Here is a 57,671-nt window from a genome sequence, read left to right on the forward strand (position 1 = left end):
CCGTTCTCGGTGAAGTGCTCCACCGGCACCTCGATGAAGAGGGCGTCCGCGCGGACGGCGACGGGGCCCTCCGGGCCGTCCACACGGCCGGTGGCGGTCGAGTAGATCTTCCGGCCGGCCACGGCGACCACCTCGGCCGCCAGGTGGAGCGTGGTGCCCACGGGCACCGGCCGCACGAAGTCCGTCTCCAGCCGTCCGGTGACGGCGATCTTCCGCAGCAGCCAGTTCAGCGAGCCGAGCGTCTCGTCCAGGGCGGTGGCGAGCACCCCGCCGTGCGCGAGGCCCGGAGCGCCCTGGTGGGCGGGGCGCACGGTGAACTCCGCAGTGAGGGAGAGCCCCTCGCCGGCCCGTGCCTCCAGGTGCAGCCCGTGCGTCTGCCCGTGACCGCAGCCGAAACAGTGTTCGTAGTGTGCGCCGATGACCTCGCCGGGCGCGGGCGCATCGGGGTGCCGCTCCGGTTTCCGGGCACTGGCAGGAGGCTGAAGAGCTGCGGAACTACCACTCACAGCCGCAGACCTTACCCGCGCGTCCGGTGAATCCGGACACCGTGCCAAGCTAGGTTCCATGCAGCTCTCCGCCACCCCGTACGAAGAACGCCTCACCGCGCCCCGGTCGTGGTGGTTCATCAGCTTCCTGGTCGGCGTCTCGTTCGCCCTGATCCTGCTGCCCTTCGGCACCCTGCCGGCGCTCGGCGGCCTGGCCGGCGGCACGGCGGCGGCAGCGGTGGTGGCCAGCTCGTACGGCTCCCAGCGGATCCGCCTGGTGGGCGACTCGCTGATCGCGGGCGAGGCGAAGATCCCGGTGTCGGCGCTGGGCGAGTCGCACGTCATGGACCCCGAGGAGGCGCGCGCCTGGCGCACGTACAAGGCCGACGTACGCGCGTTCCTGCTGCTGCGCGCCTACATCCCCACGGCCCTGCGCGTGGAGGTCACCGACCCGCAGGACCCGACGCCGTACCTGTACCTGTCGACGCGGCAGCCGGAGGCCCTGGCGGCGGCGATCGAGGAGGCCCGGACCGCGGGGACGACCGGGACCGCGCGGACGGCACAGGCGTAGCGCGCCGGGGGGCGGCCGGTCAGGCGCTCAGGCGCCGGGGGGCCGTCAGGCGCTCAGGCGCCGAAGTCCTCCGGCAGTTGGGCGATCGGCAGCGGCTCGGCCGGCTTCTCCAGCGGCGGCAGCTCCGGCAGGTCCTCCCACGACACCTGGATCTTTCTCAGGTCCTTGCGGATGCGCTCCGCGAGCTTCCTGGTGTCCCGGCGGTTCATGACCGCGCCCACCGCGGCGCCGACCATGAACGGCATCAGGTTGGGCAGGTCCCGGACCATCCGCTTCATGATCTGCTGGCGCAGCTCGCGCTTCATCTGCCCGCCGAGGGCGTTGTTGATCGACGCCGGCTTCATCACGTCGATCCCGCGCTCCCCCGACCAGGAGGACAGATACGCGGTACTGCGGGCCTTCACGTTCCCCGGCGGCCGCACGCCGTACACCTCGTGGAGCTCGGCGATCAGCTTGAGCTCGATCGCCGCCACCCCGGTGATCTCCGCGGCCAGCTCGGTCGGCATGGCCGGCGGCACGGGCAGCATCGCCGCCGCGCCGACCCCGGCTCCGACCGCCGAGGTCGCGCCCGCGGCGCCCGCCACCAGTTTGTCGGCGAGCTGCTCGGGCCCGAGGCCCGGGAACTGCCGACGCAGGGTCGCGAGGTCACGTACGGGGACACGCGGGGCGATCTCGATGATCCGGTCCGCCAGGTACGCCAGCCCGGCTTTCGCCCGGCTGCCGCCCTTACGGGCCCCTTCCCGGGCCATCTGCACGGCCTTGCCGCCGATGGCCGCCGCCCGTCGTCTGGCGACGGGCGCGGGTTCGTCCGCCGGCGCCGGGAGGTCACCCCGGTCGGCCGCCGGTTCGAGCGAGGCTCCCGGATCGGGCGAGCCTCGCTCGATGTCACGCGCGCGCGGGCCGTCGGACGGCCCTGAGTCCGCTCCCCGCAGGGGGAAACGGCGCTTCCGAGGTGGGGTCGAGCCAGTCATGCCCGACCCGCCCTCAGTCGCAGTCGCGGCAGATCGGCTGACCGTTCTTCTCCCGGGCCAGCTGGCTGCGGTGGTGCACCAGGAAGCAGCTCATGCAGGTGAACTCGTCCTGCTGCTTGGGCAGCACCCGGACGGCCAGTTCCTCGTTCGAGAGGTCTGCACCGGGCAGCTCAAGGCCTTCCGCGGCTTCGAACTCGTCGACGTCCACTGCGGACGTGGACTTGTCGTTCCGCCGGGCCTTCAGCTCTTCAAGGCTGTCCGAGTCGACGTCGTCGTCGGTCTTGCGTGGAGTGTCGTAATCGGTTGCCATGTCGCTCTCCCCCTCTGGGTGTCTGCGGTGTCTCCAGCGCACGTAACGCGTGAGAGGCCGGACTTGTGCCCGACCCGAGGCGGAGATTTTGCCTCACATCAAGGTCTGTTACTCAATCGACACCCAACCGGACCCCTCAAGAGTGATCAGGTTGAATGGCGATGGGGACCGTACACGGTCCTGACGAGACACCTCAAAGGCGCCTCACCCTGTACTTCCCGTGATCAAGACCCCTGAAAACAGGGATTTTCCCGCCTTTATTCCCCTGACCATGATCACGGAGAGTAGATGGCCGGAAATCCGCCGTTGTGATCGATCACACACGAGGGAGCGCGCCACGCCGGAAAAAAATTCCGCGCAAAGCGAACATCCCTCGCGAGTGTCGCGATCTTGCAACGACGTCAGACCGGCAGCGTGACCCTCATCACCAGCCCACCGCCCTCGCGCGGCTGGGCGGTGATGTGACCGCCGTGCGCGCGCGCCACGGAGCGGACGATGGACAACCCCAGGCCCACACCCTTGTCGCTGCCCGTGCGCTCGGTACGGAGCCGTCTGAAGGGTTCGAAGAGGTTGTCGATCTCGTACGCCGGCACCACCGGACCGGTGTTCGACACGGACAGTACCGCCTGCCCGTGCTGCACCTCGGTGGTGACCTCCACCCAGCCGTCCTCGGCCACGTTGTAGCGCACCGCGTTCTGCAACAGGTTCAGCGCGATCCGCTCCAGCAGCACACCGTTGCCCTGGACCACCGCGGGCTTGCGCTGCCCCCTGATCTCGACGCCCTTCGCCTCCGCCTCGGCGTGCACCTGGTCGACGGCCTGGGAGGCCACCTCGGCCAGGTCGACCGGCTTGCGCTCGACGATCTGGTTGTCGCTGCGGGCGAGCAGCAGCAGGCCCTCCACGAGCTGCTCGCTGCGCTCGTTGGTGGCCAGCAGGGTCTTGCCGAGCTGTTGCAGTTCCACGGGCGCGTCCGGGTCGGAGAGGTGCACCTCCAGGAGTGTGCGGTTGATCGCCAGGGGTGTGCGCAGCTCGTGGGAGGCGTTGCCGACGAAGCGCTGCTGGGCCGTGAAGGCGCGTTGCAGCCGCTCCAGCATGTCGTCGAAGGTGTCCGCGAGCTCCTTGAGCTCGTCGTCCGGGCCGTCCAGCTCGATACGGCGGGACAGGTCCGAGCCGGCCACCGCGCGGGCTGTGCGGGTGATGCGGCCGAGCGGGGACAGCACCCGGCCGGCCATCGCGTAGCCGAACGCGAAGGCGATCACGGCCAGGCCCAGCAGGGCCAGCAGCGAGCGGCTGAGCAGGTTGTCCAGGGCCGCCTGGCGCTGGTGGTCCATGCACTGGGCGATCGCGGAGTTGAAGTCCGACAGCTGGAGGCTGGAACTGGCGACCGTCGGGCAGTTGTCGCTGGAGACCTGGAGCTTCTCGAAGCCGACGATCTTGAACAGCGGCTGGTTGCCGGTGCTGATCGCCTGCGCGGCCAGCAGGTAGATGATCGACAGCAGCAGGATGCCTGCGATCAGGAACATGCCGCCGTACAGCAGGGTGAGCCGTATCCGGATGGTGGGACGCAGCCACGGGAAGACCGGCTGCGGCCGCCGGGGGTCCCAGGTGGGCTTCGGGGGGGCCTGCGGGGGTGCGGGAGTGGTCGCCACGTTCATCAGATCCGGTAACCCGAGCCGGGCACGGTGACGATGACGGGGGGCTCGCCCAGCTTGCGGCGCAGGGTCATCACCGTCACCCGGACCACGTTGGTGAAGGGGTCGGTGTTCTCGTCCCAGGCCTTCTCGAGGAGCTGCTCGGCGCTGACCACCGCGCCCTCGCTGCGCATCAGCACCTCCAGGACGGCGAACTCCTTCGGCGCGAGCTGGACTTCCTTGCCGTCCCGGAAGACCTCACGGCGGTTCGGGTCGAGCTTGATGCCGGCCCGCTCCAGGACGGGCGGCAGCGGCACGCTGGTACGGCGGCCGAGGGCACGCACGCGCGCGATGAGCTCGCTGAACGCGAAAGGCTTGGGGAGATAGTCGTCGGCGCCGATCTCCAGACCCTCGACGCGGTCGCTGACGTCACCCGACGCGGTGAGCATCAGCACGCGCGTGGGCATGCCCAGCTCCACGATCTTGCGGCAGACGTCGTCGCCGTGCACGAGGGGGAGGTCGCGGTCGAGGACGACCACGTCGTAGTCGTTGACGCCGATGCGCTCCAGGGCGGCCGCACCGTCGTACACGACGTCGACGGCCATGGCCTCCCGGCGCAGTCCGGTGGCCACCGCATCGGCGAGCAGTTGCTCGTCCTCGACGACGAGTACGCGCACGTCGCTTGTCCTTCCTCTGTCCACCCGCGTAGCGCGCACCGGCGCACCCGGGCAGGGATCTCCATGGGATGTGGTGGCTCCATCCTGCCCTTTTCGGCCATAAGTCGGCAGTAAGACGGGGGCCCGGCAGCCGGATCCGGGGCCGTGGGGCGGGAATGCGAGATTTTCTCCTGCGGTTGAGGTTTCCACGGAAGGGAGCGGGGGGAGGACGGCATGTACACCCCGCGATCACGCTCTGCATGTGCCGCAGCACCATGCGGTACGTACGTCGCCGCTACGGCAGAGCGGACGATGGGGGTGTCCGGCACCGTCGCCGCCCAGCAGGGCAGCGCTGGGCACCCGCGAAGACGTGATCGCCCCTTCCCGACGGCACACCCCCGTGCCACCCGACCCACGACCCAGGACGAGGGGGCGCAGCATGGACGCATTCACGACAGGACTTCTCCAGCGCATAAAGGCGACCGAGTCCGACATCACCCGAGCTCGCGACGAGGGCGACGACTTCCTCGTCGAAGTGGAGCAGGCCGAGCTCGACGACCTGCGCCGCCTCGCCGCCGAACACGGCGTGGAAGTCGGCGCGACCAGCGTCTGACAGCTCCGCAGCGGCACACCGGCACGAGAGCAGGGCCCCGGCGAATCCAGCGCCGGGGCCCTGCTCGTATCCGGTCCTCTACCCGTCGCCACGCGTTCGATTCCTGCCGGCGCCACGGTGTTCGGTCTCCGGTTGCCCGCCGTCAGTCGTGCCAGGCTCCGAAGTCCTCCAGCAGGCTCTGGAGGGGCTCGAAGACGCCGGGGGTACCCGCGACCGTCAGATCGCGGTTCGGGCGTTCTCCGGGGCGGCCACCCGTCAGGGCGCCCGCCTCCCGCGCGATCAGGTCGCCCGCGCCCCAGTCCCACGCGTTCAGGCCGCGCTCGAAGTACCCGTCCAGCCGGCCGCCGGCCACGTCGCACAGGTCGATCGCGGCCGAGCCGCTGCGGCGGATGTCACGGAGCAGCGGGATCAGCCGGGCGGCCACCTCGGCCTGGTGGGTGCGGACGTTCGTCACGTAGTTGAAGCCCGTGGAGACCAGGGCCTCGGACAGGGGCGCGGCCGGCCGGCAGACCAGTGCCCGCTCGCCCTCCCACGCCCCGGTCGCCCAGGCCCCGGCCCCGCGCACCGCGTGGTAGGTCTCGCCGCGCATCGGCGCCGCCACCACCCCGGCCACGGTCTCGCCGCCGATCTCGGCGGCGATGGACACCGCCCAGGTCGGCAGCCCGTACAGGTAGTTGACCGTGCCGTCGAGCGGGTCGATCACCCAGCGGACCCCGCTGGTCCCCTCGGACGAGGCGCCCTCCTCACCGAGGAAGCCGTCGTCGGGTCGGTGGCCGGAGATCAGGTCGGTGATGAGTTTCTCCGCCGCGATGTCCATCTCGGTCACGACGTCGATCGGGCTGGACTTGGTCCGGGCCACGGAGAGATCGGCCGGGCGGCCGTCCCGCAGCAGCTCGCCCGCGCGGGCGGCCGCCTCCCGGGCGAGGTCCAGCAGCTCCGTGTGCAGGGGGTCGGTCACGGGGTTCCTCACGCGTAGGGGCTGTCGGCGCCCGCGGCGGCCGGGCGGGCGGACCGCGCCGGGCAGCAGCCGACCGGGCAGAGGTCGTGGCTCGCGCCGAGCGTTCCCAGGGCGCACGGCGTGACCTCGCGCCCGCTCTCCACCGCCGCGCGCTCCAGGACCAGGTCCCGGACGGCGGCGGCGAACCTCGGGTCGTCCCCGACGGTCGCGGACCGCCGTACGGGCAGCCCCAGCTCCTCGGCCTTGGCCCTGGCCTCCGTGTCGAGGTCGTAGAGGACCTCCATGTGGTCGGAGACGAAGCCGATGGGGGCCATGACGACGGCCGGGACGCCGGCGCCGTGCAGGTCCGCCAGGTGGTCGCAGATGTCGGGCTCCAGCCAGGGGATGTGGGGGGCACCGGAGCGGGACTGGTAGACGAGCCGCCAGGGGTGGTCACGGCCGGTGCGCTCGCGGACCGCCGCGGCGATCAGCTCGGCCACCTCCAGGTGCTCCTCGACGTAGGCGCCGCCCTCTCCGTGGGCCTCGACGGGGCCCGAGGTGTCGGCGCTCGCGGTCGGGACGGAGTGGGTCGTGAACGCGATGTGGGCGCCCGCGCGGACGTCCTCGGGGAGGTCCGCGAGCGAGTCCAGCACGCCGTCGATCATCGGGGCGAGGAAGCCGGGGTGGTTGAAGTAGTGCCGCAGCTTGTCGACCTTCGGCGGTTCGAGACCCTCGGCCTCCAGCGCGGCCAGGGAGTCGGCGAGGTTCTCGCGGTACTGGCGGCAGCCCGAGTAGGAGGCGTAGGCGCTGGTGGCGAGCACCAGGACGCGGCGGCGGCCGTCGGCGACCATCTCCCGCAGGGTGTCCGTCAGGTACGGGGCCCAGTTGCGGTTGCCCCAGTAGACCGGCAGGTGCAGGCCGTGCTCGGCGAAGTCCTTGCGCAGGGCGTCCAGCAGGGCGCGGTTCTGGTCGTTGATCGGGCTGATCCCGCCGAACAGGAAGTAGTGCTGCCCGACCTCCTTGAGGCGTTCCTTCGGGATACCGCGCCCGCGGGTCACGTTCTCCAGGAACGGCACCACGTCGTCCGGGCCTTCCGGGCCGCCGAAGGAGAGCAGGAGCAGGGCGTCGTAGGGGGTGGCATCGAGCGCGTCTGGCATGAGCCGATCCTGCCACCCGGCACTGACGGCCCGGAAACAGGAGGGTGAAGAGTCGGATTCGGGAGGTTTATCCCCGGTACCCGACAGGTGCGTCCGGGCCTCCTCGCTCGTAAGCTGTATCAGCCGCAGTCACGCCTTACCCAGTCGTCGGAGACCCCCCGTGCCCAGCCCCTACCGCGCCCTGTTCGCCGCCCCCGGCACCAAGGCCTTCTCCGCCGCCGGCTTCGTCGGCCGGATGCCGCTGTCGATGATGGGCATCGGCGTGGTCACGATGATCTCCCAGCTGACCGGGCGGTACGGCCTCGCGGGCGCGCTCTCCGCGACCATCGCGCTGTCCGCCGCCGCGATCGGCCCGCAGGTGTCCCGGCTGGTCGACCAGTACGGCCAGCGCCGGGTACTGCGTCCCGCGACGCTGCTCGCGCTCGCGGCGGCGGCCGGACTGCTGTCCGCCGCGCACTACGGGTGGCCGGACTGGGCGCTGTTCGTGTGCGCCGCCGGGATCGGCGCGGTGCCGAGCCTCGGCGCGATGATCCGGGCCCGCTGGGCCACCCTGTACCGGGGCACCCCGCAGTTGCACACCGCCTACTCGTTCGAGTCGGTGGTGGACGAGATCTGCTTCATCTTCGGGCCGATCATCTCCATCGGGCTGTCCACGGTCTGGTTCCCGGAGGCGGGCCCGCTGCTGGCCGCCGGTTTCCTCGCGGCCGGCGTCCTCTGGCTCACCGCCCAGCGCGCCACCGAACCGCGGCCGCACCCGCGCGAGCACCACGGCGGCGGTTCGGCGCTGCGCGCCCCCGGCCTCCAGGTGCTGGTGGCGACCTTCGTGGCCACCGGAGCGATCTTCGGGGCGGTGGACGTGGTGACCGTCGCCTTCGCCGACGAGCGCGGCCACAAGGGGGCCTCCAGCGTGGTCCTGGCCCTGTACGCGGCCGGGTCCTGCGCGGCCGGCGTGGTCTTCGGCCTGATGCGGTTCGCGGGGAAGCCGGAACGCAGGTGGCTGCTGGGCATATGTGCGATGGCCGTGAGTATGATCCCCCTCCTACTGGTCGGAAACTTGCCGCTTCTGGCCGTGGCGCTGTTCGTTTCGGGCCTGTCCATCGCACCGACGATGATCACGACGATGTCCCTCATCGAAGAGCACGTACCTCGCGCGAAGCTCACCGAGGGCATGACCTGGGTGAGCACCGGCCTCGCGGTCGGGGTGGCGCTCGGCTCCTCGGTCGCCGGCTGGGTGATCGACGCGGCCGGCGCCCGTGCCGGGTACGGGGTTCCGGCCGTGTCCGGGGCCGTCGCGGTCGCGGTCGGTTTCCTCGGGTACCGCCGGCTCAACAGGCCGGTCACGCGTCGGGGAGGCACCGTTGGGCAGTACAGCGAGCGGCAAGAGCGGCACGTGGCGTAACTGGGGAGGGAACGTCACCGTCCGCCCCGCCCGGGAGGCCACACCCGCCTCCGTGGACGAGCTGGCCGCCGCCGTACGGCAGGCGGCGGAGGACGGCCTGAAGGTGAAGGCGGTCGGCAGCGGTCACTCCTTCACCGCGATCGCCGCCACCGACGGTCTCTCGATCCGCCCTCAACTGTTGACGGGCATCCGCGACATCGACCGGAAAGCCATGACCGTCACGGTCGAGGCAGGCACCCCGCTCAAGAGACTCAACATGGCCCTGGCCCGTGAGGGCCTGTCGCTGACCAACATGGGCGACATCATGGAGCAGACGGTCTCCGGGGCCACCAGCACCGGCACCCACGGCACCGGCCGCGAGTCCGCCTCGCTCGCCGCCCAGATCAGGGAGCTCGAACTGGTCACCGCCGACGGGTCGGTGCTGACGTGTTCGGAGAAGGAGAATCCGGAGGTCTTCGCGGCCGCCCGGATCGGACTGGGCGCCCTCGGCATCGTCACCGCGATCACCTTCGCCGTGGAGCCGCTCTTCCTGCTCACCGCGCGCGAGGAGCCGATGTCGCTGGACCGGGTCCTCGCCGAGTTCGACCAGCTGTGGTCCGAGAACGAGCACTTCGAGTTCTACTGGTTCCCGCACACGGGCAACACCAACACCAAGCGCAACAACCGCAGCGCGGGGCCGCCTCAGCCGGTGGGTCGGCTGGCCGGCTGGTTCGAGGACGAGTTCCTCTCCAACGGTGTCTTCCACGCCGCCCAGTTGCTCGGCCGCGCCGTGCCCACCGTCGTGCCGACCGTCGCCCGGATCTCCAGCACGGCGCTGTCCGCACGGTCCTACACCGACATCCCGTACAAGGTCTTCACATCACCGCGCCGCGTGCCGTTCGTGGAGATGGAGTACGCCGTTCCGCGCGAGGCGCTGGCGGACACGCTGCGGGAACTCAAGGCGACGGTCGACCGTTCCGATCTCAGGATCAACTTCCCGGTCGAGGTCCGCACCGCCCCCGCCGACGACATCGCCCTGTCCACCGCGTCCGCCCGCGACAGCGCCTACATCGCCGTGCACATGTTCCGAGGCACCCCGTACCAGGCGTACTTCACGGCCGCCGAGCGGATCTTCACCGCGCACGAGGGGCGCCCGCACTGGGGCAAGGTGCACACCCGGGACGCGGGCTACTTCGCCGAGGTCTACCCGCGCTTCGGCGAGTTCACGGCGCTGCGGGACCGGCTCGACCCGGACCGGCTGTTCCAGAACGACTACCTGCGGCGGGTTCTGGGTCAGTAGGCGGCGCAGCGACCGGGGCGGCGACGGGCAGGCGAAGTGGCCCCGCCCTTCCGGTACTTGTTCGACCGGCCACGCAAGAAGGGGACGTACGAACGAAACAATTGGTTCCGTTTCCGGGGATTACGTGAAGTACGCCACGTTCAAGATCCCTGGAAACGGGCAACCGGCGGTTGGAGAGCGGTTGTTGCCAGAAGTTCGGCGGCGCGCCAATCCACGCACGTGGCCCAAATGGAGTACTGTTGCGAGCCCTGGGTCCGGTCTCCCGCCAGGGTGTCCGGGGCCTTGCAGGACCGCCGGGAGGGGGGCTCGTTGCACAGGGTGACGGAGTTGGTCACTTAGCGTTGCGAATAGGTAACCGTGCCATAACGGCGTTCCCGGGCCCGTGCCCGACACGCCGGGCAACTCGGCAAGGTTGTGGCAGGCTGCACCCGGGCAGGCCACACTCGACTAGCGGAAGCAGCGACGCACGTGACGTCGGCAGGCACCACCCGGGAGGTCCCCATGCCCGAACTGCGTGTCGTGGCCGTCTCCAATGACGGCACACGGCTGGTGCTCAAGGCTGCCGACTCTACGGAGTACACCCTTCCGATCGACGAACGGCTACGGGCCGCCGTACGCGGCGACCGGCCCCGGCTCGGTCAGATCGAGATCGAGGTCGAGAGCCATCTCCGGCCGCGAGACATCCAGGCGCGGATACGTGCGGGCGCGACGGCGGAAGAGGTCGCGCAGCTCGCCGGGATCCCCGTCGACCGGGTGCGGCGCTTCGAGGGTCCGGTACTGGCCGAGCGCGCCTTCATGGCCGAGCGGGCCCGCAAGACGCCCGTCCGCCGGCCCGGCGAGAACTCCGGTCCGCTGCTCGGCGAGGCCGTGCAGGAGCGGCTGGTGCTGCGCGGCGCCGAGAAGGACACCGTCCAGTGGGACTCCTGGCGCCGCGACGACGGCACCTGGGAGGTCCTGCTCGTCTACCGGGTCGCGGGCGAACCGCACTCGGCGAGCTGGACCTACGACCCGCCCCGGCGGCTCGTCCAGGCGGTCGACGACGAGGCGCGCTCGCTGATCGGCGAGTCCGACGATCTCGCCGTACCGGAGCCCAGCTTTCCGTTCGTGCCCCGGATCGCACGGCTCCCGCGTGACCGGCCGCTGGACCGCCCCGGCGACCGGGACCGCGAGCGGCCGAGCCTGCCCGCGCAGTCGTCCGAGCCGGTCGAGGAGACGGTCGGGGAACGCGACTCGCTGACCAGCCTGTTGGAGGCGGTGCCGAGCTTCCGTGGCGACATGGTGGTGCCGGAACGCCCGGCGGAGCCCCAGGAGGAGCCCGTCGAGGAACCGGTGCCCGAGGAGCCGCCGGCCCCCGCGGCCTCCGCCGGGTCCGCCTACGCGGACGTCCTCATGCCCCGCTCCGTCGGCGCCCACCGCGACCGGCTGATCGGCGCCACCGACCGCCAGGCCGAGGCCGACGGCGTCCGCCCGGGGCGCCGGGCCGCCGTACCGAGCTGGGACGAGATCGTCTTCGGCACGCGCCGCAAGAAGCAGGAGTGACAGCGGTCCTGCGACGGCATGAGGAAGGGGGCACGCGCGCGTGCCCCCTTCCTCATGCCGTCCCGCGGGTCAGCCGTTCCGACCTACCGCGGGTCGGGTCCGACCGCGACCGGGCGGGACGGGTCGGCCGACCACTCCGACCAGGAACCGACGTAGAGCGCGGCGGGGATCCCGGCGACGGCCAGCGCCAGCACCTCGTGGGCGCCCGAGACGCCCGAACCGCAGTACACCCCGACCTCGGCCCCCTGGGCGGCGCCCAAGCCCTTGAAACGGTCCTGGAGTTCGGCGGCGGGCAGGAAACGGCCGTCCGGGCCGACGTTCTCGGTGGTCGGCGCCGACACCGCACCCGGGATGTGTCCACCGACCCGGTCGATCGGCTCCACCTCACCTCGGTACCGCTCCCCCGCGCGGGCGTCGAGCAGCACACCCGAGCGGGCCAGCGCGGCCGCCCCGTCGGCATCGAGCAACTCCGTGGCGCCCGGGGCCGGTTCGAAGTCACCCTGGACCGGGGCGGGCACGTCAGTCGAAAGAGCGCCCTGCCAGGACGGCAACCCGCCGTCGAGGACCCGCACGTCCGGGTGACCCGTCCAGCGCAGCAGCCACCAGGCGCGCGCGGCGGACCAGCCCAGCCCCCCGTCGTAGACGACGACCGGCCGGTCCGCCGAGACGCCCGCGCGGCGCATCGCGGCGCCGAAGACGGCCAGGTCGGGCAGCGGATGCCGGCCGTTCTCGCCGGGCGCGGAGGCGAGTTCCCCGTCCAGCTCCACGAAGACGGCGCCCGGCAGATGGCCCTCCGTGTACGCGGCCCGGCCGTCGAAGGCCGGGGCTCCGGGTGTGGTCAACCGCCAGCGGACGTCCAGCAGGACGGGCGGGTTCGGCCCCGTCAGGGCGTCGGCGAGGTCGGTTGCGGTGATGATGGCTTCCATGGCCCCATCCTTACGCCAGGGGTGGCCGCGACGTCCAGGTACGACTACTCTGCTCGGCCGGACACGCTCGATCACCCGGCGTACGGGATCGGGCACGTGCTGTACAGCTGATGGACACCCGGCGGCAGTCGACCGGAAACGGGCGAGAAACGGCAGACCAGGCATCCTCGCGGCGAAGCCGCCCCACAGCCGTGGACACGAGTCGCCACGGACGGTGCGAGCCTCGGCACGGGGCGTGCCCGCGGCTGCGGTACGACCGGTCCGCAGCGCGGAAGCGACACGGCCACCGCGAGGGGCCGAGGAGAGAGTGACGATGACCGAGGTACGGGGATCGGCCGGCCCGAACGGCACGCACGCTCGGCGCGCGCCCGGCACCCCCTGCTGGGTGAGTCTGATGGTGCACGGATTGACCACGACCGAGGAGTTCTACGGAGCGCTGTTCGGCTGGGAGTTCGAGACCGGCCCCCAGCAACTCGGCCCCTGTGTCCGGGCCCTGCTCGACGGACGGGAGGTCGCGGGCATCGGCCAGCTGCCGGTGGACCGCGAGCTGCCGATCGCCTGGACTCCGTACTTCGCCTCGGACGACGTGGACCATACGGCCGAGACGGTACGGCTGTGCGGCGGCACGGTGGGCGTCGGCCCGCTGGACGCGGCCGAGGCCGGGCGGATGGCCATCGGCTCGGACCCGTCCGGCGCGGTGTTCGGCATCTGGCAGGCGTCGGCCCATCTCGGCACGGCGGTCAGCGGGGTCCACGGCACCCCCGTCTGGGACGAGTTGCTCACCTACGAGACCGGCGGCGTCGCCAAGTTCTACAAGACCGTGTTCGGCTACGAGGAGGAGCCGGTGGTGTCCGCCGACTTCGACTACGTCACCCTGCACGTCGGAGGCCGCCCGGTGGCCGGCATCCACGGCGTCGGCCTCTCCCTGCCCCGCGACCGCGGGCCGCACTGGCTCACCTACTTCGAGGTCGCCGACGCGGACTCGACGGTGCGCGAGGTCACCGCGCTGGGCGGCCTGGTCCTGAAGCCGGCCCGGGACAGCGCACACGGCCGGGTGGCCACGTTGTCCGACCCGGAGGGCGCGGTCTTCTCGGTGATCGAGAGCCCGCGCTGACCCGCCGGTCGGTGCCGCGCGGGGGCCGTGCCGCCCTAGGTGGTGACCGGGAGCACGTCCGGGGACAGGGCCGCCGCGCGGGCCGACGCGGCGGTCATCCGGCGCCGGTGATGGCGCCGGCAGAGCACCTCGTAACCGATCTCCCCGGCCGACCCGTTGACGTCTCCCACGACCACCTGCGCACCCTCGACGACCATCTCCCCGCCGACCGTACGGGCGTTGTGGGTGGCGCGGGCACCGCACCAGCACAGGGCCTCGACCTGGAGGACCTCGACGCGGTCGGCCAGCTCCACCAGCCGCTGGGAACCGGGGAACAGCTTGGAGCGGAAGTCCGTGGTGATGCCGAAGGCGTAGACGTCCAGGCCCAGATCGTCCACCACGCGCGCGAGCTGGTCGATCTGCTCCGGTGCCAGGAACTGCGCCTCGTCGGCGATGACGTAGTCCGCCCGGCCGCCCTGGGAGAGATGGTCGACCAGGTAGGCGTACAGGTCCTGCTCGTCCTCGACCTCCACGGCGTCCGTGACCAGCCCCAGGCGGGAGGACAGCTTGCCGTGGCCCGCGCGGTCGTCGCGGCTGAAGATCATGCCGACGAGGCCGCGCGCCGAGCGGTTGTGCTCGATCTGGAGAGCCAGCGTCGACTTCCCGCAGTCCATCGTTCCGGAGAAGAACACCAGCTCGGGCATGGTGGATCGGGCACCTTTCGGCGAGATGTGGGTCAGTGGGTGTCAGGAGCGTACTTCGAGCAGCGGCACCAGCTGCTCGGCGGGAGTCATCGAACCGTGGTTGCCGACCATCGCCGACTCCTTGGGTTCCCGCTCGGAGGCGATGATCAGGACGTCGTCGTGCGCGGCCGCGACCACGTCACCGATCCGCTCGTACACCCGGTCGTCGAACCGGTCCGGCGGGCCGAACCAGCCCGCTGTGATCGCCTCGTCCCGCGAGGCCACCCAGAACTGCTCGCCGAGGACCTCGCGCCAGCAGGTCAGCACGTCGTTCTCCGCGCCCGGCACCGCGTACACGTGCCGGGCCCGGCCCTCCCCGCCGAGCAGGGCCACCCCGGCCCGCAGCTCCCAGTCCGCGTCGAAGTCGATGCGGTGCTGCTCGTCGAACGGGATGTCGACCATGCCGTGGTCGGCGGTGACGTACAGCGCGCTGCGCGACGGCAGCTGCTCGGCGAGCCGCTGCACCAGCCGGTCGACGTGCATCAGCTGGCCGCGCCAGGTGTCGGAGTCGACGCCGTAGCGGTGCCCGGCGCCGTCCAGTTCCGCGTAGTACGTGTACACGAGGGCACGGTCGGCGGCGGCGAGCTGCTCCGCGGCGAGGTCCATCCGCTCCTCGCCGGTCAGCCGCCCGTGAAACGTTCCGCCGCTGAGCGCGACCTTGGTGAGCGGGGTGCGCTCGAAGGTCGGCGAGGAGACCTGGGCGGAGTGCACTCCGGCGTCCTGGGCGAGCTGGAAGACGGTGGGGTACGGCTGCCAGGCGGCCGGGTCGGTCCAGGGCTGCCAGCGGAGCTGGTTCATCAGCTCCCTGGTCCCCGGGTTGCGGACCGTGTAGCCGGGCAGGCCGTGCGCGCCGGGCGGCAGGCCGGTGCCCACGGAGGCGAGGGAGGTCGCGGTGGTCGCCGGGTAGCCGGCGGTGATCGGCCGTCCCGTCCCGCCGCGCGAGCTGCCGAGCAGCGAGGTCAGGTAGGGCGCCTCGTCGGGGTGGGCCCTGATCTGCTCCCAGCCCAGCCCGTCGATCAGGAAGACGCAGTTGCGGTCGGCGGGCGTCAGCTCGGTGATCGACGCGGTCATTCCGGGGACGGACATGCCCGCGGCCAGGGTGGGCAGGAGGTCGGCGAGGGAACCGCTGCCGTACTCGGGCAGCGGCGCGGAGCCGAGGGCGAGGGGTTCCGGATGGTCCCAGGCGGCGTACGCCATCAGCGGGTGACGTCCGCGGTTGCCTCGGAGATGGCCTGCGCGAAGGCGAGTGCCTGACGCACCGTCTCCGGGCCGTCCCCGGCCTCGCTCACGCGCAGGCTGAGGTCGTCCGCCGTGGAGCTGCCCGTGTAGCCGTGGTCGGCCTCGCAGTTGGGGTCGCCGCAGGCGGCGGGCTCCAGGTCGATCCGGGCGACGGCCCCCCAGCCGATGGTCAGCACGATCTCGCGCGGCAGGGTGCCCGGCGTGTACTGCTCCGGGTTGGCCACCACCCTGCTGACCACGACCGACGAGATCCGGCCGAGCTTGACCGACTCCGTCGAGGTGGTGGCGTACGGCGTCGGGGAGGTGCTGTCGGCGGCCTGCTCGTCGGTGTGGCTGACGATGAAGCGGTTGCCGGTGAGGACGAGCACGGTGACGTGCCGCCGCACCTCGTTCTGGTCGAACGTCGTCTCCTGGTGGACCAGGTACGACCGGATCGGCTCACCGCCCACGGCAGCCTCCACCGCCTCGGCCACGAGGGCCGGGTAGTAGCCGCTGCGCTCGATCGCGACGCGCAGCCCCTGGGTCGTCGTACTGGTCTTGGCCATGGCGTCCATCCTAATCCGTGGGCAAGGGGGCCCGGGCCAGTCGCGCGGACCTCCTCGAACGCCGCCGCCGGATGCGGGCGTTCGCCGCCCTCAGTACGCGGGGAGGGTGCGCGGGCCGAGGTCGTCGCGGGCGGGCGGGGGTGCGAGGCGGACCGTGGCACCCAGGACGCTCACCCCGTGCCGGGCGACCACGACGGGCTCCAGGGTGACCGCCACCACCTCCGGGTGGTCGTCGACCAGCCGGGACACCCGGAGCAGCAGCTCCTCCAGGGCGGGCGTGTCGACGGGGGCCGAGCCGCGCCAGCCGAACAGCAGGGGCGCGGTCCGGATCGACCGCACCAGTGAGGCCGCGTCCCGGTCGGTGACCGGAACCAGCCGGTGCGCCATGTCGTCGAGCAGCTGCGAGGCGGCCCCGGCGAGCCCGAACGACAGCACGGCTCCGGCCGCCGGGTCGATCACGGTCCGTACGACGGTGTCCACGCCCCGGGGTGCCATCCGCTGCACCACCGGCCGCAGCTCCTCCGGCGGCCCGAACAGCTGTGTCAACTCCGCGTAGGCCCTGCGCAGTTGTTCCTCGTCTGCGAGGTCGAGGCGGACGCCGCCCAGGTCGGCGCGGTGGCGCAGCTGAGGAGCGGTGGCCTTGAGGGCGACGGGGTAGCCGAGGTCCCGGGCGGCCCGGACACCGGCGTCGGGGTCGGCCGCGGGCAGCGCGCGGTGCACGTCGATGCCGTACCTGCCGAGCAGCGCGCAGGTCTCCTCGACACCCAGGGTGAGCCCCTGCCCACGCTCCAGCAGCGCGCCGATCAGCTCGGCGGCCCCCTTCTCGTCGATGTCGTCGTACTCGGGCACCCGTCCGGGCTCGGCGGCCTCCCGCCGCCACTGCGCGTACTTCACGGCCTCGGCGAGGGCCCGCACGGCCCGCTCGGCGGCGGGATAGGCGGGGATGAGCCGGGAGTACGAATGGCTCACGGCAGCGGACACACGTTCCGCGGGACGAAGGCCACCACCACCGCCGAGAGCCACCGTCGCGCCACCGGGGCTGGGTGTTGTGGTGGGGGTGGTGCTGGGTGCCGCGGTGCCGGTGGTGCTGGGTGTCGCGGTAGCAGCGGTGGCGGGTGCCGGCGAGGCGGCGGGGCTGGGTGTTGTGGTGGGGGTAGTGGTGGGTATCGCGGTGCCGCCGGGGCTGGGTGTCGCGGTAGCAGCGGTGGCGGGTGCCTGTGAGGCGGCGGGGCCGGGTGTCGCTGTGCCGGTGGTGCTGGGTGTCGCGGTAGCAGCGGTGGCGGGTGCCGGCGAGGCGGCGGGGCCGGGTGTCGCTGTGCCGGTGGTGCCAGGTGGCGTCGAAGCGGCGGTGGCGGGTGCCGGCGTGGCGGCGGTGGGGGGTGGGCCTGTCTGGGGTGCGGTGCGGCCCGCCGCCGAGAGTGCCTCCGCGAGGCCGCCGAGCTCCACGTGCACCACCAGCACGGGCTTCCCGGGCACCGCCTCTGCCGCCGACCTGAGCGCCTCCGCCAGCTCCGCGTCCTCGACCGCGCCCTCCCCGATCGCCGGTATCGCCGTCACCACCACCGCGTCGCAGGACTCGTCCGCCAGCGCCCGGGCCAGCGCCCGGTGGAAGTCGGCCGCGGTCGCCCCGGTCGTGAGGTCCAGCGGCCGGTCCGGAAGCAGTCCCTCCGCCAGGCAGCGGTCGTACGTGAGCAACCCCAGCGACTCGGAGTTCCCGAGGATCGCCACCCGCGGCCCGGCGGGCAACGGCTGCCGCGCGAGCAGCAGCCCCGCGTCGACCAGCTCGGTGATCGTGTCGACGCGGATCACCCCGGCCTGCCGCAGCAGCGCGGACACCGTGGCGTGCGGCAGCCGCGTCGCCCGTACCGCGTGCCCCTGCGGCGCCGAGCCCGCGCCCTGCACCACGACCAGCGGTTTGGCCGCGGCCGTGCGCCGCGAGAGCCGGTTGAACTTGCGGGGGTTGCCGATGGACTCCAGGTACATGAGGACGACGTCGGTCTCGGGGTCGTCGTACCAGTACTGGAGGACGTCGTTGCCGGAGACGTCCGCTCGGTTGCCCGACGACACGAACGTGGAGATGCCGGTGACCCCGGTGACTCCCCCGCCCCGCCGGTGGAGCCTGGACAGCAGGGCGATGCCGATGGCGCCGGACTGGGCGAACAGGCCGATGCGGCCGGGGCGGGGCATCTCGGGGGCGAGGGAGGCGTTCAGCCGGACGTCGTCCGCGGTGTTGACGACCCCGAAGGCGTTGGGCCCGATGATCCGCATCCCGTACGTGCGCGCGTGCCGGACCAGTTCGCGCTGGCGTTCGCGGCCGTCGGGCCCGCTCTCCGCGTAGCCGGCGGTCAGGACGACGAGGCCCTGGACCCCGTGTTCCCCGCACTCGGTGACGACGTCCAGGACCTGGTCGGCGGGTACGGCGACGACCGCGAGGTCCACCGGTGCGTCGATCTCCCGCACGCAGCGGTGCGCCTGTACCCCGTCGACCTCCTTCAGGTCCTCCGGGAAGGCGCGGTTCACGGCGTGCAGGCTGCCGGTGAACCCGGCACTCCGGAGGTTGCCGAGGACACTGCGGCCGACCCCGCCGGGCGTGCGGCCCACCCCGATCACGGCCACGGAGCCGGGCGCCAGCAGCCGTCGTACCGAGCGGGCCTCGGCGCGCTGCTCCCGGGCCCGCTGGACGGCGACCGAGCGGTCCGTGGGCTCCAGGCCGAACTCCAGGCGGACCACGCCGTCCTCGAAGCTGCGCTTCTGGGTGTAGCCGGCGTCCGTGAACACCTTGATCATCTTGCTGTTGGCGGGCAGCACCTCGGCCGCGAACCGGCGGATCCCGCGTTCCCGCGCGACGGCCGCGATGTGCTCCAGGAGGGCGGAGGCCACCCCGCGGCCCTGGTGGGCGTCCTGGACGAGGAAGGCGACCTCCGCCTCGTCGGCGGGGGCCGAGGCGGGCGTCCCGTCGGCGCCAATGCGGTCATAGCGTACGGTGGCGATGAACTCGCCGCCGATGGTGGCCGCGAGTCCCACCCTGTCCACAAAGTCGTGGTGCGTGAAGCGGTGGACGTCCTTGGCGGAGAGCCTGGGGTAGGGCGCGAAGAAGCGGTAGTACTTCGACTCGTCCGACACCTGCTCGTAGAAGCTGACCAGCCGGTCGGCGTCATCGACGGTGATGGGCCGGATGCGCGCGGTGCCCCCGTCGCGCAGCACCACGTCCGCCTCCCAGTGGGCGGGGTACTCGTGCCGGTCCTGCCGGTCCGCCGGGGTCTGCATGGGCCCCAGAGTACGGCTCGCGTCCGACAACGGCGCGAGGCAGTCTGTGGAGGACGGAAGTCGGGCCGAGGCCGCGGTCCGACGACACACCCGGACGGGATCCGTGTCCCCTCCGGGCATGCTTCACGATATGGGAAACTGGTCTAGACAACCCTGAAAACCGAAGGGCAGCATCACATGGCTGAGCGCCGCGTCAACGTCGGCTGGGCCGAGGGCCTTCACGCCCGCCCCGCTTCCATCTTCGTCCGAGCCGCCACGGCCACAGGCGTCCCGGTGACGATCGCCAAGGCCGACGGCAACCCCGTCAACGCGGCCTCCATGCTGGCTGTCCTGGGCCTGGGCGCCCGGGGCGGCGAGGAGATCGTCCTCGCCTCCGACGCCGAGGGCGCGGACGCCGCCCTCGACCGCCTGGCCAAGCTGGTCGCCGAGGGCCTCGAGGAACTCCCCGAGACCGTCTGAGCGCCCGCGCACCACGACCGAGGCCGCGTCGCCCCTCCGGGGCCGGCGCGGCCTCGCCCGTTCCACGGGACCTCCGCCCGCGACCACGACGGCACACGGCTTCACGCCGGCCACGCGCGCGCCTTTGCGGCAGGCATCCGCACTTCTGCGGCAACCGCGCGCACGGCTCTACGATGGGCGTGCGCACAGCTTTATGACGAGCGTCGGCGCGGATTTACGGCGAACACGAGCGCGCCTTTATGGAGGGCACGCGAAAGCCGTACCTCCGTGAATTCACGGCAGGCCTATATTGGGGCAGCGGAATAACGCCCCACCGAATAGCACCTCTTTGTATACGGCTCGCGTGTTAATGCCGCAGGCCCGACATGTTTACGGGGTGTTGCGAAGTCCTCACACCGTTCGCGCGTTCGGCGGCGCCGGGAAAGCGGAGCCGGTGGGCGGCCGTCGAGCGCTCGGTGTGCAGGGCCGTGACGGCCCGCGCGCGCTCACCGTCACCGCGCGCCACCGCGTCCACGATCACGCCGTGCTCCGCCCAGGAGTCCACCGGGCTGACCGGGGCCTCCACGGTGTACATCCAGGCGATCTTGTGCCGCAGCTGGGTGAGTGTCGAGGTCAGGGCCTGGCTGCCGGAGGCCTGGGCGAGCGTCTCGTGGAACCAGCCGCCCAGGGAACGCAGATCGTCGCTGTTGCCCCTCCTGGCCCGCTCCTGGCCCAGCCTGACCAGCCCGCGCAACACCTTGAGGTGGGCCTCGGTACGTCGCTGGGCGGCCCGGGAGGCGCCGAGCGGCTCCAGCAGGAGGCGCATCTCCAGCAGGTCGGCGGCCTCCTGCTCGGTCGGTTCGGCGACGCACGCGCCCGCGTGCCGGCGCGTCACGACGAAGCCCTCGGCCTCCAGGGTGCGCAGCGCCTCGCGGACGGGGACGCGCGAGACGCCGTAGCGGCGGGCCAGGAGTTCCTCGGTGAGCCGGCCGCCCCGCTCGTAGACGCCCGCGACGATGTCGTCCCGGATCGCCGTGCATACCGAGTGCGCCGGAATACGCATGTCCGACCTCCGCCTTAATCCCCGTGAAACGCCGCCGAGTGACGCCGGTTCCGTGACTCTATTGCAATGGGCGGGAATTTCCGAAGGCGGGTCGGAATCCATGCGTATTTTTTGGACAGCGGACGGCGCGAAAACGGCGAAAGCCCCGGCGGGCTGCCGGGGCTTCGGAGGTGTCGCCGGAAGAGCGGACGTCAGGCGTTCACGCCGTGCTTGCGGAGGTAGGCGACCGGGTCGACGTCGGACCCGTACTCCGGGGTGGTGCGGGCCTCGAAGTGGAGGTGAGGACCGGTCGTGTTGCCGGTGGAGCCGGAGAGGCCGATCTGCTGGCCCGGGGTGACCCGCTGGCCCACCGAGACGCCTATCGACGAGAGGTGGCCGTACTGGGTGTACATGCCGTCGGCCATCTTGATGACGATCTGGTTGCCGTACGCCCCGCCCCAGCCGGTGGAGACCACCGTGCCGGTGCCGACCGCGTGCACGACCGTGCCACTGGCGGCGTGGAAGTCGATGCCGGTGTGGGAGCCGGAGGACCACAGGGAGCCGCCGGTCTTGTAGCCGGTGGAGACGTACGAGCCGCTGATCGGCGCGACGAAGGCGTTGAGGCGCTTACGCTCGGCCTCCCGCGCGGCGCGTGCCTTGGCCTCGCGCTCCTTCTTGGCCCGCGCCGCGGCCTCCTCGCGCGCGGCCTGCTCGGCGGCCTTGCGGTCGGCTGCGGCCTGCTGGGCGGCGGCCTGGGCGTCGATCTGGTCGGCGACCGAGTCGCTGACCGTGATGACCGGGGTGAGGCCGGTCTGCTCGACGGAGTTCTCGGCGGCGAGCGCCGGGGCGGCGGAGACGGTGCCGATGACACCGGTGGTGGTGAGGGCCGCGATGCCGGCGGCCTGCGCGGTGGTGCGCTTCACCCGGCCGGGACGACGGTGCTTCCCGGAGGCGCACATGAACGCCATGTAGAGGCTGGTCCTTTCCTTCCCTCTCGCCTACCGGGTTAGCTGACGGGTTCGGAGCAGGAAGGTCTCCTACGGGCCCCCTCGCGGCTCGCGCGGGCGCCCGATTCACCCCAGGGACTGCGTGGGTCCCCGGCTCCCCTGGCTCGCGCCGTACGGGGACTCGGCGATGACTGTCCGGTGCCGCGGATGCGGCGCGGTGCCTGACGGACAGCCCGAAGGAACCTACGGGGGCGTTCTTTCAAGACTCAAACGGATCGCGGTTTTTGTAGCGCATCCCACAGGGCAGACAGGCAACCTCCGCCCCAATTCGGACATTCGACAGCCCTGGTGGCCGACGGCCACCAGGGCTCCGCACGCGCGCGTGGAGTTACTCCGCCGCGACGACGGTCACCTCGCCGATGCCGAGGGCTTCGACGGGTTCCTTGATCTGCGCCGCGTCGCCGACGAGGACGGTCACCAGACGGTCCACCGGGAAGGCGTTCACGACCGCCGCGGTGGCCTCCACCGTGCCGGTGGCGGCCAGTTGCCGGTAGAGCGTGGCCTGGAAGTCGTCGGGCAGGTGCTGCTCGACCTGGTCGGCCAGGGTGCCGGCGACGGCCGCCGCCGTCTCGTACTTGAGCGGCGCCACACCGACGAGGTTCTGCACGGCGACGTCGCGTTCGGCGTCCGTGAGGCCCTCGGCGGCGAGGGTGCGCAGGACCGTCCACAAATCCAGCAGGGCCGGCCCGGTGTTCGGGGTGTCCACCGAGCCGCTGATGGCCAGCATGGACGCGCCGGTGCCGTCCGGGGCGGAACGCAGGACCTGCCCGAAGGAGCGGACGCCGTAGGTGTAGCCCTTCTCCTCGCGCAGGACGCGGTCCAGGCGGGAGGTGAGGGTGCCGCCCAGGCAGTAGGTGCCGAGCACCTGGGCGGGCCAGACCCGGTCGTGCCGGTCGGGTCCGACGCGGCCGATGAGCAGCTGCGTCTGGACGGCGCCGGGGCGGTCCACGATGACGACCCGTCCGGTGTCGTCGGCGGTCACCGGCGGGACCGGACGGGGCTGGGCGGTGGAGCCGTTCCAGGCACCGAGGGTGTCGCCGAGCAGCGCGTCCAGGTCGATGCCGGTCAGGTCGCCGACGACCACCGCGGTGGCGGTCGCGGGGCGCACATGACGGTCGTAGAACGCCCGTACGGCGGCCGCGTCGATCTTCTCGACGGTGTCCTCGGTGCCCTGGCGCGGACGGGACATCCGCGCGGTCGCCGGGAACAGCTCCTTGTAGAGCTGCTTGGCGGCCCGGCGGCTCGGGTTGGCCAGCTCGTGCGGGATCTCGTCGAGGCGGTTGCGGACCAGCCGCTCGACCTCGCTGTCGGCGAAGGCGGGCGCCCTGAGGGCGTCGGCGAGCAGGCCGAGGCCCTTGCCGAGGCGGGAGGCCGGCACCTCCAGGCTGATGCGGACGCCGGGGTGGTCGGCGTGCGCGTCCAGGGTCGCCCCGGCCCGCTCCAGCTCGGCGGCGTAGTCCTCGGCGGAGTGCCGGTCGGTGCCCTCGGAGAAGGCGCGCGCCATGATCGTGGCGACGCCGTCCAGACCGGCCGGTTCGGCGTCCAGGGGGGCGTCCAGGAGCACCTCCACGGCGACGACCTGCTGGCCGGGGCGGTGGCAGCGGAGCACGGTCAGGCCGTTGTCCAGGGTGGTGCGCTCGGGGGCGGGGAAGGCCCAGGGCCTGGCGTCGCCCGGCTGCGGCTGGGGATGGAAGTCCATGCTGGCGAGCTCGGTCACTTGGCCGTCTCCTCATCGTTGTCGCCGGCTTCGACCGTGGCTTCGGCCTCGGGGTCCTCGGGTACGTCGGCGTCCTGGGCCGTTTCCGGGGACTTGGGCTCGTAGACCAGCACCGCGCGGTTGTCGGGGCGCAGCCGGGCCTTGGCGACTTCCCGGACCTCCTCGGGGGTGACCTGGAGGACGCGCTGGACCGCGGTCAGGGCGAGCTGGGGGTCGCCGAACAGGACGGCGAACCGGCACAGTTCGTCGGCGCGGCCGGCCACCGTGCCGAGCCGGTCCAGCCACTCGCGCTCCAACTGGGCCTGGGCGCGCTCCATCTCCTCGGGCGTGGGGCCCTCCTCGGCGAACCGGGCGAGTTCCTCGTCGATGGCGGTCTCGATGACCGGCACCTCGACGTCGCCGGAGGTCTTCACGTCCAGCCAGCCCAGGGAGGGCGCGCCGGCGAGCCGCAGCAGACCGAAACCGGCCGCGACGGCCGTACGGTCGCGTCGCACCAGGCGGTTGTAGAGGCGGGAGGACTCGCCGCCGCCGAGGACGGTGAGGGCCAGGTCGGCCGCGTCGGACGCGCGCGTGCCGTCCTCCGGGAGCCGGTAGGCGGCCATCAGCGCCCGCGCGGGGACCTCCTCCTCGACGACCTCGCGCAGCTGTCCGCCCATGATCTCGGGCAGCGAGCCGTCGCGCGGGGTGGGCTTGCCGTCGTGGGCCGGGATGGAGCCGAAGTACTTCTCGATCCACGCGAGCGTCTGCTGCGGGTCGATGTCACCGACGACCGACAGGACGGCGTTGTTGGGCGCGTAGTAGGTGCGGAAGAACGCGCGCGCGTCCTCCAGGGTGGCCGCGTCCAGGTCGGCCATCGAGCCGATGGGCGTGTGGTGGTAGGGGTGACCCTCCGGGTAGGCGAGCGCGGTCAGCTTCTCGAACGCCGTGCCGTAGGGGACGTTGTCGTAACGCTGACGGCGCTCGTTCTTGACGACGTCGCGCTGGTTCTCCATCGACTCGTCGTCCAGGGCGGCGAGCAGCGAGCCCATGCGGTCGGCCTCCAGCCAGAGGGCGAGCTCCAGCTGGTGGGCGGGCATGGTCTCGAAGTAGTTGGTCCGCTCGAAGCTCGTGGTGCCGTTGAGCGAGCCGCCGGCGCCCTGGACCAGCTCGAAGTGGCCGTTGCCCGACACCTGGGCGGAGCCCTGGAACATCAAGTGCTCGAAAAGGTGAGCCAGGCCGGTACGGCCCTTGACTTCGTGCCGGGAACCGACGTCGTACCAGAGGCAGACCGCCGCGACCGGGGTCAGGTGGTCCTCGGAGAGCACCACGCGCAGACCGTTGGCCAAGCGGTGCTCGGTCGCTGTCAGGCCTCCGGAGCCTGTCTCGGCCGTGGTCGTGTGACCCATGGGCATGTACGTCCCTTCGCTCGCGGAAGCGGTCTCGAACCGCGGTTTTTCTGCCGGTCCTGCCACTGTATGCAAGCGTGCGGGGACCCGGCGAAGTTCCCGCACGACGTACGCCCACAGCGGATCGCGTAGCCTGCGTCAGACCCGCTCTCGAACGCCACCGGGCGGCGGAGCGGGCCGCGGAGACCGGGTCCTGACCCGGGTTGTCAGTACGGCGGTCCACAATGGTCCGCGTCAGATCCCGTTCACGCATGAGCAAGGAGCCGGCAGCGATGGCCCGCCGCAGCACGAAGACCCCGCCGCCCGACGACTCGTTCGAGGAGAGGATCCTCGACATCGACGTCGTGGACGAGATGCGCGGCTCCTACCTCGAGTACGCGTACTCGGTCATCTACTCGCGCGCCCTGCCGGACGCTCGGGACGGCCTCAAGCCGGTGCACCGGCGGATCGTCTACCAGATGAACGAGATGGGGCTGCGCCCCGAGCGCGGCTACGTGAAGTGCGCGCGCGTGGTCGGCGAGGTGATGGGCAAGCTGCACCCGCACGGCGACTCGTCGATCTACGACGCGCTGGTGCGGATGGCCCAGCCGTTCTCGATGCGTGTCCCGCTGGTCGACGGCCACGGCAACTTCGGCTCCCTGGGCAACGACGACCCGCCGGCCGCCATGCGGTACACCGAGTGCCGGATGGCCGCGGCGACCAGCCTGATGACCGAGTCGATCGACGAGGACACGGTCGACTTCGCGCCCAACTACGACGGCCAGGAGCAGGAGCCGGTGGCGCTGCCCGCCGCGTTCCCGAACCTGCTGGTGAACGGATCCTCGGGCATCGCCGTCGGCATGGCCACCAACATGCCGCCGCACAACCTCGGCGAGGTGATCGCCGCCGCCCGGCACCTGATCCGCTACCCGAACGCGGACCTGGACACGCTGATGAAGCACGTCCCGGGCCCCGACCTGCCCACCGGCGGCCGGATCGTCGGCCTGGAGGGCGTCCGGGACGCGTACGAGACGGGCCGTGGCACCTTCAAGATCCGGGCCACGGTGGCGGTCGAGACGGTGACGGCCCGCCGCAAGGGCCTGGTCATCACCGAACTGCCCTTCACGGTCGGTCCCGAGAAGGTCATCGGCAAGATCAAGGACCTGGTCAACGCCAAGAAGCTCCAGGGCATCGCCGACGTCAAGGACCTCACCGACCGCGAGCACGGGCTGCGCCTGGTCGTCGAGATCAAGAACGGCTTCGTGCCGGAGGCGGTCCTGGAGCAGCTCTACAAGCTGACGCCGATGGAGGAGTCCTTCGGCATCAACAACGTGGCCCTGGTGGACGGCCAGCCGCTCACGCTGGGCCTCAAGGAACTGCTCGAGGTCTACCTGGACCACCGCTTCGACGTGGTCCGCCGCCGCAGCGAGTTCCGCCGCACCAAGCGCCGCGACCGTCTGCACCTGGTCGAGGGCCTGCTCACCGCCCTGGTGGACATCGACGAGGTCATCCGGCTGATCCGCTCCAGCGAGAACAGCGCGCAGGCGAAGGAGCGCCTGATGGAGCGCTTCTCCCTGTCGGAGATCCAGACCCAGTACATCCTGGACACGCCGCTGCGGCGCCTCACCAAGTACGACCGCATCGAGCTGGAGGCGGAGAAGGAGAAGCTGACCGCGGAGATCGCCGAGCTGACCCGGATCCTGGAGTCGGACGCGGAGCTGCGCAAGCTGGTCTCGGCCGAACTGGCGGCGGTGGCCAAGAAGTTCGGCACCGAGCGGCGCACGGTCCTGCTGGAGGCCTCGGGCGCCCCGGCGGCCGTGGTGCCGCTCCAGGTGGCCGACGACCCGTGCCGGGTGCTGCTGTCCTCGACGGGTCTGCTGGCACGCACGATGAACGGCGAGCCCTTCCCGGCCGACGCCGACGGCAAGCGGGCCAAGCACGACGTGATCGTCTCGGCGGTCCCGGCGACCGCGCGCGGCGAGATCGGCGCGGTGACCTCGACGGGCCGTCTGCTCCGGATCAACGTGGTCGACCTGCCGCAGCTCCCGGAGACGGCGGCCGCGCCCAACCTCGCGGGCGGCGCTCCCCTGTCGGAGTTCCTCTCCCTGGAGGACGGCGAGAGCGTGGTCTGCCTGACCACGCTGGACGAGTCCTCTCCCGGTCTGGCCCTCGGCACCGAGCAGGGTGTCGTCAAGCGGGTGGTGCCCGACTACCCGTCCAACAAGGACGAGTTGGAGGTCATCACCCTCAAGGAGGGCGACCGGATCGTCGGCGCGGTGGAACTGCGGACCGGCGAGGAGGATCTGGTCTTCATCACCGACGACGCGCAGCTGCTGCGCTACCAGTCCTCCCAGGTGCGCCCGCAGGGCCGTCCGGCGGGCGGCATGGCGGGCATCAAGCTCGCCGAGGGCGCGAAGGTCATCTCCTTCACCGCGGTGGACCCGGCGGCGGACGCGGTGGTCTTCACGGTGGCCGGCTCGCGCGGCACGCTCGACGACTCGGTGCAGACGACGGCCAAGCTGACCCCGTTCGACCAGTACCCGCGCAAGGGCCGGGCCACCGGCGGGGTGCGCTGCCAGCGTTTCCTGAAGGGCGAGGACTGCCTGTCCTTCGGCTGGGCGGGGCCGGTGCCGGCGAAGGCGGCCCAGAAGAACGGCACCCCGGCCGACCTCCCGGAGGCCGACCCCCGCCGTGACGGCTCCGGCGTCTCCCTGGCGAAGACGGTGTGGGTGGTGGCCGGTCCGGTGTAGGCCTGCCGGCGCTCCGAGGCCCGGACCGGGGCCGGCCAGCCCTCGTCCGGACCGGCTAGGACTCCTCCGGGCCGGCCAAGCCTCGTCCGGGCCGGCAAGGCCACCTCCGGGGCCTTAAGACTCGTCCGGGCCTTCGGAGAGGCCCTGCACGTAGCGCAGGACGCCCCACATGCCGTGCTCGTCGGCGTGCGGGGCGTCGTTCGTGCACGCCTCCAGCTCCTTGCGGAGCGCGGCCGCGTCGATGCCGGCACCGATCAGCACGAGCTGCGTGAGCCGTTCCCCGCCGGGCTCCCGGGCCTCCGGGTAGAACCGCAGGAAGCGCCCGACGGCGTGCACGGCATACCGGTTCCCGGGGTCGTACGGCCCGAAGTCGACGTATCCCTTGATCCGGTAGAGCCCCTCGGGCCGGCTGTCGAGGAAGGCCATGAGCCTGCGGGGATCCAGCGGCAGCCCGGAGACGAAGGACAGACTCTCGTAGGAGCTGTGCAGGTGTCCCTCGTGCCCGCTGCCGTCCTCGTGCTGCTCGTGCTCCCCGTGCTCCCCGTGCTCGTGCAGATCGTCGAAGGACAGCTGGCCGATGCGCTCTTCCACGGGCCGGCAGTCGAACAGGAACTCGGGCTCGATACGGCCGTAGGTGGCCGGTACGACGGCGGCGGACGCGTCGGTGAGCGACCGCACGAGCCCCAGGACGCGCTCGCCGTCCTGCTCGGCCCGGTCGAGCTTGTTCACGACGACGAGGTCGGCGAGGGCGAGGTGCCGGTCGATCTCGGGGTGCCTGGCGCGCGTGTCGTCGAACTCGGCGGCGTCCACGACCTCGACGAGGCCGCCGTAGACGATCCCGGGGTGCTCGCTGGCGAGCAGCATCCGGACGAGTTCCTGGGGTTCGGCGAGTCCGCTGGCCTCGATGACGACGACGTCGATCCCGGTGGCCGGGTTGGCGAGCCGCTCCAGGTACAGGTCCAGTTCACTGGCGTCGACGGCGCAGCACAGGCAGCCGTTGCCGAGCGAGACGGTCGAGTCCCCGAGGGCACCGGCCACCGCCATGGCGTCGATCTCGATGGCCCCGAAGTCGTTGACGATCGCCCCGATCCGGCTGCCTCCGCTGCGGTGCAGCAGATGGTTCAGGAGCGTGGTCTTCCCGGAGCCCAGGAATCCGGCGAGGACCACGACCGGGATCTGCCGGGAAGGGTGGTGCTGCTCCAAGGGACGTCCTCTCTGACGCGGCTGACGGGCGCGGGCCGGTCCAGGATAGGAAACGGCCGGGACCGCCGGCACCGGGATCCGCGCCCCCACGACAGCCGCCGCGGGCGGTCGACGGCGCGCCGCTACACGGTGACCTTGCCGGTCACCTCCGGCTCGGGCCCCACGTACCGCGCCACCGGCCGGATGATCTTCGAGTCGGCCGCCTGCTCCAGGATGTTCGCGCTCCAACCGATCACCCGCCCGGCCGCGAACGTCGGCGTGAACATCTCCCGGGGCAGACCGCACAGTTCCATGACGACGCCCGCGTAGAACTCGACGTTGGTGTGGAGTTCGCGACCGGGTTTCAGCTCGGCGAGGATGCGTTCCACCTGGCGTTCGACCTCGACGGCGAACTCCACCCGGGGACCGCCGAAGCCCTGGGCGATCTCGCGCAGCATGCGGGAACGCGGGTCCTCCGTACGGTAGACCGCGTGCCCGAAGCCCATCACGCGGTCACCGGCGCGTACCCGGTCCCGGATCCACGGGTCGATCCGGTCCGGCGTCCCGATCGCGTCCAGGGTGTCCAGTGCCCGGCTGGGCGCGCCCCCGTGCAGCGGCCCGGACAGCGCACCGACCGCACCCACGAGACAGGCCGCGACATCCGCGCCGGTCGACGCGATGACACGTGCGGTGAAGGTTGACGCATTGAATCCGTGGTCAATGGTTGAGATCAAGTACTGCTCGACCGCACGCGCCCGCCGGGGATCCGGCTCCGAGCCCGTCAACATGTACAGGTAGTTGGCCGCGTACGGGAGGTCCACGCGCGGTTCCACCGGCTCGAGCCCCCGCCCCAGCCGGTACAGCGCCGTGAGCAGCGTGGGTACGGCGGCGCACGCGGCGACCGTGTCGGCCCGCCGCCGGTCCGCGTCGATGTCGTACACCGGCCGCAGCCCCCTGGCCGCGCCGAGCAGGGAGAGCGCGGTGCGCATCCCGGCGAGCGGACCGGAGGCACCACTCGCCGCGGCCACCGCGGGCAGGGCGGCACGGACCTCCTCGGGCAGCCGCCGCAGTACGGCGGTCTCCGCGGCGAAGGCCGCGGCGCGTCCGGGGTCCGGGAGGTCGCCGTGGACCAGCAGGTGCCAGACGTCCTCGAAGCCCCGGGTGCGGGCGAGTTCCACGGCCGAGTACTGCCGGTAGTGGTAGTAGCCCTCGCTCCCCCGCACATCCCCCACTTCGGTGTCCGTGACGACGACACCGGCGAGTCCGCGCGGCACCTCGACAAGGGTCGACGCGGTCCTGTTGACGGTCATGACGTGCCTCCGCTGTCCAGCCTGAACTTGATTCGACTGTCCATGCTTGACAAGATCCCTGTCAATATTGATTGGATCGACATGTGATCAACATGTGTAAGGGCCGCTACGGTGGCGGCATGCGCGATCAACACCCCGCTCCTGACAGCTCCGCGCGGCGGCTGAGCACCAAGGAGACCGCCGAACTGCTCGGCGTGAAACCCGAGACCGTGTACGCCTATGTGAGCCGCGGTCAGCTCAGCAGCAGGCGCGAGCCCGGTGGCCGGGCCAGCACCTTCGACGCCGCGGAGGTGGCGGCGCTGGCCCGGCGCAACCGGCGGGAGACGGCGGCCGGTTCCGCCCCCGGAGGCGGCGACCTGTCGGTACGCACCCGGATCACGCTGATCGACGGTGACCGGTACTTCTACCGGGGCGTCGACGCCACCGAACTGGCCGCCCACCACTCCTACGAGGAGGTGGCCGAATGGCTGTGGACGGGCCGGATGGAACGGGGCACGACCTTCACCGCGCCGAAGGCCACGGTCGCCGTCGCCCGCCGGGCCGTCGACGCGCTGCCCGAGCACACCACCCCCACCGACCGGCTGCGGGTCGCCACGATCGCCGCGGCCGCCGAGGATCCGCTGCGCTTCGACCTGTCCGAGGAAGCCGTCCTCGGCACCGCGCGGGTACTGATCCCCACCCTCGTCTCCGCGCTGCCGCCACAGCACCGGCGCGGGCCCGACGACGGCCCGCTGGCCCACCGGCTGTGGCGCCGGCTGACCGGCGTCGAGCCCACCGAGGCCGCCCTGCGCGTCCTGGACACCGCCCTCGCCCTGCTCGTCGACCACGACCTGGCCGCCTCCACCCTCGCGGTCCGGGTGGCCGCCTCCGCGCGCGCCCACGCGTACGCGGCCGTGTCGGCCGGACTCGGCGCACTCGAAGGCCCCTTGCACGGCGCCTCCAGCGGACTCGCGCACCGGCTGCTGCTCGACGTCCTGGACCAGGGCACCGCCGTGCCGGTGATCGCGGACGAACTGCGGGCCGGCCGTCGTATCCCGGGCCTCGGCCACCGGCTCTACCAGGGGGAGGATCCACGCGCGCGCGTGCTCTTCGACCTGCTGGAGGGGATCCCGCGCGCGGAACCCGCCCTCCTCGCCGCACGGGACGTCGTGGCCACGACCGCCCGGCACGCTCCGCTGCACGCCAACGTAGACCTGGCGCTGGCCGTGTTCACGGCCTCCTGCGGGATGCCCGCCACCGCGGGCGAGACGATCTTCGCCGTCGCCCGGACGGCGGGCTGGATCGCCCACACCCTGGAGGAGTACGGCGAACGCCCGCTCCGCATGCGCCCCAGCGGCCACTACGTCGGCCCCAGACCACCGCAGCCGCTGCCGGAGTAACCCCTTCGGCGGCCGAACGGGCGGGGCCGGAAGCCGGTCCGGGCAAAGTCAGGTTAGGCTCACCTCTGTGAGTAGGTGCGCAACCGTCTCCCGGATGCTCGACGAGCCCGTCTCCGGCACCGCCGCCACCGCGACGACGTGGCTGCTGCTGGAACAGCCGGGCCCCTGGGGTGCCAAGGCGCTCACTTCGAGCCATCTGGACCCCGCGCTCGGCCGCGCCCTGGAGGCCGCCGCCGACGGGACCGGCGTGCGGATCGCGCTCATCCGCCGCCCCGGCCGCCATGCCGACCCGGGCACGCCCGCCGTTCGGCAGGTGTACGCGGCCCACACCGTTCCCGGGAACCTGTGGCTGCACAGCGCCGAGACCCGCGATCCGCGTCGGCTGCTCGACCTCGACCTGGCCGCGCTCGGCGCGGGCGACCACCGTTCGTTCGGCACGGCGCTCGGCGGCCGGCCGCACTCCGGCAGCCCGCTCGCCCTCGTCTGCACCAACGGCAAGCGCGACCGCTGCTGCGCCCTGCTGGGCCGCCCGCTCGCCGCCGAACTGGCCGCGTCCGGCGTGCGGGGCACCTGGGAGGTCACCCATCTGGGTGGTCATCGCTTCTCGCCGACGGTGCTCGTGCTGCCGTACGGCTACGCGTACGGGCGCGCCGAGGCCCATGCCGTCAAGGAGGTCCTGCACGGCGCCCAGGAGGGCCGTGTGGTGCTGGAGGGGTGCCGTGGGTGCTCCGCCTGGGGGCGGCCCGGCCAGGCGGCCGAGCTGGCCGTCCGCGAGGCGGCGGGCGAGTACGCCGCGGGCGCGCTGAGCGTCGTACGGACCGACGGCGCGGCCCCTCGCTGGCACGTCACCGTCGACCACGCCGACGGCCGCCGCTGGCGGGTCGAGGTGACCCAGGGCGCGTCCCTGCCGCCCCGCCCGGAGAGCTGCGGGGTCTCCGTGCTGGGGTCGCCGGCCCGGATGGACGTGGTGTCGCTGCGAGAGCTGCGGCCGGCGTCGGCCCTCGCGAGCTGATCCTCGTTTCCCCAAGAAGCTGATCCCCGTTCTCCCAAGAACCGGTCAAGAGATCCACGCCACACCCCTTAGGTGCGGCGCGCCCGCGCACGTACCTTCGTGGGTATGAGTCCCACGCCCCCCGCGCGCCGACTGCGCCCCCGGCTGCCCCGGAAGGTGTTCTCGCAGGTCCTGCTGATGCAGCTGGCCATCGCCGCGGGGGTGGCGGTGCTCGCGACCGGACTCTTTCTCGCGCCGCTCAGCAAGCAGCTGGACCAGGAGGCCATGCACAGGGCCCTGGCGATCGCCCAGACCACGGCCCAGGACCCCCAGATCGCCGAGGGTGTCCTGACCACCCCACCCAGCGTGGACGGGCCGGTGCAGAAGGAGGCGGAGCGGATCCGGAAGGCCACCGACGCCGAGTACATCGTGGTGATGGACAAGGGCGGATTCCGCTGGTCGCACACCACGCCCTCGGAGATCGGCCGGCATGTGTCGACCAGCCCCAAGGAGGCGCTGGACGGCGAGGAGGTCATGCAGATCGACAACGGCACCCTGGGCCGCTCCGCCCGGGGCAAGGTGCCGCTGTACGACTCGAAGCACCGGATCATCGGGGCGGTCTCGGTCGGAATCGCGTACAACAGTGTGCGGGCGCGGTTGCTCAGCACGATCCCCGGACTGTTCGCGTACGCCGGCGGCGCTCTCGCGGTCGGTGCGCTGGCCGCCTGGCTGATCTCCCGGAGGGTCCAGCGGCAGACCCGTGACCTGGCCTTCTCCGACATCTCAGCGCTGCTCGCGGAGCGCGAGGCGATGCTGCACGGCATCCGGGAAGGCGTCGTCGCCCTCGACCGCGGCGGCCGGATCCGGCTGCTGAACGACGAGGCCCGGCGGTTGCTCGGCATCGGTGACGAGGCCGTCGGCCGGTCCCCCGACGAGGCGCTCGGCGCGGGCCGTACCACCGATGTGCTGGCCGGCCGGGTGACCGGCACCGACCTGCTCACCGTGCGCGGCCAGCGGGTCCTGGTCGCCAACCGGATGCCCACCGACGACGGCGGCGCCGTCGCCACCCTGCGCGACCGGACCGAGCTGGAACAGCTGGGCCGCGAACTCGACTCCACGCGCGGGCTGATCGACGCCCTGCGCGCCCAGGACCACGAGCACGCCAACCGCATGCACACCCTGCTCGGGCTGCTGGAACTGGAGATGTACGACGACGCCGTGGAGTTCGTCGGCGAGGTGGTCGGTGACCACCGGGTCACCGCCGAGCAGGTCACGGAGAAGATCCAGGACCCGCTGCTGGCCGCCCTGCTGGTCGGCAAGGCCACCGTCGCGGCCGAGCGCGGGGTCGCCCTGTGGGTGTCGGACCGCACCTGGCTGCCGGACCGGCTGATCGACCCCAGAGGGCTGGTCACGGTCGTGGGCAACCTCGTCGACAACGCGCTGGACGCGGTCGCCGGCACTCCGCACGCGCGCGTGGAGGTCGAACTGCGCACCGAGGGACGTGCGGTCGTCCTCAGGGTGGGCGACACCGGGCCCGGGATCCCGGCGGAGCAGCGGGAGCTGGCGTTCACCGAGGGGTGGTCCACCAAGAAGCCGCCCGCGCACGGCAAGCGCGGCATCGGACTGCCCCTGGTGCGCCGGCTCGCCGAACGCCAGGGCGGCAGCGCGTCCGTGGGCGACGCGGACGGCGGCGGCGCGCAGTTCACGGTGGTGCTGCCCGAGGCGCTGACCGAGCCGGAGCTGGAACCGGTGCCCGTACCGGCCGACGAGGACGCACGATGACCGAGGGACGAGGAAGCGCCGTGATCGAGGTCCTGGTCGTGGACGACGACACCCGGGTCGCCCGGGTCAACGCGGCCTACGTCGAGAAGGTGCCCGGCTTCCACGTGGCCGGTGAGGCCCACAACGCGGCCGAGGCGCTGCGTCAGTTGGAGGCCCTCCCCTGCCTCGACCTGGTCCTGATGGACCACTACCTGCCCGACGACACGGGCCTCGCGGTGGTCCAGGAGATGCGGCGGCGCGGCCACCAGACCGATGTGATCATGGTGACGGCGGCCCGGGACGTCTCGACCGTCCAGGCGGCCATGCGCCAGGGTGCCCTCCAGTACCTGGTGAAGCCGTTCGCGTTCGCGGGGCTGCGGGCCAAGCTGGAGGCGTACGCGCAGCTGCGGCGCACCCTGGACGGCGGCGGCGAGGCCGAACAGGCCGAGGTCGACCGCATCTTCGGTGCCCTGTCCGCGCCGTCCGAGCTGGCGCTGCCCAAGGGGCACTCCCCCACCACCGCCGAGCTGGTCCGCCGGTCGCTGATGAACGCCGAGAGCCCGCTGTCGGCCCAGGAGATCGCCGAGCGGACCGGGGTGAGCCGCCAGACCGCCCAGCGCTACCTCAAGCTCCTGGAGCGCACCGGACGGGCCCGGCTGACCCTCAAGTACGGCGACGCGGGCCGCCCCGAACACCGTTACGTGTGGGCGACCCGCGGCTGAGACACACTGCGCGGCGGCTTTCTGCTCGGTAGTGGTCTGCTCGGCAGCCGCCTGCTTCGCTGCTTCTGCTCGGCAGCCGCCTGCTTCGCTGCTTCTGCTCGGCAGCCGCCTGCTTCGCTGCCCCCTACTTCGCTGCCTTGACGAACTCCGTCGTGTAGGTCTTGCCGAGGTCGACATCGTGGTTCTGGATGTTCGTGTTGAACGCCTTGAGCACCTTCTCCACGGTCTCGGGGCCGTTCTCGGGCATCACACCGTCGTCGGTGAACATCGGCAGCGTGCTCTTGATGGACTGCGTGTAGAGGGCCTTGTCGCCCTGGGCGTAGTCGGCCGGCATCTTGGCCGCGATCTCGGCGGCGCTGTGGGTGGACATCCACTTGAGCGTCTTGACGAACGCATTGACCATCTTCTGGACGGTGTCCTTGTGGCTGTTGACCCAGTCCGTCTGCATGTACAGGCTGGACGACGGGTACGGCCCGCCGAGCGCCTTCTGGGAACCCTCCGGCGTCCGCATGTCCAGGAGGATCTTGCCCGCCTTCTTGTCCAGGATGGTCGCGACGGTCGGATCCGTCGTCATCCCACCGTCGATGGACCCCTGCTGGAGCGCCGAGATGAAGGTCGCGCCCGCACCGACGGCGACCGGCGAGAAGTCGCTGACCTTCACGCCGTTCTTGACGGCGAGGTACTTGGTCAGGAAGTCGGTCGACGAACCGAGGCTGGTGATGCCGAGCTTCTTGCCCTTGAAGTCCTTGGGCGACGTGATGTCACCGGCGGCCTTGGTGGAGACGATCTCGACCTCGCCGGGCGCCCGGGAGAACTGCACGACGGACTCCACCGCCTTGCCCTTGGTCTGGAGGTCCAGCGTGTGGTCGTAGAAGCCGACCGTGCCCTGGACCTGCCCGGCGACGAGGGCCGTCTCGGCCTGCACACCGGCCGGCTCGGTCAGCAGTTCCACGTCGAGTCCCTCGGCGTCGAAGTAGCCGAGCCGCTGGGTGAGCATCGCCGGGAGGTAGATGACCTTGTCCAGGCCGCCGACCATGATCTTGACCTTCGTGCCCTTTCCGTCGCCCTTGCCGGCGGAGCCGCTGGAGGTCGTGCTCGCCGCGTCGTTGGCGCAGGCGGTCAGGGAGGACAGGGCGAGCAGGCCGGCGGCGGCCAGGGTGGTGTATCTGGCGGACTTGCGCATGACGTTCACGTCCTTGTGAGTGGCGGTGCGGGAGGAGAAGGCCGGGTTCAGCTGTCGGAGTCCGACGGCTTCCAGCGGAAGATGCGGCGCTCGGCGAAGGTGAGCAGCCCCTCGGCGGCGAGCGCGACGACGGCGAGGATGACCATCGCGGCGTACACACCGGCCGCGTTGAAGGTGCCCTGCGACTGCGCGACGAGCAGGCCGATGCCCTTCGTGGCGCCGATGTACTCGCCGACGATGGCGCCGATGAGGGCGAAGCCGAAGCTGACGTGGAGGCTGGTGAAGATCCACGAGGTGGCGGACGGGATGACCACCTGGAGGGTCACCCGGCGGTCGCTGGCACCCAGGATCCGGGCGTTGGCGACGAGGTTGCGGTCCACCTCGCGGGCGCCCTGGAAGGCGTTGAAGAACACCGGGAAGAACACCAGGACGACGGCCGAGGCGACCTTGGAGGAGGCGCCGAGCCCGAACCAGATCACGAAGATCGGGGCCAGCACGATCCTGGGGATCGAGTTGAGCACCTTGATGTAGGGGCCCAGGACGTCGGCGAGGAACGCGATCCGTCCCAGGGCGATGCCGAAGACGACACCGGCGGCGACACCGATGACCCAGCCGAGCAGCGCCTCGTAGAGCGTGTACCAGATCTGCTCGCCGAGGGAGCCGAGTGCGGTGCCGTGGGTCATCCAGGTCCAGATCTGGTCCCAGATCTTCGACGGCATCGAGAAGTTGAACGGGTCGATGGCACCGGCCCGGGACAGGACCTCCCACAGGCCGAGGACGGCCACCAGGAGCAGCACCCGCACGGTGTACACGATCGCCTTGCGTCTGCGGGCGGCCTGGGCCCGCGTCTGGGCGCGGTCCGAGGTCTTGGCCGTCTCGACGACCGGTGTGCTGAGGACGTCAGGCGACATGGGCGGCGCCCCTCTCACGGGTGATGCGGACCTCTTCGCCGAGGGACTCCCAGATCTCGCGGTAGATCTCGATGAACCGCGGCTCCAGACGCACCGACTCGACCTTGCGGGGGCGGGGCAGGTCGATGTCGAAGACCTGCTTGACGGTCGCCGGCCCGGCGGTCATGACGACGACCTTGTCGGCCAGCGCGATGGACTCCTCCAGGTCGTGCGTGACGAACACGACGGAGGCGCCGGTGCCCTCCCACAGTTCGAGGAGTTCGTCCGACATCAGTGCCCGGGTCTGCACGTCGAGCGCGGAGAACGGCTCGTCCATGAGCAGGATCTCGGGGTCGTTGACGAAGGTCGCGGCGAGCGCCACCCGCTTGCGCTGGCCGCCGGAGAGCTGGTGCGGGTAGCGGTCCTCGAAGGCGGCGAGGCCGACCCTGGCCAGCCAGGCGCGGGCCTTCTCCTTCGCCTCCGCCTTGGGCACGCCCCGGAAGCGGGGCCCCGCCATCACGTTGGACAGCACGGTCCGCCAGGGGAAGGTGGCGTCCTGCTGGAAGACGAAACCGACCTTGTCACCGACGCCGGCGACCGGCTGACCGGCCACCAGGACATCCCCCTCAGTGGGCTCCTCCAGCCCGCTGACCAGGGTCAGCGTGGTGGACTTACCGCAACCCGTCGGCCCCACGACGGCCACGAACTCACCACGTCCGACGGTGAGGTCGAGGTCGCGGACAGCCGTGTGCAGACCCCCCGACGGGGTCTTGAAGATCTTGCTCGCGCCCCGTAGCTCGATGGCGGGGCTGGTGTCTGCGCTCATGGGCCGGGACGGTAGGTGTGGCACGGACCACAGCAGCAGTCTTCTGGGCGCAAGCCGTTCTTTTGCTCGCAAGCACCTGTTGTGCTCATTTTGCGCGCGCTACAACTGCGCAGACGAAACACGGGCTTAACGCTCGCCGGCCTTGAAGGAGAGGCCTGATGATTGACGTTCTGGTGGTCGACGACGACTTCCGCGTCGCTGAGATAAACGCCAAGTACGTGGGGAAGGTTCCCGGCTTCCGGGTGGCCGCCCGCGCGCACAGTGCTGCCCAGGCCCTGGCCGCCGTGGAACGCGGCACCATCGACCTGGTCCTGCTGGACCACTACCTGCCGGACCAGACCGGTCTCGAACTCGTCCACCGGATGCGCGAACAGGGGCATGGCACGGACGTCATCATGATCACGGCGGCCAGCGACGTGACCACCGTCCAGCGCGCGATGCGCCTGGGTGCCCTGCACTACCTGGTCAAGCCGTTCACCTTCGCCGCGCTGCGCACCCGCCTCGACTCCTACGCGGCACTGCGCCGTACCGTCGACCGGGTCGGCGGCCGGGGCCTGACCGGGCAGGAGCAGGTCGACCGGATCTTCGGCGCCCTGCGTACGTCACCCGCCCCGTCGGCACCCGGGCTGCCCAGCGGTCACTCCGAGCCGACCACGGACCTCATCTGCGGTGTCCTGCACCGCGCCGGCCATCCGCTGTCGGCCCACGAGGTCGCCGCCGAGACCGGCCTGAGCCGCTCGACCGCCCAGCGCTACCTCCGCCACCTCGAACAGGCCGGCCGGCTGCGCCTCACCCTGAAGTACGGCGACACGGGCCGCCCGGAACACCGGTACGCCTGGGTGGCGCCGTAGCTCCTACACGGCCCCCGCCCCGGTCAGCGACCGCACCTCGGTCTCCGCGTACCTGCCCTCGTCCGGTACCTCGTCCGAGGTGACCGTACCGAGCCAGCCGGCCAGGAAACCCAGCGGAATGGAGACGATCCCCGGGTTCTGCAACGGGAAGTACTGGAAGTCGACATCCGGGAACAGCGCCCCCGGGCTCCCGGACACCACCGGGGACAGCGCGACCAGCACCAGAGCGGGGACGAGTCCGCCGTATACGGCCCACACCGCGCCGCGGGTCGTGAAGCCTCCCCAGAACAGCGAGTACAGCAGTACCGGCAGATTGGCCGAGGCGGCCACCGCGAAGGCCAGGCCCACCAGGAAGGCGACGTTGAGGTCACGGGCCAGCAGGCCGAGAGCGATGGCCAGCACTCCGATGCCGACCGCGGCGGTGCGCGCCACCGCCACCTCGCCGCGCTGTCGTGCGTGCGGCCTGCGCAGCGTGGCGTACAGGTCGTGGGCGACGGACGCCGAGGAGGCGAGGGTGATCCCGGCGACCACGGCGAGGATGGTCGCGAAGGCAACGGCGGCGACGACCGCGAACAGAACCGTTCCACCGGTGGAACCCACGCCGCCGCCCAGATCGAGCGCCAGCAGGGGGACCGCGGTGTTCCCCGACTCGTTCGACGCGCGCACCGTGTCCGTCCCGACGACGGCGGCGGCTCCGAAGCCCAGCACGATCGCCATCAGATAGAAGCCGCCGATCAGCGCGATCGACCACACCGTGGACCGCCGGGCCGCCCTCGCGGTCGGCACCGTGTAGAACCGCGACAGGATGTGCGGCAGCCCCGCCGTGCCCAGCACCAGCGCCAGGCCCAGGCTGATGAAGTCCAGCCGGGCGCTCCAGCTCCCGCCGTACTTGAGCCCCGGTGCGAGGAACGCCTTGCCGTGCCCGCTGCGCTCCGCGGCCGTGAGCAGCAACTGGTCGACGTCGCCGTGGAAGCGCAGCAGCACCAGCACGGTCAGTGTCACCGTCCCGCCCATCAACAGGACCGCCTTCACGATCTGGATCCAGGTGGTGGCCCGCATCCCGCCCAGCGACACGTAGATCACCATCAGCGCGCCGACCCCGATGACCGTCCACGCCTGGGCGGCCCCGCCGGTCCGTCCCAGCAGCAGGGCCACCAGGCTGCCCGCCCCCACCATCTGCGCCACCAGATAGAGAACGGAGACGGTGACCGAGGACGTGCCCGCCGCGATCCGCACCGGCCGCTCGGTCATCCGCGCCGCGATCACGTCGGCGAGGGTGAACCTCCCGCAGTTGCGGACCAGTTCGGCCACCACGAACAGCACGACCAGCCACGCCACCAGGAAACCCACCACGTACAGCAGTCCGTCGTAGCCGAACAGCGCGATGAGCCCCGTGACACCGAGGAAGGAGGCCGCCGACATGTAGTCACCCGCGATGGCCAAACCGTTTTCCAACGGCGAGAACAACCGGCCGCCGGCGTAGAACTCCTCCGCCGAACCATGCCGTTTCCTGCTCACCCACGTCGTGATCCCCAGGGTCACCGCGACGAACGCGCTGAACAGCAGCAGGGCCAGCGTCTGATGATGGAGCGTCACAGGACACCGCCCCGCGCGCCACGGGCCAGTTCCTGGGTGTCCCAGCGCAGGTCCAGTGCGGCACGGTCCCGGCGCAGCCGCGCGTGCCGTGCGTAGGCCCAGGTGAGCACGAACGTCGTGAGGAACTGCCCGAGCCCCGCGACCATCGCCACGTTCACCGCTCCGGCGACGGGCCTCGCCATCAGACCGGGCGCGGTCGTCGCAGCGACCACGTACGCCACGTACCAGGTGAGGAAGACGACGGCCCCCGGCACCACGAACCTCCGGTAACGGGCACGCACCTCCTGGAAGGCCGCGCTGCGCTGCACCTCCAGATACACGTCCCGGGCCCGGAGCGCCGGCCCTTCCGGCTCGGTTCGTGCCGCCGGTACGGCGGGGGCCGGCGTTCCGGCGCTCTCCACATCGCCCCAGCCGGAGGCCAGCGCGTCGTACCAGGGGTCCTCGTACCTGACTTCTCCGGAGGTCGTGCCGTACTCGCCCTGGTCCGAGTGCCGTTCGGCCGAACTCTCGGAGCCGTCCCCGCCGTCGCGGTGACGTCCGTTGCTTGACTGCATGCCCAAGGATGGACAGATCGGGAAGATCCCTGACTCTCTTCTCAAGTCTCTTCACCCCATCAGGTGACTCAGTTCGCCGGTGGCCTCACCAGCCCCTTCCCGTAGGCGTAACGCACGGCCTGCGCGCGGTCCTTGAGTCCCGTCTTGGCGAACAGGTTGTTGATGTGTGTCTTCACCGTCGCGGTCGAGACGTGCAGTCTCCGCGCGATCTCCTGGTTGCTGAGACCCTCGGCGATCAGCACCAGGACCTCGGTCTCCCGTACGGTCAGCCCGTCCGGTGCCTCGGCGGCGGGCGTCGGCGGCTGCTCGGGCTGCGACAGTCTCTCCAGCAGCCGTCGCTGGATGCTCGGTGACAGTCCCGCGTCTCCCGAGAGCACGCTCTCCACGGCCCGGACGATCTCGTCGCCACCCGCGTCCTTGGTCAGGTAGCCACGGGCGCCGGCCCGCAGCGCCGGGAACAGCGACTCGTCGTCCGCGAACGTGGTGAGCACCACGACCTGAGTCCCCGGGTACTGCGAGCGGATCCGCCGGGTCGCCTCCACCCCGTCGCAGCGCGGCATCCGCAGGTCCATCAGCACCACGTCCGGGGCGAGCTCACCGACCAGCCGCACCGCCTCCTCCCCGTCGCCCGCCGCTCCGACGACCTCCACACCGGGCAGCAGCCCGAGGAGCATCACGATGCCCTCCCTGACCACCGTCTGGTCGTCCACGACCACCACTCGCGCGGGCTTCTTCCCGCCCTCCGTCATACGGGCACCCTCAACCGCACCTCGAACCCCTCGTCATCACGTGCTGCCTCCAGCGAGCCGCCCAGCAGCTCGGCGCGCTCCCGCATTCCGAGCAGACCGTACCCGCCGCCGGCGCCCGTGAGTTCGCCCGGACGGCCGCCCGAGTCCCGCACGTCCAACGTCACTTCGTGCTCGCTGTAGGCCAGCCGCACCCGCACCCTGGCGCCGTGGGCGTGCTTGCGGACGTTCGTCAGCGCCTCCTGGGCGACGCGTCGTACCGTCTGCGAGGCCTCGGCGGGCAGGGCTCTGCGTTCGCCCGTGACGGTGACCTCCGCGCCGTCGGTCGAGCCGACGAGTTCGGTGAGGAAGTCCTCCAGCGGGGTCAGCTCGCCACGGAGCGCCGACAGGGCCTGGCGGGTCTCGGCCAGGCCGTCGCGGGCCATTCCCCGGGCGGCCACCACGCGTTCGAGGATCTGCTCCCGGTCGGCGCCGCGCTCGATCAGCAGTCGCGCGGCCTCCAGGTGCACCATCTGGGCGGAAAGGCTGTGGGCCAGGACGTCATGGATCTCCCGGGCGATCCTGGCCCGCTCCGCGAGCGCCGCCGACTCGGCCTCGGCCGCTCTCGCGGCGCGCTCCTGGGCCAGCAGCCGCTGTGCGTGGCCACGCGCTTCGGCGTCGAGCCTCATGACGTAGCCGGCGAGAGCCATTCCGACGACGGTGGCCGCGGTGGTCAGCCACACGTCGTTGTTGAACGCGGAGTACGAGGCCAGGGCCACCGAGGTGACGGGCACCGCGACCGCGATCGGCAGCCGCTCCAGGGCCGAGATGCCGCAGCCGCACCAGATCACGAGCGCCGGGCCCCGGAACCCCGTGACCTCCGCCAGCACCGCGATGGCCAGGAGGACGGCGATGAGGACGAGAGAGGGCACCAGCCGGTGGGCGTACGTCGTCCGGTAGAAGCCCCAGGAGGCCGCCGCGGTCACGAGAACGCCCGTCACGGCCCCGGCCACGTCCCAGCCGTGGACATGGGACTGGTTGAAGGCGCTCCACAGCAGCAGGGCGAGGACGAGCAGCCTCACTCCCCAGGCCAGCGTGCGCCTGGGCTGGGAGATCCCCGCGCGGCTCAGCGCTTCACGCGAGGGCCAGCGCGTCCAGGCGTTCTCCGTCACACGCCTTCCTTCCTGATGACCGGGGCCATGCCGTCACGGTACGCCCGGGCGGGACGGCCGGCGGACGGGGCGGCGTGGAGGGACTGCGCCCGCCAGACCAGGATCCCGGAGCGGACCCCGAGCAGGATCGCCAGGCCGAGCATCAGGGCCGAGCTGTCCTGGTGGACGCCGAGCGCGGCGCCGAGGGCGAAGAGACCCACACGCAGCAGGAGGCCGCCGAGCCAGACCATCCCGCTGGCCTTGGTGCTCTTGGTCCACACCACGCCGTCGGGTTCGGTCCAGATCTTGGTGGTCCAGGCCCAGGCGGCGCCCATGCCGAGCCCGACCAGCAACTCGGTGCCGAGGAGCAGGGCGGATTCCGTGCGGTGGTGGGCGTCGAGTATCGCGGGTTCGCGCAGCGCGACGACGGCGAGGATCGCGGGCAGCAGCCACCAGCGCCGACCGGTGTTGACGGGCCGGGCTCGGAACTGGCGAACGATCACCACGGCGACGACGGCCACGATCAGCAACGCGTTGACGAGCCCGGACATCAGAGCCTCCATGAGCGGGAAGGGACGGTGCCGGAGCAAGAGCCGCCGACGCCTTCGACGCTACGGAAACGCGCAGGTCAGCAGATCGGCGCGAGGGTGGATCACGGGTGGATTCCGAGGGGCACGATCCTCCACCCCCGGGTGGAGAAGAGGCACCCGGAGACGCCGGGACGCCGGAACCACGGGGTCCCGTGACCTCAGGACACCGCACTGGCGGAGTGCCGGGCACCGGCGGGCACGGCGGCCGGGGGGCGCGGGGTGCCGGGCTCAGAGGCTCCGCGCTTCCCGGGCTCCGAGGCTCCGAGGCCCCGAGGCCCCGAGGCTCAAACGGCCGGAAGCCCCGGCGTCTGCCGAGGCTTCCGGTCACTCCTGCCGCTCAGCGGAACCAGCGCGGCGGCGAGGGCTACGCGCCGCCGTCCGCCCAGTCCGCTCGGTCCGCCCAGTCCGCTCGGTCCGCTCGGTCCGCTCGGTCCGCGTAGCGGCTACGCGTCGATCCGCGACCGGTCCAGCGTCGCCGCCGAGCCGGAGATGAACTCCTTGCGGGGGGCGACGTCGTTGCCCATCAGCAGGTCGAAGACCTGTTCGGCCGCTTCGAGGTCCGACAGGTTGATGCGGCGCAGGGTGCGGTGACGCGGGTCCATCGTGGTCTCGGCCAGCTGGTCGGCGTCCATCTCACCGAGGCCCTTGTAGCGCTGGATGGAGTCCTTGTACCGGACGCCCGTGCTCTGGAGCTCCATGAGCTTGTCGCGCAGCTCGCGGTCCGAGTACGTGTACACGTACTTGTCCTGGCCCTTCTTGGGCTGGACGATCTCGATGCGGTGCAGCGGCGGGACCGCGGCGAAGACCCGGCCGGCCTCGACCATGGGCCGCATGTACCGCTGGAACAGCGTCAGCAGCAGGCAGCGGATGTGCGAGCCGTCGACGTCGGCGTCGGTCATCATGATGATCTTGCCGTAACGGGCCGCGTCGATGTCGAAGGTACGCCCCGAGCCAGCCCCTATGACCTGGATGATGGCACCGCACTCGGCGTTCTTCAGCATGTCCGTCACCGAGGACCGCTGGACGTTGAGGATCTTGCCCCGGATCGGCAGCAGCGCCTGGAACTCGGAGTTACGGGCCAGCTTCGCCGTACCGAGCGCGGAGTCGCCCTCGACGATGAAGAGCTCGCTGCGCTCGACGTCGTCGCTGCGGCAGTCGGCGAGCTTGGCCGGCAGCGACGAGGACTCCAGGGCCGTCTTGCGGCGCTGCGCGTCCTTGTGCTGACGGGCCGCGATGCGGGTCCGCGCGGCGGCGACCACCTTCTCCATGACCACGCGGGCCTGGGCGGCCGCGTCGCGCTTGGTGGAGGTCAGGAACGCCTTCAGTTCCTTGGAGATCACGTTGTTCACGATCCGGCGGGCCGCCGAGGTGCCGAGGACCTCCTTGGTCTGCCCCTCGAACTGCGGCTCGGCGAGGCGCACGGTGACGACGGCGGTGAGGCCCTCCAGGGCGTCGTCCTTGACGATGTCGTCCTCGGCGACGCGCAGCAGCTTCTTGGTGCGCAGCACCTCGTTGAGCGTCTCGCGGACGGACTGCTCGAAGCCGGCGACATGGGTGCCGCCCTTGGGCGTGGCGATGATGTTGACGAACGACTTCAGCGTCACGTCGTAGCCGGTTCCCCAGCGCATCGCGACGTCCACGCCGAGTTCGCGGGTGACCTCGGTCGGGGTCATCTGGCCGTGCTCGTCCAGAACCGGGACGGTCTCCTTGAAGGTGCCCTGACCGGAGAAGCGGAGGACGTCGCAGACCGGCTTGTCGGTGGCCAGGTACTCGCAGAACTCGCTGATGCCGCCGTCGAAGCGGAACGACTCCTCGCCCTTGCTGCCACCCTCGCCCAGGCCGTACTCGTCGCGGACGACGATGGTCAGGCCGGGCACCAGGAACGCGGTCTGCCGGGCGCGCTGGTGCAGCGTGTCCAGGGACAGCTTGGCGTCCTTGAGGAAGATCTGGCGGTCGGCCCAGTAGCGCACCCGCGTGCCGCTGCGGGTCTTCGGGATCCTCTTGGTCTTGCGCAGCCCGCTCGCGGCCTCGAACTTGCCGTCCGGGCCGACGCCGGCGAAGGCGCCCGGCACACCGCGGCGGAAGCTGATCGCATGCACCTGGCCGCCGCGGTCGACCTCGACGTCGAGGCGCGCGGAGAGCGCGTTGACCACGGAGGCACCCACGCCGTGCAGACCACCGGAGGCGGCGTAGGAGCCACCGCCGAACTTGCCGCCGGCGTGCAGCTTGGTCATGACGACCTCGACGCCGGACAGACCGGTCTTGGGCTCCACGTCCACGGGGATGCCTCGGCCGTTGTCCCGGACCTCGACGGAGCCGTCGTCGTGGAGGATCACATCGATGTGGTCGCAGTAGCCGCCGAGGGCCTCGTCCACGGCGTTGTCGATGATCTCCCACAGGCAGTGCATCAGGCCGCGGCTGTCGGTGGAGCCGATGTACATGCCGGGACGCTTGCGCACGGCTTCGAGGCCCTCGAGAACGAGCAGGTGCCGCGCGGTGTAGTTGGAGCCGTCCCGGTCTGCTCCTGCCAGCAGCGCAGTGGACGGCACGGACGTATCGGCGGTCACGCGGTTCGCTCCTCGCTGAATTTCAGTGGAGCCCCTTTTGGGTAAGGGGCCGGCTTCGGTCGCCGTTCAGAGGGTACCGAGGCCTGGTAGAGCCGTTGTAACGCCACCCTCGTACGGCCCTCACCCTAGTCCAGGGTCGTATGGGTGTTCGATCCCTCGATGGAGTGAAGTACATATCACGTTCCCTTGGAGGCATGAACCATTTAGGCTCCGGGCACGTCCTCACAAACAACCGGCAACCCAGCCGGGAGGATGAGACCGATGAACCGCGCGAACCCGTAAGCACTGAAAACACGCAATACGGCACATTCGCCGCCAACCGGCAGCAGACGGCCACCTCGAAAGATTTTTTTCGAGGAGAAGCCCCGAGCGGGAACGTTTTCGGGCTGGTTGGATGTTGACCCTGGTACGACAGCTCGTCGAGCTAGAGAAGAGGCGACGTGACTACTGTTCTGACCCCCGCGAGCCACCTGACGGCCGCCGATCGCTGCGACCGCTGCGGCGCCCAGGCATACCTGCGCGTCGTGCTGCTCAGCGGCGGAGAACTGCTCTTCTGCGCCCACCACGGCCGCAAGTTCGAGCCGGAACTCAAGAAGATCGCCGCTGAGATACAGGACGAGACGGAGCGGCTGACGACCGTTCCGGCCACCGCTTCCGAAGATGAGCGCTGACCTCTCGCATCCACGACGAGCCAGCTCCGGCACAGGCCGGTGACGGGCGGTCGCTCCTCCCAGGAGGGCGACCGCCCTTCGTCTTACGGCCACAGTGGGCCTCAGGAGGGCTCGTGGGGCCGCCGTGAAGGACTGAGGGTCCCGCCGGGTCCCAGCGCCCGTACGGCCTCCGAGACGCGCGTGTAGACGCCGGGGCTGCCCGGCCGCCCGCAGCCGCTCCCCCATGACACGAGCCCGATCAGCTTCCCGTCGGCGACGAGCGGGCCCCCGCTGTCCCCCTGGCAGGCGTCCGGGCCACCCCGCGCCTCTCCCGCGCACAGCATCGAGTGGGGCTGGTAGGTGCCGTCCGCGTCGCCGGGATAGGCGCGTGCGCAGGTCTCGTCAGGCAGTACGTGGACGCGTGCCGCGTGCAGTCGGCGTGCGTAGTCGGCGCCGCCCGTGGTGTCGCCCCATCCGGAGACCAGAGCGCCGGTGCCGGGCGTGTAGGCGGTGTCCCCCTCGGCGGCCATCGGGACCACCGCGCCGGCCGGGAGAGGCCGGGCGAGAGTGAGGACGGCGAAGTCGCCGGTGTTCGCCTCGGGGTCGTAGCCCGGATTCACCCGGGCGACGGTCACGGGAATCTCCTGTCCCTGCGCGGACAGCAGGTCGGTGCGGTTCGCGATGACCTTGAGGTCGCCCACCGGGCCGTACGGTCCGCCGACGACCTCGTCGGCCAGGCAGTGGGCCGCGGTCAGGACCGTGGTCCGACCGATCGCGACGCCACCGCAGAACTGACCGGCGCGGGTACCCCCGAACCGGTCACGGCTGGACAGGGCGACCGTCCAGGGAGCCTGCGAGACATCGATGGGAAAGCCGCCGACGACAACGCTGTCGGCGACCGCCGGGGGCGGGCCGGCCAGCGGTATGACCGCGGTGACGGCCGCCAGGATCAGCGGCCGGATCAGGACCGGAGCAGACGAACGACGCATGCACCCTCCTCACTCTGGGTGGTACTGGAACACCCAGAGTCATCCAGCGGGCCGCACCGCGCAGCACGAAGGTCCGGCCCCCCGAGGGAGGGCCGGACCTTCGGTGTGTTCGGACCGCGAGCCGGTCGCAGGACGCGATCTGCCGCGGGACGCGATCTAGTCGAGGTAGTCGCGCAGCACCTGCGAACGCGACGGGTGACGCAGCTTCGACATGGTCTTGGACTCGATCTGGCGGATCCGCTCACGCGTGACGCCGTAGACCTTGCCGATCTCGTCGAGGGTCTTCGGCTGACCGTCGGTGAGACCGAACCGCATGGAGACGACGCCGGCCTCGCGCTCGGACAGGGTGTCCAGCACCGAGTGCAGCTGCTCCTGGAGGAGCGTGAAGCTGACGGCGTCGGCGGGGACGACGGCCTCGGAGTCCTCGATGAGGTCACCGAACTCGCTGTCGCCGTCCTCACCGAGCGGGGTGTGCAGGGAGATGGGCTCACGGCCGTACTTCTGGACCTCGATGACCTTCTCCGGGGTCATGTCGAGTTCCTTGGCCAGCTCCTCCGGGGTGGGCTCGCGGCCCAGGTCCTGGAGCATCTGGCGCTGCACGCGCGCGAGCTTGTTGATGACCTCGACCATGTGCACCGGGATACGGATGGTGCGGGCCTGGTCGGCCATGGCGCGGGTGATCGCCTGCCGGATCCACCAGGTGGCGTACGTGGAGAACTTGTAGCCCTTGGTGTAGTCGAACTTCTCGACCGCGCGGATCAGGCCGAGGTTGCCCTCCTGGATGAGGTCCAGGAAGAGCATGCCGCGGCCGGTGTAGCGCTTGGCCAGCGAGACCACCAGACGGAGGTTGGCCTCCAGGAGGTGGTTCTTGGCGCGGCGGCCGTCCTCGGCGATGATCTCCAGCTCGCGCTTGAGCTTCGGGGCCAGCTTGTCGGCGTTGGCCAGCTTGTCCTCGGCGAACAGACCGGCCTCGATGCGCTTGGCGAGTTCGACCTCCTGCTCGGCGTTGAGCAGGGGGACCTTGCCGATCTGCTTGAGGTAGTCCTTGACCGGGTCGGCGGTGGCACCGGCGGCGGCGACCTGCTGTGCCGGCGCGTCGTCCTCGTCCTCGTCGGACAGGACGAAGCCCGCGCTCTCGGTGCCCTCGGGCTCCTCGGCGCCGGCCTTGGGCTCCTCGAGGACCTCGTCCTCGAGGATCTCGACGTCGTCCTTCTTGGCGGCGGTCTTCTTCGCCACCGTCTTCTTCGCGGCGGTCGCGGTCTTCTTCGCGGCCACCTTCTTCGCGGTGGGGGCCTTCTTGGCGACAGCCTTCTTCACGGGCGCCGCCTCTTCGGCCGGGTCGTCGGCGGCAGCGGCGGGGGCCACCGCGGGAGCGGCCGTGGCGGTCGCCTTCCTGGTGGTCACCGTCTTCGCCGCGACCGTCTTGGTGGCGGTGCGCTTGGCCGGACTCTTCGCTGCGACGCTCTTTCGGGTGCGCTTGGGCTCCGCGGCACTGACCATCAGCGTCACACCCTCTTCCTCAAGGATCTGGTTGAGGCTGCGCAGTACGTTCTTCCACTGAGTGGCCGGAATCTGGTCAGCTTCGAAGGCCCGACGCACATCGTCGCCGGCGATCTGCCCCTCAGCCTTTCCCCGCTCAATCAGAGCCATGACAGAGACGGACTCGGCGATCTCCGGCGGGAGCGTACGGGATGTGCTGGCCGACACGAACAACCTCTCGGAACGTTGGAAAACGGCTTCCGGCCCCGTCCGGGACGGACTGGAGCCGACCGCCGGCTTGGGGATGGGCCGACGGCGCGGGCGCGGGCCGGGACGTTACACAGCGCCATGAATGGCGTCCGTATTCCCTCCGCGGCTGTCACCTCTTAGGTCATCGCGTTGTTCGCAAGAGCGTTACGCCCAATCTACGTGGCCCGAGTCACACCCCGTAAGCACTCAAAAACGGTCAGACATGGGCAGAGGTTGTCGACGATGATCTCTCCGGGCCCTTCGGACCCCGCGTCCTCCACCGTACGACTGGTCGTACGACCGCTCCAGTACGTCGCGCCACCGCCGCGAGTCCGTTCACGCGACCGTCGCGGAGCCTTCCGTACGGCCGATCACTGCGCCCGCCCCGCCGCCGGACCCCGCCGGAGCCCTGAGGGATCCGGCGGGGTCCGGCGGAAGCGGGTCCCGGACCGGCGGCGCCAGGAGGACGTGGCACCGACCGAGCGCGCCGCTCTCGGCGCGGATCAGTGCTCGCGCGGGGCGGGAACCACGCGCTCCACCTCGGGGTGGACGGTCAGCAGTTGCCGCATCGCCGATTCGGCGGCCGTGCCGTCGCCGGTGCCGAGGGCGTCGACGATCCGCGCGTGCTGGGCCAGGGAGGTCTCGTTCGGCCGGTCACAGCCGGCGACCGGGCCGCCGGAGACCTGGAGGGCCGACGACACGATGCCGGAGAGATGCTCCAGCATGCGGTTGCCCGCGACCTGGATGAGCAGCGAGTGGAACTCGGCGTCGGCGCGGGAGAAGGTCAGCGCGTCGCCCTGCGCCATGGCGTGGCTCATGATCTCGACCATGTCGCACAGGCGCTGCTGGACGTCCTCACGCCCGTGTCCGGCGGCGAGACGGGCGGCGAGCGGCTCGATCGTCCAGCGCAGCTCGCTGAGCTCACGGCGCTGGTCGTCGCGCTGCGGCCCGAAGGCCCGCCACTCGATGATGTCCGGGTCGAGGAGGTTCCAGTCGCTGACCGGACGCACGCGGGTGCCGACGTTGGGGCGGGCGCTGACCAGCCCCTTGGCCTCCAGGACCCGCAGGGACTCACGGACGACGGTGCGGGAGACCTCGAAACGCTGGCCGATCTCCTCGGGGACCAGCGGACGGTCCGCGCCCAGATCGCCGGAGACGATCATCTGACCGAGCTGTTGGACGAGTTGACCGTGCAGTCCGCGGCCGCGGCTGCCCGCGGCACGGCGGCCCACACGGCCGAGTTCCGGGTCGGCGCCCTCCCAGGAGGGCACGCCGACACGTTCGGTGACGGGAGCATCCGTGTAGGGGTAGCGGTCGAGTTCGCCCGGGCCGACCAGACCAGAGTCTGCGGAGCGGGCGGCGGTCATCATGGTGTGCGCAAGGGTACTCACGGATCCTTTGTCGGCGCTGCCTCCAACTCCCTTGAGGTCTTTGGTGAAAAGCACACGAAAGGGTGATCGCTCACGCCGTCGCAATTGACGCCTTATCAGAAATAAATGGGCGTTCTGAAGGGATTTGTGGGCAGAGGTGGATCGCAAGCGCCCGATCCGCACTCATCGAGCCCTCGGCCGCAGAGTCGTGAACAGGTACGCGCAGAGCAGTGCGGTCAGGGACAACGCCAGTGCGCCGCCCACCGGTTGGGCGAGCAGCCGGACCGTACCGACCAGGTAGCGGTCTCCCCCGAAGGGCCACTGGAGCAGGAACGCCTCCCTCAACCGCGCCGGGAGACCGGCGGCCATCCGCGCGCCGGACCCCCGCAGCACCTCGTGCACGGTCGGCACGACGAGCACGGGTACGGCGAGAACAGCGGCCAGGCCGGCCGTGGTGGACCGGAAGACACCCGCGGCCAGCACGCCGGCCCAGGAACAGCCGACGACCAGCCCGAACCAACTCACGGTGAGCGGGAGCCAGTCGGCGGGAACCTTCGCGAGCTCCCCGCCGTAGACGAGATAGAGCGCTTCGGCGTCGCAGCCCAGGGTGAGGAACGAGAGCAGTACCGCGGTGGCTCCGCAGACCAGCAGTTTCGCGGTGAGCAGCCCCAGTCGGCGGGGCACGGTGCCGCGGTCCGCCGCCAACGCGGGGTGGCGGAACTCGTCTCCGAAGGCCAACGCCCCGAGCAGTCCCGCGCCGAGGGCCGCCGGAGGCAGCGGCAGCTCGCGCGGCCAGGCCGCGAACAACCGGGCCTGGGGGGTGTGCCCGAGCCTCGCCAGCAGTACGGCGGTGACGGCGGACAACAGCAGTACGACACCGCAGGTGAGGAAGCCGGCACCGATACCGGCGGCCCGGCGGAGTTCGTAACGCAACGGGCGGAGGGGACTGGGGGCGGTGCGGACGGAGATGGGGGGCGGGAGGAAGGAAAGAGCGTCCGGAGCGGAGGCTTCGGGCCGGCGTGCGAGGCCCGTCGGGAAGTCGGCGGAAGTGGCGTCCGCCGGGATCTCGCCTTCGGCTGTCGCAGCGGGCTTGCCGGGCTGCGGCTGCTGAAGCGGCTCCTTGACGGGGAGGGGGGCGCTGGGGACCTCGGCGGGTACGGCACCGAGCCGCGGATGGCGGGAGCCGGCCGGGGCGGCGAGGTCGCCCGGTTCACCGGCCGACGACCGTTCGGACATCTCACCGGCGGACGACCGTTCGGACATCTCGCGGCTCTGCGGTCGGGCGGTCGCCGCGGCGGAGGGCGACGGCTGGGCGGAGGCGGCAGGGGCCGGTGACTCGTCGGCGGCAGCCGTAGCGACCGACGTGAGGGGGTGGGCAGTGGCCGGCGGCTCGGCGGGGGCGGGCGCTGTTGGCGGCTCGGCGGGCGCTGTTGACGGCTGGGCGGCAGCGGCGGCGAGGGACGGCTGGGCGGAGGCGGTGCCGGCCGGAGGCTGGGCGGAGGTGCCGATGGCCGGCGGCTGGGCGGGGACGGTGGCGGACGCCGGCTCCGGTGGGGCGGTGCGGGTCGCCTGGCCGGGGGGCGCGGCCGTCGGAGGGCACTGCGCGAATGCCGTCACGACGGATGGCCGGGTGCCCGCGGAGGCGCCCACCGACTGAGGCCCGAACGCGACGGCCGAGGCCTCGGCGGGACGGGAGAGGCCGGACGCGTCCGCGCGGGAAGAACGGGGCGAGCCGGACACCGCCTGGGCGCCGTCGGGCTTCGCCTCGCCGGAGCCGGACGACCGGAGCGCGGCCGCGACGGACGACTCGGGACCCGTCGAGGACCGGCTCGGGTCCGGACGGGCGACGCCCGTGCCTGACCGCCCTGCCCACTTCGGAGCGGCCGACGCCCGCGGTTGCGGGGTGACCGTGGAACCGGCGGCGCACTGGACCTCCACGCCGGATTCGTCGGGCCGGGCAGCGCTCGTGACCGCCTCGGCGGCCAGGCACTCCGGCGCTACGGCCGGTTCGCTCGTGTCGTGTTGCCGCCGTACGGCTACCGGCGCGACCTCCGTCGACGGCTCCGGGACGGCGCCGGGGCCCATGTCACCCGTCTCGTCGGCGAGTTGATGGACGAGGATGCCGTGCCGGAACGCGGTCTCACCGACCTCGGCGGTCGTACTGCCGTACACGGAGAGGCGGTTGCCGCCCTCCCGTACGACTTCCACGGAACGGTGAGCGGTGCGGGCCTCCTTGCTGAGGAGGGCCGCGAGCCGGGCGGCGTGGGGACTGCGGACGGCGACGCGGGGGCGCAGCCGGGTGCGGGCGAACTCGCCGGCCGCCTGGTCCGCAACGAGTCTGCCGGCCTCCAGGGTGACGACCCGGTCGGCGGCGCGGGCGGCTTCCTTGGGGTCGGCGGTGGTGTACAGGACCGTGCCGCCCTGTGTCGCGTGCGCCCGGAGCATCCGGTGCAGCCAGAGGGCTTCACGACCGGCGAGACCGTTCGTGGGCTCGTCCAGGACCAGGGTGTGGGGATCGGCGAGCAGTGCGCTCGCGAGGCCGAGGCGGCGGTCCATGCCGCGGGACAGCGTGCCCAGGCGTTCGTCGCGCAGGCTGACGATGCCGACGGTTTCCAGCACTTCGTCGGCCCGCCGGGCCGGGACGCCGGTCGCCGCGCACAGCATGCGCAGATGACCGCGGACGGAGCGGGCCGGGTGGCCGGGAACGTCGCCGAGGACCACGCCGACCTCACGCGAGGGGTGAGCGATGCGATGCAGCGGGCGGCCTCTGAAGTGGGTGAGGCCACGGCCCTGTTGGAGTTCGAGCATCAGTCTGAGCGTCGTGGTCTTGCCCGCGCCCGCCTCGCCGAGGAGTGCGGTGACTTGGCCCGCGCGCGCCTCGAAGGTCACGTCGTCGACCGCGGGCGGGTGCGCCTTGCGGGGGGTGCTGGTCAGTCCGAAGGCCTCGATCACCTTAGGGAAGATAGCGCGGAATGACCGTTTTTCCGGGTATAAGGCCGTTTAACCCTCGTGGGGTTCGCACTGTCGGCCGTTCACACCTCGGGGCGCAGCATCGGCGGGTTGAGCAGGGTCGCCCCGCCGGCCCGGAAGAGCTGGGCCGGACGACCTCCCTGGCGAGTGGTCGTGCCGCCGGTGGGAACGAGGAAGCCCGGCGTCCCGGTCACCTTCCGATGGAAGTTGCGGGGGTCGAGCGCCACACCCCACACCGCCTCGTAGACCCGGCGCAGCTCGCCGACCGTGAACTCGGGCGGGCAGAACGCGGTGGCCAGGGACGAGTACTCGATCTTTGAGCGGGCCCGTTCCACGCCGTCGGACAGGATCTGGGTGTGATCGAAGGCGAGCGGCGCGACGGGTTCGCCGTCCCGGCCGTAGCCACCCTGCGCCAGCAGTTCGTCCACCGGGGCCCAGCGCGCGTTGCTGGCGTCGCCGCCCGCGCGAGGTGCGGGCAGATCGGGAGCGAGGGCGAGGTGGGCCACGCTGACCACGCGCATCCGGGGGTCGCGCTTGGGGTCGCCGTAGGTCGCCAGCTGCTCCAGATGGGCCCCGCCCTCCTGGGCGGGCGCGTCGGGGTCGTGGGCGCGCAGCCCGGTCTCCTCCGCGAGTTCTCGCGCCGCGGCCTGCGAAAGATCCTCGTCGGCCCGTACGAAGCCGCCCGGCAGCGCCCACCGCCCCTGGAACGGCGACTCGCCTCTCCGGACCGCCAGCGCACACAGGGCATGGCGGCGCACGGTCAGCACGACCAGGTCCACGGTGACGGCGAACGGCGGAAAGGCTGACGGGTCGTAGGGCATGCCGTGATCATAGTCGTCTGCCTGACGATAAACACTCCCTTCTCCGCTTGCTCCGACGGCTGATCCACTTCGCTCCGGTATGCGCCTCGCGCTCCGTTCCGGCGCACGTACGGCGCTCAGCCACCCTTTCCCGCACGACCGCGCCGCCAGGTCCGCTCGCCTTCCGGCCGGCCGGGGTCACACCCCCAGTTGCAGGCCGTCGGCGGCCTCCTCGACCATGGCGAGGCCGAGTCGGCTGACCCGGACCGAGAAGGGCGCTCCGGCGACCCGCAGTCCGGTCAGACCGAGTTCACCCAGGGGGGCACTGGCGACCGGACGCAGGGTGACGGTACCGGCCGGGGTGTCGGGGCGGATGCCGGCGAGTGTGGTCAGGAGCAGGACTCCGGAGGCGGCGGCGGTGGCAGCCGGGCGGCAGGCGGCGGGATGCGGGAGGGGAGCACTCCCGTCGGAGCGCTGTTCCCCGGCGAACATCTCGGGCAGCCGGTGCCCGAAGTGCTCGGCCGCTGCCAGCAGGCCGCGCAGCAACCCGCCGGCCTCCTTCTCGTACCCTGCGACGGACAGCCCGGCGACGGCGAGTGCCGTCTCCTGCACCCGGACGGCCCCGGACCGGTGGCCGAACGGGCTGTGACCCGCCTCCTTCGCACCCAGCCCACGGAGTCCCCAGCCCGAGTCCATGGCCGGACCGCCGAGCAGCCGGGCGAGTTGCCCGGTCCGCACCTTGTCGAGCAGACCTGGCGCCGGACGGCCCGCGCCCAGCAGGCCGGTGTCGAGCAGGTGCACGGCCGTGGAGCCGAACTGGGTCAGCGGGCGGCCCTCCGGGGTCAGGGCCGCCACCGGACGGCCGCCGCCCCGGTCCTCGGTCCAGAAGTCCGCCCGGAACGCCTTCGCCAGTTCCGCCGCCCATTGCCGCAGTCCGGTGGCGCCGGGACGTTCGTAGTCGTCGAGGAGATCGGCACCCAGCAGCGCGGCCCGGTGCGCGTGGGCCTGAGTCTCGCTGCGCACGGGCCCGCCGGGCTGCGGATCGCAGAGGTATGTCCGGTCACCCACGGTGGTGCGCAGCCAGGTCAGGCAGCGCTCCGCGGCGGGCAGCAGTTCCCGTGTCTCCTGCTCCGGCAGCCCCCAGCGGCGGGCCTCCGCCAGCAGCACGGGGAAGAGCAATGTGGCCTCCGTACCCGTGCAGCCCGGCGGCAGGTGTGCGCCGGCGTCGCGGCGCGGGCCGGGGATCATGCCGGTCCGGGGTCCGGGACCGCGGAGCTGGATGCGGGCCAGGGTGCGCAGGGTGCCGGCGGCGAGGCGGGTACCGAGGGGCAGGGCCATCCGGGCGGCGGCGAGGGCTTCGGCCGGGGCCAGGCCGCACCGCCACGGCGCCCCGGCCGCGAGGTAGGTGTCGGAAGGGTGTCCGGGATCGCGGAGCAGCAGTGCTTGCAGGTCGTCGACGCTCGTCCGGAGCAGGCCGGTGACTCCGGGGTGGTCACCCGTGGCCTGGGCCGGTGCCAGGAGGCTGGTCGCGGCGTGCCCCACGGCGCGCGGCGGACCCGCGCCGTCCGGACGCACCCGCAGTTCCACGCTTGCCGTGCCGCCCGGCAGTAGTTCGAACTCCCACCGGAGCAGCCCCGCCGAGGCCAGCGCGTCGGCGGGCGGCGGGTCCGCCGTGACCGACGCGTTGCCGTGGGGGGTGGCCCAGCGCAGGCCGGAGCCGTGGACACTGGCCGGGAGTTCGGGCCCCGGGGTGCCGGAGGCGATGGCGCTCAGTTCCGCGAGGTCCGTGGCGAGGGCCACCTCCAGCGGCAGCCGCAGGGGATGGAGGGCGGAGCTGTGCAGGGTGATGCGTTCCGTGCCGTCGGCGTGCCGGGTGCGCTCCACGACGACGTCCGGGTCAGGTCCCACGGTCGGTGAGGCCCGCAGGGTGCCGACGAAACGAGCGCAGTCCGCTCCTGTCATGCGGGCCTGCACGGCCAGCGGTTCACGGCCGGCGACCCGGATCTGGCAGCGCGCGAGCAGCCGTCGGCCCGCACGGTAGAACCCCTCCAGGCCGTGTCCGGTCAGCTGACCCCGCTCCGTGGAGATGGCCAGGCCGGGGAGCGCGACGCAGATCAGGACGGTGTGTGCGGGCGGCAGGCCGGTGGCGTACTTCAGGCTCGGCGCACCGGGAGCCGTGCGTGCGGCGGCCACGGGTACCGACGCGGGCCTGGGTGCGCGGGCGCGTGGCGGCGCCGGGCCGTCGTCCGGCACCGCGAGCCAGGGCGGGCCGTCCCGGAGTCGGCGGTTGTCGTCGGCGAGGGAAGGCGGAGTCGGCTGATGCATGGGGCGGCTTCTTCTGCGCTCTGTGCGCCTGCGACGTGCTGGGCGCCGGACGGAGGGTTCCGCAGGGGCGGGTGGCGGTCCGGCCTGTTCCGGCGTTCCGCCACCCAGGTGAACGGGGCCGGGCTCCTCCTGGTCACGCCCCCGCGTGTCGGACCCGGCCGGACACCGGTGCGTGGACGCGTCGTTCGCCCAGGTCCGACCACATGCCGCCCCGGGCATGCTCTGGTTCATTCGTCGCGCTCACCGCGGCTGTTCCCGGAACGGGCCTCCTCCTGCCCCGTCCTGCCCCCTCGTACGTCGCTCTTCTCCACCCTGTTCCCGTCGGCGCTCTCCGCCGTGCGGGTGCGGGTGCGGGTGCGCGGGCCGCCCGGCCTGGTCGAACCGGGTCGGGTGGTGTCCGTACTCGTTCCTCGCGTTCGGGTGCCCTCCTGCCGGCGGGGCCGGGCGTCCTGTCGTCGGGGCCGGGCGTCCGGTCGTCGCGGTCGGTTGCCGGTGTTGTCGGTGCTATCGGTGTTGCTTGCGTTATTGGCGTTGTCGATGTTGTCGGTGCAGTGAACGGCATACGGACGGCTTGCCGGGGGCGTGCCCGCGTCGGCGGTCGGCGGATGGTCGGCATCCGGGGCGAGCGGGCCCGGGTCGGTGTCCTTCGTGTCCGCCGCATCCTCCGTGTCCGCCGTGCCCACTGCGTTCGCTGTGCCCACCGCGTTCGCTGTGGCCGCCGCGTCCGCCGTGGTCCCGCCCTCAGGGATCCGTCCCGTGCGGCCGGTGCGCAGGCAGCGGCGGATCGACTCCGGATCCAGACCCTCGTTGCAGGCCCGGTGCAGCAGGGCGGCGAAGAGGTAGTCGGGGTCGGCGCCCAGGGCCATGGCCAGGGCTTCCCGT

48 protein-coding genes and 1 riboswitch (2 of these 49 running past the window's edge) are annotated in these 57,671 nt (G+C 71.7%); of the genes, 14 read left to right on the forward strand and 34 right to left on the reverse strand.

Features of this window, described 5'->3' with window-relative positions; all coding sequences use genetic code 11:
• On the reverse strand, positions 1-506 hold the 5' portion of the coding sequence (locus AAW13_RS11535) for a PaaI family thioesterase (RefSeq protein WP_046728702.1). It extends 79 nt beyond the left edge of the window; the window shows 506 of its 585 coding nt (coding positions 1-506); it begins with the start codon at positions 504-506; its stop codon lies off the left edge, out of view.
• A gap of 58 nt (positions 507-564) precedes the next feature.
• On the opposite strand from AAW13_RS11535, the gene AAW13_RS11540 reads away from it, so the two are divergent.
• Complete coding sequence (locus AAW13_RS11540) at positions 565-1,056, forward strand: DUF3093 domain-containing protein (protein WP_046728701.1); 492 nt, start codon at positions 565-567, stop codon at positions 1,054-1,056.
• A gap of 53 nt (positions 1,057-1,109) precedes the next feature.
• Here the strand turns inward: AAW13_RS11540 and AAW13_RS11545 are convergent, their stop codons facing one another.
• The 4 genes from AAW13_RS11545 to AAW13_RS11560 all read right to left on the reverse strand — a co-directional run bounded on the left by AAW13_RS11545 (position 1,110) and on the right by AAW13_RS11560 (position 4,645).
• Positions 1,110-2,027: a hypothetical protein gene (locus AAW13_RS11545; protein ID WP_206306194.1), complete on the reverse strand. Its 918-nt coding sequence runs from the start codon at positions 2,025-2,027 to the stop codon at positions 1,110-1,112.
• A 13-nt stretch (positions 2,028-2,040) separates the two neighbouring features.
• Entirely contained in the window at positions 2,041-2,337 is a 297-nt protein-coding gene (locus tag AAW13_RS11550; RefSeq protein WP_005481602.1) for a DUF4193 domain-containing protein, read from the reverse strand.
• A 401-nt stretch (positions 2,338-2,738) separates the two neighbouring features.
• Complete coding sequence (locus AAW13_RS11555) at positions 2,739-3,986, reverse strand: sensor histidine kinase (RefSeq protein ID WP_046728769.1); 1,248 nt, start codon at positions 3,984-3,986, stop codon at positions 2,739-2,741.
• A gap of 5 nt (positions 3,987-3,991) precedes the next feature.
• On the reverse strand, positions 3,992-4,645 hold the full coding sequence (locus AAW13_RS11560; RefSeq protein ID WP_003993508.1) for a response regulator transcription factor: 654 nt from the start codon (positions 4,643-4,645) through the stop codon (positions 3,992-3,994).
• Between the two features lie 418 nt (positions 4,646-5,063).
• Here AAW13_RS11560 and AAW13_RS45865 point away from each other — a divergent pair, with 418 nt between their 5' ends.
• Entirely contained in the window at positions 5,064-5,237 is a 174-nt protein-coding gene (locus AAW13_RS45865; RefSeq protein ID WP_165939545.1) for a hypothetical protein, read from the forward strand.
• A 142-nt stretch (positions 5,238-5,379) separates the two neighbouring features.
• On the opposite strand, the gene AAW13_RS11565 is transcribed toward AAW13_RS45865, so the two are convergent.
• On the reverse strand, positions 5,380-6,195 hold the full coding sequence (locus AAW13_RS11565; protein WP_046728700.1) for an inositol monophosphatase family protein: 816 nt from the start codon (positions 6,193-6,195) through the stop codon (positions 5,380-5,382).
• Between the two features lie 8 nt (positions 6,196-6,203).
• Entirely contained in the window at positions 6,204-7,331 is a 1,128-nt protein-coding gene (locus AAW13_RS11570) for a ferrochelatase (protein WP_046728699.1), read from the reverse strand.
• Between the two features lie 160 nt (positions 7,332-7,491).
• On the opposite strand from AAW13_RS11570, the gene AAW13_RS11575 reads away from it, so the two are divergent.
• The 3 genes from AAW13_RS11575 (at position 7,492) to sepH (ending at position 11,548) form a co-directional block, all read left to right on the forward strand.
• Entirely contained in the window at positions 7,492-8,730 is a 1,239-nt protein-coding gene (locus AAW13_RS11575; protein WP_046728698.1) for an MFS transporter, read from the forward strand.
• Entirely contained in the window at positions 8,690-10,009 is a 1,320-nt protein-coding gene (locus AAW13_RS11580) for a D-arabinono-1,4-lactone oxidase (protein WP_046728697.1), read from the forward strand. The genes AAW13_RS11575 and AAW13_RS11580 overlap by 41 nt, the downstream gene beginning before the upstream one ends.
• Positions 10,010-10,510: 501 nt before the next feature.
• Positions 10,511-11,548: a septation protein SepH gene (sepH, locus tag AAW13_RS11585; protein ID WP_046728696.1), complete on the forward strand. Its 1,038-nt coding sequence runs from the start codon at positions 10,511-10,513 to the stop codon at positions 11,546-11,548.
• Between the two features lie 83 nt (positions 11,549-11,631).
• On the opposite strand, the gene AAW13_RS11590 is transcribed toward sepH, so the two are convergent.
• Positions 11,632-12,474 (reverse strand): sulfurtransferase, encoded by an 843-nt coding sequence (locus tag AAW13_RS11590; RefSeq protein ID WP_046728695.1) that lies wholly within the window; start codon positions 12,472-12,474, stop codon positions 11,632-11,634.
• Positions 12,475-12,787: 313 nt separating this feature from the next.
• Between AAW13_RS11590 and AAW13_RS11595 the strand changes: the two genes are divergently transcribed.
• On the forward strand, positions 12,788-13,588 hold the full coding sequence (locus AAW13_RS11595; RefSeq protein WP_046728694.1) for a VOC family protein: 801 nt from the start codon (positions 12,788-12,790) through the stop codon (positions 13,586-13,588).
• A 35-nt stretch (positions 13,589-13,623) separates the two neighbouring features.
• Here AAW13_RS11595 and AAW13_RS11600 read toward each other — a convergent pair whose 3' ends face one another.
• From AAW13_RS11600 to AAW13_RS11615, 4 genes are all read right to left on the reverse strand, one after another.
• Positions 13,624-14,271, reverse strand: a complete 648-nt coding sequence (locus AAW13_RS11600; protein WP_046728693.1) for a thymidine kinase — start codon at positions 14,269-14,271, stop codon at positions 13,624-13,626.
• 42 nt (positions 14,272-14,313) lie between these two features.
• A complete protein-coding gene (locus AAW13_RS11605) occupies positions 14,314-15,507 on the reverse strand; it encodes an alkaline phosphatase family protein (RefSeq protein WP_046728692.1) in 1,194 nt (397 codons plus the stop codon).
• Complete coding sequence (locus AAW13_RS11610; protein WP_046728691.1) at positions 15,507-16,103, reverse strand: DUF5998 family protein; 597 nt, start codon at positions 16,101-16,103, stop codon at positions 15,507-15,509. Before AAW13_RS11610 ends, AAW13_RS11605 begins: the two co-directional genes overlap by 1 nt.
• Before the next feature lie 81 nt (positions 16,104-16,184).
• Positions 16,185-19,361, reverse strand: a complete 3,177-nt coding sequence (locus AAW13_RS11615; RefSeq protein WP_046728690.1) for a bifunctional acetate--CoA ligase family protein/GNAT family N-acetyltransferase — start codon at positions 19,359-19,361, stop codon at positions 16,185-16,187.
• Between the two features lie 177 nt (positions 19,362-19,538).
• Here AAW13_RS11615 and AAW13_RS11625 point away from each other — a divergent pair, with 177 nt between their 5' ends.
• Positions 19,539-19,820, forward strand: coding sequence for an HPr family phosphocarrier protein (locus AAW13_RS11625; RefSeq protein ID WP_046728689.1), 282 nt, complete (start codon positions 19,539-19,541; stop codon positions 19,818-19,820).
• 346 nt (positions 19,821-20,166) lie between these two features.
• Here AAW13_RS11625 and AAW13_RS11630 read toward each other — a convergent pair whose 3' ends face one another.
• The 4 genes from AAW13_RS11630 to AAW13_RS11645 form a co-directional block, all read right to left on the reverse strand.
• On the reverse strand, positions 20,167-20,862 hold the full coding sequence (locus tag AAW13_RS11630; RefSeq protein ID WP_046728688.1) for a GntR family transcriptional regulator: 696 nt from the start codon (positions 20,860-20,862) through the stop codon (positions 20,167-20,169).
• A gap of 191 nt (positions 20,863-21,053) precedes the next feature.
• Positions 21,054-21,809, reverse strand: a complete 756-nt coding sequence (locus AAW13_RS11635; protein ID WP_046728687.1) for a M23 family metallopeptidase — start codon at positions 21,807-21,809, stop codon at positions 21,054-21,056.
• 12 nt (positions 21,810-21,821) lie between these two features.
• Positions 21,822-21,985: riboswitch (cyclic di-AMP (ydaO/yuaA leader) on the reverse strand.
• Between the two features lie 191 nt (positions 21,986-22,176).
• Positions 22,177-23,565, reverse strand: coding sequence for a M16 family metallopeptidase (locus AAW13_RS11640; protein WP_046728686.1), 1,389 nt, complete (start codon positions 23,563-23,565; stop codon positions 22,177-22,179).
• Positions 23,562-24,956, reverse strand: coding sequence for a M16 family metallopeptidase (locus AAW13_RS11645; RefSeq protein WP_046728685.1), 1,395 nt, complete (start codon positions 24,954-24,956; stop codon positions 23,562-23,564). Before AAW13_RS11645 ends, AAW13_RS11640 begins: the two co-directional genes overlap by 4 nt.
• A 266-nt stretch (positions 24,957-25,222) precedes the next feature.
• Between AAW13_RS11645 and AAW13_RS11650 the strand changes: the two genes are divergently transcribed.
• Positions 25,223-27,679, forward strand: a complete 2,457-nt coding sequence (locus AAW13_RS11650) for a DNA gyrase/topoisomerase IV subunit A (RefSeq protein WP_046728684.1) — start codon at positions 25,223-25,225, stop codon at positions 27,677-27,679.
• Between the two features lie 114 nt (positions 27,680-27,793).
• Here AAW13_RS11650 and AAW13_RS11655 read toward each other — a convergent pair whose 3' ends face one another.
• Positions 27,794-28,882, reverse strand: coding sequence for a CobW family GTP-binding protein (locus AAW13_RS11655; RefSeq protein WP_046728683.1), 1,089 nt, complete (start codon positions 28,880-28,882; stop codon positions 27,794-27,796).
• Between the two features lie 122 nt (positions 28,883-29,004).
• Entirely contained in the window at positions 29,005-30,171 is a 1,167-nt protein-coding gene (locus AAW13_RS11660; protein ID WP_046728682.1) for a citrate synthase/methylcitrate synthase, read from the reverse strand.
• Between the two features lie 119 nt (positions 30,172-30,290).
• Here AAW13_RS11660 and AAW13_RS11665 point away from each other — a divergent pair, with 119 nt between their 5' ends.
• From AAW13_RS11665 to AAW13_RS11680, 4 genes are all read left to right on the forward strand, one after another.
• The gene (locus AAW13_RS11665; protein WP_046728681.1) at positions 30,291-31,550 is read left to right on the forward strand and encodes a citrate synthase; all 1,260 of its coding nucleotides are present in this window, start codon (positions 30,291-30,293) and stop codon (positions 31,548-31,550) included.
• Between the two features lie 67 nt (positions 31,551-31,617).
• Complete coding sequence (locus AAW13_RS11670) at positions 31,618-32,562, forward strand: sucrase ferredoxin (protein ID WP_046728680.1); 945 nt, start codon at positions 31,618-31,620, stop codon at positions 32,560-32,562.
• 105 nt (positions 32,563-32,667) lie between these two features.
• Positions 32,668-34,323: an ATP-binding protein gene (locus AAW13_RS11675; protein WP_206306195.1), complete on the forward strand. Its 1,656-nt coding sequence runs from the start codon at positions 32,668-32,670 to the stop codon at positions 34,321-34,323.
• A 20-nt stretch (positions 34,324-34,343) separates the two neighbouring features.
• Positions 34,344-35,024 (forward strand): response regulator, encoded by a 681-nt coding sequence (locus tag AAW13_RS11680; RefSeq protein WP_046728678.1) that lies wholly within the window; start codon positions 34,344-34,346, stop codon positions 35,022-35,024.
• A 124-nt stretch (positions 35,025-35,148) separates the two neighbouring features.
• On the opposite strand, the gene AAW13_RS11685 is transcribed toward AAW13_RS11680, so the two are convergent.
• Genes AAW13_RS11685 through AAW13_RS11695 form a run of 3 tightly spaced genes read right to left on the reverse strand, consistent with a single transcriptional unit; the run spans position 35,149 to position 37,923 of the window.
• Positions 35,149-36,207: an ABC transporter substrate-binding protein gene (locus AAW13_RS11685; protein WP_046728677.1), complete on the reverse strand. Its 1,059-nt coding sequence runs from the start codon at positions 36,205-36,207 to the stop codon at positions 35,149-35,151.
• 47 nt (positions 36,208-36,254) lie between these two features.
• Positions 36,255-37,118, reverse strand: a complete 864-nt coding sequence (locus tag AAW13_RS11690; RefSeq protein WP_046728676.1) for an ABC transporter permease — start codon at positions 37,116-37,118, stop codon at positions 36,255-36,257.
• Positions 37,108-37,923 (reverse strand): ABC transporter ATP-binding protein, encoded by an 816-nt coding sequence (locus tag AAW13_RS11695; RefSeq protein WP_046728675.1) that lies wholly within the window; start codon positions 37,921-37,923, stop codon positions 37,108-37,110. Before AAW13_RS11695 ends, AAW13_RS11690 begins: the two co-directional genes overlap by 11 nt.
• A 158-nt stretch (positions 37,924-38,081) precedes the next feature.
• Between AAW13_RS11695 and AAW13_RS11700 the strand changes: the two genes are divergently transcribed.
• Positions 38,082-38,774: a response regulator gene (locus tag AAW13_RS11700; protein ID WP_046728674.1), complete on the forward strand. Its 693-nt coding sequence runs from the start codon at positions 38,082-38,084 to the stop codon at positions 38,772-38,774.
• A gap of 3 nt (positions 38,775-38,777) precedes the next feature.
• On the opposite strand, the gene AAW13_RS11705 is transcribed toward AAW13_RS11700, so the two are convergent.
• The 6 genes from AAW13_RS11705 to AAW13_RS11730 all read right to left on the reverse strand — a co-directional run bounded on the left by AAW13_RS11705 (position 38,778) and on the right by AAW13_RS11730 (position 45,957).
• Positions 38,778-40,370 carry a solute symporter family protein gene (locus tag AAW13_RS11705; protein ID WP_046728673.1) on the reverse strand — a complete coding sequence of 531 codons (1,593 nt, stop codon included), beginning with the start codon at positions 40,368-40,370 and terminating at the stop codon, positions 38,778-38,780.
• Positions 40,367-40,924 (reverse strand): DUF485 domain-containing protein, encoded by a 558-nt coding sequence (locus AAW13_RS11710; RefSeq protein ID WP_079178780.1) that lies wholly within the window; start codon positions 40,922-40,924, stop codon positions 40,367-40,369. The genes AAW13_RS11705 and AAW13_RS11710 overlap by 4 nt, the downstream gene beginning before the upstream one ends.
• Before the next feature lie 68 nt (positions 40,925-40,992).
• Entirely contained in the window at positions 40,993-41,673 is a 681-nt protein-coding gene (locus AAW13_RS11715) for a response regulator (RefSeq protein WP_046728672.1), read from the reverse strand.
• Positions 41,670-42,821 (reverse strand): sensor histidine kinase, encoded by a 1,152-nt coding sequence (locus AAW13_RS11720; RefSeq protein WP_046728671.1) that lies wholly within the window; start codon positions 42,819-42,821, stop codon positions 41,670-41,672. The genes AAW13_RS11715 and AAW13_RS11720 overlap by 4 nt, the downstream gene beginning before the upstream one ends.
• Positions 42,818-43,351 (reverse strand): CcdC protein domain-containing protein, encoded by a 534-nt coding sequence (locus AAW13_RS11725; protein ID WP_046728670.1) that lies wholly within the window; start codon positions 43,349-43,351, stop codon positions 42,818-42,820. The genes AAW13_RS11720 and AAW13_RS11725 overlap by 4 nt, the downstream gene beginning before the upstream one ends.
• 482 nt (positions 43,352-43,833) lie before the next feature.
• Complete coding sequence (locus tag AAW13_RS11730) at positions 43,834-45,957, reverse strand: DNA gyrase/topoisomerase IV subunit B (protein WP_046728669.1); 2,124 nt, start codon at positions 45,955-45,957, stop codon at positions 43,834-43,836.
• 440 nt (positions 45,958-46,397) lie between these two features.
• Between AAW13_RS11730 and AAW13_RS11735 the strand changes: the two genes are divergently transcribed.
• On the forward strand, positions 46,398-46,628 hold the full coding sequence (locus tag AAW13_RS11735) for a DUF7455 domain-containing protein (protein WP_046728668.1): 231 nt from the start codon (positions 46,398-46,400) through the stop codon (positions 46,626-46,628).
• A 101-nt stretch (positions 46,629-46,729) separates the two neighbouring features.
• Here the strand turns inward: AAW13_RS11735 and AAW13_RS11740 are convergent, their stop codons facing one another.
• From AAW13_RS11740 to AAW13_RS11770, 7 genes are all read right to left on the reverse strand, one after another.
• Positions 46,730-47,596, reverse strand: a complete 867-nt coding sequence (locus AAW13_RS11740) for a S1 family peptidase (RefSeq protein ID WP_046728667.1) — start codon at positions 47,594-47,596, stop codon at positions 46,730-46,732.
• A gap of 156 nt (positions 47,597-47,752) precedes the next feature.
• Positions 47,753-49,303, reverse strand: a complete 1,551-nt coding sequence (locus AAW13_RS11745) for an RNA polymerase sigma factor (RefSeq protein WP_046728767.1) — start codon at positions 49,301-49,303, stop codon at positions 47,753-47,755.
• A 524-nt stretch (positions 49,304-49,827) separates the two neighbouring features.
• Entirely contained in the window at positions 49,828-50,715 is an 888-nt protein-coding gene (locus tag AAW13_RS11750) for a FadR/GntR family transcriptional regulator (protein ID WP_071659510.1), read from the reverse strand.
• A 162-nt stretch (positions 50,716-50,877) separates the two neighbouring features.
• Positions 50,878-53,646 (reverse strand): ATP-binding cassette domain-containing protein, encoded by a 2,769-nt coding sequence (locus AAW13_RS11755; protein WP_046728665.1) that lies wholly within the window; start codon positions 53,644-53,646, stop codon positions 50,878-50,880.
• Positions 53,647-53,726: 80 nt separating this feature from the next.
• Positions 53,727-54,485: an NUDIX hydrolase gene (locus tag AAW13_RS11760; protein ID WP_046728664.1), complete on the reverse strand. Its 759-nt coding sequence runs from the start codon at positions 54,483-54,485 to the stop codon at positions 53,727-53,729.
• A gap of 177 nt (positions 54,486-54,662) precedes the next feature.
• The gene (locus AAW13_RS11765) at positions 54,663-56,789 is read right to left on the reverse strand and encodes a glycogen debranching N-terminal domain-containing protein (RefSeq protein WP_240528601.1); all 2,127 of its coding nucleotides are present in this window, start codon (positions 56,787-56,789) and stop codon (positions 54,663-54,665) included.
• Between the two features lie 227 nt (positions 56,790-57,016).
• Positions 57,017-57,671: the final stretch of a DUF4192 domain-containing protein gene (locus AAW13_RS11770; RefSeq protein ID WP_079178781.1), read on the reverse strand. Its footprint extends 1,049 nt past the window's final position; the window shows 655 of its 1,704 coding nt (coding positions 1,050-1,704); the start codon falls outside the window, past its right edge; the stop codon is at positions 57,017-57,019.

The sequence above is a fragment of the Streptomyces humi genome, from assembly GCF_001005085.2.
In the GTDB taxonomy this organism is placed as follows: domain Bacteria; phylum Actinomycetota; class Actinomycetes; order Streptomycetales; family Streptomycetaceae; genus Streptomyces; species Streptomyces humi.

Coding starts and splice junctions, on each gene's coding strand:
- AAW13_RS11715 (WP_046728672.1), bottom strand. CDS start 41,673: ATGACGGAGGGCGGGAAGAAGCCCGCGCGAGTGGTGGTCGTGGACGAC.
- AAW13_RS11740 (WP_046728667.1), bottom strand. CDS start 47,596: ATGCGTCGTTCGTCTGCTCCGGTCCTGATCCGGCCGCTGATCCTGGCG.
- AAW13_RS11550 (WP_005481602.1), bottom strand. CDS start 2,337: ATGGCAACCGATTACGACACTCCACGCAAGACCGACGACGACGTCGAC.
- AAW13_RS11540 (WP_046728701.1), top strand. CDS start 565: ATGCAGCTCTCCGCCACCCCGTACGAAGAACGCCTCACCGCGCCCCGG.
- AAW13_RS45865 (WP_165939545.1), top strand. CDS start 5,064: ATGGACGCATTCACGACAGGACTTCTCCAGCGCATAAAGGCGACCGAG.
- AAW13_RS11595 (WP_046728694.1), top strand. CDS start 12,788: ATGACCGAGGTACGGGGATCGGCCGGCCCGAACGGCACGCACGCTCGG.
- AAW13_RS11710 (WP_079178780.1), bottom strand. CDS start 40,924: ATGCAGTCAAGCAACGGACGTCACCGCGACGGCGGGGACGGCTCCGAG.
- AAW13_RS11665 (WP_046728681.1), top strand. CDS start 30,291: ATGCGCGATCAACACCCCGCTCCTGACAGCTCCGCGCGGCGGCTGAGC.
- AAW13_RS11695 (WP_046728675.1), bottom strand. CDS start 37,923: ATGAGCGCAGACACCAGCCCCGCCATCGAGCTACGGGGCGCGAGCAAG.
- AAW13_RS11760 (WP_046728664.1), bottom strand. CDS start 54,485: ATGCCCTACGACCCGTCAGCCTTTCCGCCGTTCGCCGTCACCGTGGAC.
- AAW13_RS11685 (WP_046728677.1), bottom strand. CDS start 36,207: ATGCGCAAGTCCGCCAGATACACCACCCTGGCCGCCGCCGGCCTGCTC.
- AAW13_RS11765 (WP_240528601.1), bottom strand. CDS start 56,789: ATGCATCAGCCGACTCCGCCTTCCCTCGCCGACGACAACCGCCGACTC.
- AAW13_RS11605 (WP_046728692.1), bottom strand. CDS start 15,507: ATGGCGTACGCCGCCTGGGACCATCCGGAACCCCTCGCCCTCGGCTCC.
- AAW13_RS11590 (WP_046728695.1), bottom strand. CDS start 12,474: ATGGAAGCCATCATCACCGCAACCGACCTCGCCGACGCCCTGACGGGG.
- AAW13_RS11700 (WP_046728674.1), top strand. CDS start 38,082: ATGATTGACGTTCTGGTGGTCGACGACGACTTCCGCGTCGCTGAGATA.
- AAW13_RS11650 (WP_046728684.1), top strand. CDS start 25,223: ATGGCCCGCCGCAGCACGAAGACCCCGCCGCCCGACGACTCGTTCGAG.
- AAW13_RS11645 (WP_046728685.1), bottom strand. CDS start 24,956: ATGCCCATGGGTCACACGACCACGGCCGAGACAGGCTCCGGAGGCCTG.
- AAW13_RS11675 (WP_206306195.1), top strand. CDS start 32,668: ATGAGTCCCACGCCCCCCGCGCGCCGACTGCGCCCCCGGCTGCCCCGG.
- AAW13_RS11660 (WP_046728682.1), bottom strand. CDS start 30,171: ATGACCGTCAACAGGACCGCGTCGACCCTTGTCGAGGTGCCGCGCGGA.
- AAW13_RS11545 (WP_206306194.1), bottom strand. CDS start 2,027: ATGACTGGCTCGACCCCACCTCGGAAGCGCCGTTTCCCCCTGCGGGGA.
- AAW13_RS11690 (WP_046728676.1), bottom strand. CDS start 37,118: ATGTCGCCTGACGTCCTCAGCACACCGGTCGTCGAGACGGCCAAGACC.
- AAW13_RS11725 (WP_046728670.1), bottom strand. CDS start 43,351: ATGTCCGGGCTCGTCAACGCGTTGCTGATCGTGGCCGTCGTCGCCGTG.
- AAW13_RS11600 (WP_046728693.1), bottom strand. CDS start 14,271: ATGCCCGAGCTGGTGTTCTTCTCCGGAACGATGGACTGCGGGAAGTCG.
- AAW13_RS11625 (WP_046728689.1), top strand. CDS start 19,539: ATGGCTGAGCGCCGCGTCAACGTCGGCTGGGCCGAGGGCCTTCACGCC.
- AAW13_RS11615 (WP_046728690.1), bottom strand. CDS start 19,361: ATGCAGACCCCGGCGGACCGGCAGGACCGGCACGAGTACCCCGCCCAC.
- AAW13_RS11610 (WP_046728691.1), bottom strand. CDS start 16,103: ATGGACGCCATGGCCAAGACCAGTACGACGACCCAGGGGCTGCGCGTC.
- AAW13_RS11570 (WP_046728699.1), bottom strand. CDS start 7,331: ATGCCAGACGCGCTCGATGCCACCCCCTACGACGCCCTGCTCCTGCTC.
- sepH (WP_046728696.1), top strand. CDS start 10,511: ATGCCCGAACTGCGTGTCGTGGCCGTCTCCAATGACGGCACACGGCTG.
- AAW13_RS11635 (WP_046728687.1), bottom strand. CDS start 21,809: ATGGCGTTCATGTGCGCCTCCGGGAAGCACCGTCGTCCCGGCCGGGTG.
- AAW13_RS11630 (WP_046728688.1), bottom strand. CDS start 20,862: ATGCGTATTCCGGCGCACTCGGTATGCACGGCGATCCGGGACGACATC.